This window comes from Microvirga medicaginis (genome assembly GCF_052658925.1).
In genome coordinates this window covers 108,369-165,225 of the sequence record NZ_JBQWEL010000011.1, presented here as the reverse complement: position 1 = coordinate 165,225, position 56,857 = coordinate 108,369, and the positions used below count along the sequence as shown (strand labels likewise).

The 56,857-nt window shown below is 61.1% G+C and carries 51 protein-coding genes and 1 tRNA gene (2 of these 52 only partly in view); 20 read left to right on the top strand and 32 right to left on the bottom strand.

The features are described from left to right. From ACUXUR_RS15685 to ACUXUR_RS15675, 3 genes are all read left to right on the top strand, one after another. Positions 1 to 748 carry the 3' portion of a transporter substrate-binding domain-containing protein gene (locus tag ACUXUR_RS15685; RefSeq protein WP_445503297.1) on the top strand. The gene continues 44 nt to the left of window position 1, outside the view, so 748 of the gene's 792 nt are visible here — the last part of the coding sequence; the start codon falls outside the window, past its left edge; the stop codon is at positions 746 to 748. A gap of 67 nt (positions 749 to 815) precedes the next feature. Continuing rightward, complete coding sequence (gene rpiB / locus ACUXUR_RS15680) at positions 816 to 1,262, top strand: ribose 5-phosphate isomerase B (protein ID WP_445503273.1); 447 nt, start codon at positions 816 to 818, stop codon at positions 1,260 to 1,262. Positions 1,263 to 1,292: 30 nt separating this feature from the next. Continuing rightward, positions 1,293 to 2,204 carry a ribokinase gene (locus ACUXUR_RS15675; RefSeq protein WP_445503272.1) on the top strand — a complete coding sequence of 304 codons (912 nt, stop codon included), beginning with the start codon at positions 1,293 to 1,295 and terminating at the stop codon, positions 2,202 to 2,204. A gap of 1,618 nt (positions 2,205 to 3,822) precedes the next feature. Here ACUXUR_RS15675 and ACUXUR_RS15670 read toward each other — a convergent pair. The 3 genes from ACUXUR_RS15670 to ACUXUR_RS15660 all read right to left on the bottom strand — a co-directional run bounded on the left by ACUXUR_RS15670 (position 3,823) and on the right by ACUXUR_RS15660 (position 7,948). Beyond that, positions 3,823 to 5,610, bottom strand: coding sequence for a thiamine pyrophosphate-requiring protein (locus tag ACUXUR_RS15670; RefSeq protein ID WP_445503296.1), 1,788 nt, complete (start codon positions 5,608 to 5,610; stop codon positions 3,823 to 3,825). 439 nt (positions 5,611 to 6,049) lie between these two features. Beyond that, positions 6,050 to 6,775: a DUF2270 domain-containing protein gene (locus ACUXUR_RS15665; protein ID WP_445503271.1), complete on the bottom strand. Its 726-nt coding sequence runs from the start codon at positions 6,773 to 6,775 to the stop codon at positions 6,050 to 6,052. Positions 6,776 to 6,934: 159 nt separating this feature from the next. Next, entirely contained in the window at positions 6,935 to 7,948 is a 1,014-nt protein-coding gene (locus ACUXUR_RS15660; protein WP_445503270.1) for an ABC transporter substrate-binding protein, read from the bottom strand. A 331-nt stretch (positions 7,949 to 8,279) separates the two neighbouring features. Here ACUXUR_RS15660 and ACUXUR_RS15655 point away from each other — a divergent pair, with 331 nt between their 5' ends. From ACUXUR_RS15655 to ACUXUR_RS15645, 3 genes are read left to right on the top strand one after another with little or no spacing between them, the layout of a single operon-like run. Continuing rightward, positions 8,280 to 9,083 carry an HpcH/HpaI aldolase family protein gene (locus tag ACUXUR_RS15655; protein WP_445503269.1) on the top strand — a complete coding sequence of 268 codons (804 nt, stop codon included), beginning with the start codon at positions 8,280 to 8,282 and terminating at the stop codon, positions 9,081 to 9,083. Continuing rightward, complete coding sequence (locus tag ACUXUR_RS15650; RefSeq protein WP_445503268.1) at positions 9,080 to 9,997, top strand: amidohydrolase family protein; 918 nt, start codon at positions 9,080 to 9,082, stop codon at positions 9,995 to 9,997. Before ACUXUR_RS15655 ends, ACUXUR_RS15650 begins: the two co-directional genes overlap by 4 nt. 41 nt (positions 9,998 to 10,038) lie before the next feature. Next, positions 10,039 to 11,151, top strand: coding sequence for an Ldh family oxidoreductase (locus ACUXUR_RS15645; RefSeq protein WP_445503267.1), 1,113 nt, complete (start codon positions 10,039 to 10,041; stop codon positions 11,149 to 11,151). A gap of 70 nt (positions 11,152 to 11,221) precedes the next feature. Here ACUXUR_RS15645 and ACUXUR_RS15640 read toward each other — a convergent pair whose 3' ends face one another. The 8 genes from ACUXUR_RS15640 to ACUXUR_RS15605 all read right to left on the bottom strand — a co-directional run bounded on the left by ACUXUR_RS15640 (position 11,222) and on the right by ACUXUR_RS15605 (position 19,861). Then, on the bottom strand, positions 11,222 to 12,469 hold the full coding sequence (locus ACUXUR_RS15640) for a CaiB/BaiF CoA transferase family protein (RefSeq protein ID WP_445503266.1): 1,248 nt from the start codon (positions 12,467 to 12,469) through the stop codon (positions 11,222 to 11,224). Next, positions 12,469 to 13,635, bottom strand: coding sequence for an acyl-CoA dehydrogenase family protein (locus ACUXUR_RS15635; RefSeq protein ID WP_445503265.1), 1,167 nt, complete (start codon positions 13,633 to 13,635; stop codon positions 12,469 to 12,471). Before ACUXUR_RS15635 ends, ACUXUR_RS15640 begins: the two co-directional genes overlap by 1 nt. Before the next feature lie 29 nt (positions 13,636 to 13,664). After that, positions 13,665 to 14,447, bottom strand: a complete 783-nt coding sequence (locus ACUXUR_RS15630) for an SDR family NAD(P)-dependent oxidoreductase (protein WP_445503264.1) — start codon at positions 14,445 to 14,447, stop codon at positions 13,665 to 13,667. Positions 14,448 to 14,453: 6 nt separating this feature from the next. Further along, a complete protein-coding gene (locus ACUXUR_RS15625) occupies positions 14,454 to 16,064 on the bottom strand; it encodes a thiamine pyrophosphate-binding protein (RefSeq protein WP_445503263.1) in 1,611 nt (536 codons plus the stop codon). Positions 16,065 to 16,147: 83 nt separating this feature from the next. Beyond that, on the bottom strand, positions 16,148 to 17,587 hold the full coding sequence (locus tag ACUXUR_RS15620; RefSeq protein WP_445503262.1) for an aldehyde dehydrogenase: 1,440 nt from the start codon (positions 17,585 to 17,587) through the stop codon (positions 16,148 to 16,150). A 46-nt stretch (positions 17,588 to 17,633) separates the two neighbouring features. Beyond that, positions 17,634 to 18,620 carry a 2-hydroxyacid dehydrogenase gene (locus ACUXUR_RS15615; RefSeq protein WP_445503261.1) on the bottom strand — a complete coding sequence of 329 codons (987 nt, stop codon included), beginning with the start codon at positions 18,618 to 18,620 and terminating at the stop codon, positions 17,634 to 17,636. A gap of 117 nt (positions 18,621 to 18,737) precedes the next feature. Then, on the bottom strand, positions 18,738 to 19,268 hold the full coding sequence (locus tag ACUXUR_RS15610; protein WP_445503260.1) for a chromate transporter: 531 nt from the start codon (positions 19,266 to 19,268) through the stop codon (positions 18,738 to 18,740). Continuing rightward, the gene (locus ACUXUR_RS15605; protein ID WP_445503259.1) at positions 19,265 to 19,861 is read right to left on the bottom strand and encodes a chromate transporter; all 597 of its coding nucleotides are present in this window, start codon (positions 19,859 to 19,861) and stop codon (positions 19,265 to 19,267) included. Before ACUXUR_RS15605 ends, ACUXUR_RS15610 begins: the two co-directional genes overlap by 4 nt. A 209-nt stretch (positions 19,862 to 20,070) precedes the next feature. Here ACUXUR_RS15605 and ACUXUR_RS15600 point away from each other — a divergent pair, with 209 nt between their 5' ends. From ACUXUR_RS15600 to ACUXUR_RS15585, 4 genes are all read left to right on the top strand, one after another. Continuing rightward, complete coding sequence (locus tag ACUXUR_RS15600) at positions 20,071 to 20,964, top strand: LysR family transcriptional regulator (RefSeq protein ID WP_445503258.1); 894 nt, start codon at positions 20,071 to 20,073, stop codon at positions 20,962 to 20,964. A gap of 200 nt (positions 20,965 to 21,164) precedes the next feature. Continuing rightward, positions 21,165 to 22,121 (top strand): Bug family tripartite tricarboxylate transporter substrate binding protein, encoded by a 957-nt coding sequence (locus ACUXUR_RS15595; RefSeq protein ID WP_445503257.1) that lies wholly within the window; start codon positions 21,165 to 21,167, stop codon positions 22,119 to 22,121. 121 nt (positions 22,122 to 22,242) lie between these two features. Next, the gene (locus tag ACUXUR_RS15590; protein ID WP_445503256.1) at positions 22,243 to 22,704 is read left to right on the top strand and encodes a tripartite tricarboxylate transporter TctB family protein; all 462 of its coding nucleotides are present in this window, start codon (positions 22,243 to 22,245) and stop codon (positions 22,702 to 22,704) included. Between the two features lie 10 nt (positions 22,705 to 22,714). Next, positions 22,715 to 24,217 (top strand): tripartite tricarboxylate transporter permease, encoded by a 1,503-nt coding sequence (locus tag ACUXUR_RS15585; RefSeq protein WP_445503255.1) that lies wholly within the window; start codon positions 22,715 to 22,717, stop codon positions 24,215 to 24,217. Positions 24,218 to 24,290: 73 nt separating this feature from the next. Here ACUXUR_RS15585 and ACUXUR_RS15580 read toward each other — a convergent pair whose 3' ends face one another. From ACUXUR_RS15580 to ACUXUR_RS15565, 4 genes are all read right to left on the bottom strand, one after another. Beyond that, entirely contained in the window at positions 24,291 to 24,503 is a 213-nt protein-coding gene (locus ACUXUR_RS15580; RefSeq protein ID WP_445503254.1) for a hypothetical protein, read from the bottom strand. A 235-nt stretch (positions 24,504 to 24,738) separates the two neighbouring features. Continuing rightward, positions 24,739 to 26,736, bottom strand: coding sequence for a glycosyltransferase family 2 protein (locus ACUXUR_RS15575; protein WP_445503253.1), 1,998 nt, complete (start codon positions 26,734 to 26,736; stop codon positions 24,739 to 24,741). Continuing rightward, positions 26,718 to 27,947 carry an HlyD family secretion protein gene (locus tag ACUXUR_RS15570; protein ID WP_445503252.1) on the bottom strand — a complete coding sequence of 410 codons (1,230 nt, stop codon included), beginning with the start codon at positions 27,945 to 27,947 and terminating at the stop codon, positions 26,718 to 26,720. Before ACUXUR_RS15570 ends, ACUXUR_RS15575 begins: the two co-directional genes overlap by 19 nt. Before the next feature lie 678 nt (positions 27,948 to 28,625). Next, the gene (locus ACUXUR_RS15565; protein WP_445503251.1) at positions 28,626 to 29,288 is read right to left on the bottom strand and encodes a LuxR C-terminal-related transcriptional regulator; all 663 of its coding nucleotides are present in this window, start codon (positions 29,286 to 29,288) and stop codon (positions 28,626 to 28,628) included. Positions 29,289 to 29,444: 156 nt separating this feature from the next. Between ACUXUR_RS15565 and ACUXUR_RS15560 the strand changes: the two genes are divergently transcribed. Further along, complete coding sequence (locus ACUXUR_RS15560; protein WP_445503250.1) at positions 29,445 to 29,738, top strand: DUF6894 family protein; 294 nt, start codon at positions 29,445 to 29,447, stop codon at positions 29,736 to 29,738. A 6-nt stretch (positions 29,739 to 29,744) separates the two neighbouring features. On the opposite strand, the gene ACUXUR_RS15555 is transcribed toward ACUXUR_RS15560, so the two are convergent. Continuing rightward, positions 29,745 to 32,384 carry a bifunctional diguanylate cyclase/phosphodiesterase gene (locus tag ACUXUR_RS15555; protein ID WP_445503249.1) on the bottom strand — a complete coding sequence of 880 codons (2,640 nt, stop codon included), beginning with the start codon at positions 32,382 to 32,384 and terminating at the stop codon, positions 29,745 to 29,747. 431 nt (positions 32,385 to 32,815) lie between these two features. On the opposite strand from ACUXUR_RS15555, the gene ACUXUR_RS15550 reads away from it, so the two are divergent. Then, positions 32,816 to 33,049, top strand: coding sequence for a hypothetical protein (locus ACUXUR_RS15550; protein WP_445503248.1), 234 nt, complete (start codon positions 32,816 to 32,818; stop codon positions 33,047 to 33,049). Between the two features lie 144 nt (positions 33,050 to 33,193). After that, the gene (locus ACUXUR_RS15545) at positions 33,194 to 33,796 is read left to right on the top strand and encodes a PAS domain-containing protein (RefSeq protein ID WP_445503247.1); all 603 of its coding nucleotides are present in this window, start codon (positions 33,194 to 33,196) and stop codon (positions 33,794 to 33,796) included. Between the two features lie 164 nt (positions 33,797 to 33,960). On the opposite strand, the gene ACUXUR_RS15540 is transcribed toward ACUXUR_RS15545, so the two are convergent. The 7 genes from ACUXUR_RS15540 to ACUXUR_RS15510 all read right to left on the bottom strand — a co-directional run bounded on the left by ACUXUR_RS15540 (position 33,961) and on the right by ACUXUR_RS15510 (position 41,558). Further along, on the bottom strand, positions 33,961 to 34,857 hold the full coding sequence (locus tag ACUXUR_RS15540) for a DMT family transporter (protein ID WP_445503246.1): 897 nt from the start codon (positions 34,855 to 34,857) through the stop codon (positions 33,961 to 33,963). A 238-nt stretch (positions 34,858 to 35,095) separates the two neighbouring features. Continuing rightward, complete coding sequence (locus ACUXUR_RS15535; protein ID WP_445503245.1) at positions 35,096 to 35,728, bottom strand: Crp/Fnr family transcriptional regulator; 633 nt, start codon at positions 35,726 to 35,728, stop codon at positions 35,096 to 35,098. Between the two features lie 312 nt (positions 35,729 to 36,040). Continuing rightward, positions 36,041 to 36,430 carry a c-type cytochrome gene (locus ACUXUR_RS15530; protein WP_445503244.1) on the bottom strand — a complete coding sequence of 130 codons (390 nt, stop codon included), beginning with the start codon at positions 36,428 to 36,430 and terminating at the stop codon, positions 36,041 to 36,043. Next, positions 36,427 to 37,401: a Vgb family protein gene (locus ACUXUR_RS15525; RefSeq protein ID WP_445503243.1), complete on the bottom strand. Its 975-nt coding sequence runs from the start codon at positions 37,399 to 37,401 to the stop codon at positions 36,427 to 36,429. Before ACUXUR_RS15525 ends, ACUXUR_RS15530 begins: the two co-directional genes overlap by 4 nt. 278 nt (positions 37,402 to 37,679) lie before the next feature. Continuing rightward, positions 37,680 to 37,910: a hypothetical protein gene (locus tag ACUXUR_RS15520; protein WP_445503242.1), complete on the bottom strand. Its 231-nt coding sequence runs from the start codon at positions 37,908 to 37,910 to the stop codon at positions 37,680 to 37,682. A 488-nt stretch (positions 37,911 to 38,398) separates the two neighbouring features. Next, positions 38,399 to 40,372 (bottom strand): PAS domain S-box protein, encoded by a 1,974-nt coding sequence (locus ACUXUR_RS15515; protein ID WP_445503241.1) that lies wholly within the window; start codon positions 40,370 to 40,372, stop codon positions 38,399 to 38,401. A 763-nt stretch (positions 40,373 to 41,135) separates the two neighbouring features. Continuing rightward, positions 41,136 to 41,558 (bottom strand): hypothetical protein, encoded by a 423-nt coding sequence (locus ACUXUR_RS15510; RefSeq protein WP_445503240.1) that lies wholly within the window; start codon positions 41,556 to 41,558, stop codon positions 41,136 to 41,138. 136 nt (positions 41,559 to 41,694) lie between these two features. Between ACUXUR_RS15510 and ACUXUR_RS15505 the strand changes: the two genes are divergently transcribed. After that, positions 41,695 to 41,913 carry a hypothetical protein gene (locus ACUXUR_RS15505; RefSeq protein ID WP_445503239.1) on the top strand — a complete coding sequence of 73 codons (219 nt, stop codon included), beginning with the start codon at positions 41,695 to 41,697 and terminating at the stop codon, positions 41,911 to 41,913. 552 nt (positions 41,914 to 42,465) lie between these two features. On the opposite strand, the gene ACUXUR_RS15500 is transcribed toward ACUXUR_RS15505, so the two are convergent. After that, positions 42,466 to 43,014, bottom strand: a complete 549-nt coding sequence (locus ACUXUR_RS15500) for a hypothetical protein (protein ID WP_445503238.1) — start codon at positions 43,012 to 43,014, stop codon at positions 42,466 to 42,468. Then, a complete protein-coding gene (locus ACUXUR_RS15495; protein WP_445503237.1) occupies positions 43,001 to 43,693 on the bottom strand; it encodes a ceramidase domain-containing protein in 693 nt (230 codons plus the stop codon). Before ACUXUR_RS15495 ends, ACUXUR_RS15500 begins: the two co-directional genes overlap by 14 nt. Before the next feature lie 206 nt (positions 43,694 to 43,899). Between ACUXUR_RS15495 and xth the strand changes: the two genes are divergently transcribed. Then, a complete protein-coding gene (gene xth / locus ACUXUR_RS15490; protein WP_445503236.1) occupies positions 43,900 to 44,685 on the top strand; it encodes an exodeoxyribonuclease III in 786 nt (261 codons plus the stop codon). Positions 44,686 to 44,691: 6 nt separating this feature from the next. Here xth and ACUXUR_RS15485 read toward each other — a convergent pair whose 3' ends face one another. The 5 genes from ACUXUR_RS15485 to lipB all read right to left on the bottom strand — a co-directional run bounded on the left by ACUXUR_RS15485 (position 44,692) and on the right by lipB (position 49,729). Next, positions 44,692 to 45,519, bottom strand: coding sequence for a tetratricopeptide repeat protein (locus tag ACUXUR_RS15485; protein ID WP_445503295.1), 828 nt, complete (start codon positions 45,517 to 45,519; stop codon positions 44,692 to 44,694). Between the two features lie 449 nt (positions 45,520 to 45,968). Beyond that, on the bottom strand, positions 45,969 to 46,787 hold the full coding sequence (locus ACUXUR_RS15480; protein WP_445503235.1) for a protein-L-isoaspartate O-methyltransferase family protein: 819 nt from the start codon (positions 46,785 to 46,787) through the stop codon (positions 45,969 to 45,971). A 68-nt stretch (positions 46,788 to 46,855) separates the two neighbouring features. Then, entirely contained in the window at positions 46,856 to 48,463 is a 1,608-nt protein-coding gene (locus ACUXUR_RS15475; RefSeq protein ID WP_445503234.1) for a carboxyl transferase domain-containing protein, read from the bottom strand. 114 nt (positions 48,464 to 48,577) lie between these two features. Then, on the bottom strand, positions 48,578 to 48,904 hold the full coding sequence (locus ACUXUR_RS15470) for a hypothetical protein (RefSeq protein WP_445503233.1): 327 nt from the start codon (positions 48,902 to 48,904) through the stop codon (positions 48,578 to 48,580). A 96-nt stretch (positions 48,905 to 49,000) separates the two neighbouring features. After that, the gene (gene lipB, locus ACUXUR_RS15465) at positions 49,001 to 49,729 is read right to left on the bottom strand and encodes a lipoyl(octanoyl) transferase LipB (RefSeq protein WP_445503294.1); all 729 of its coding nucleotides are present in this window, start codon (positions 49,727 to 49,729) and stop codon (positions 49,001 to 49,003) included. Between the two features lie 230 nt (positions 49,730 to 49,959). Here lipB and ACUXUR_RS15460 point away from each other — a divergent pair. The 4 genes from ACUXUR_RS15460 (at position 49,960) to ACUXUR_RS15445 (ending at position 54,051) form a co-directional block, all read left to right on the top strand. Next, positions 49,960 to 50,044 (top strand) — tRNA-Leu (locus ACUXUR_RS15460). A 224-nt stretch (positions 50,045 to 50,268) separates the two neighbouring features. Then, positions 50,269 to 51,693 carry a magnesium transporter gene (gene mgtE, locus ACUXUR_RS15455; RefSeq protein ID WP_445503232.1) on the top strand — a complete coding sequence of 475 codons (1,425 nt, stop codon included), beginning with the start codon at positions 50,269 to 50,271 and terminating at the stop codon, positions 51,691 to 51,693. A gap of 93 nt (positions 51,694 to 51,786) precedes the next feature. Beyond that, positions 51,787 to 52,689 carry a glycoside hydrolase family 25 protein gene (locus ACUXUR_RS15450; protein WP_445503231.1) on the top strand — a complete coding sequence of 301 codons (903 nt, stop codon included), beginning with the start codon at positions 51,787 to 51,789 and terminating at the stop codon, positions 52,687 to 52,689. Between the two features lie 189 nt (positions 52,690 to 52,878). Then, positions 52,879 to 54,051, top strand: a complete 1,173-nt coding sequence (locus ACUXUR_RS15445) for an isovaleryl-CoA dehydrogenase (protein ID WP_445503230.1) — start codon at positions 52,879 to 52,881, stop codon at positions 54,049 to 54,051. Here ACUXUR_RS15445 and ACUXUR_RS15440 read toward each other — a convergent pair. Next, on the bottom strand, positions 54,048 to 55,604 hold the full coding sequence (locus tag ACUXUR_RS15440; protein WP_445503229.1) for a hypothetical protein: 1,557 nt from the start codon (positions 55,602 to 55,604) through the stop codon (positions 54,048 to 54,050). The two genes, ACUXUR_RS15445 and ACUXUR_RS15440, sit on opposite strands and share 4 nt — an antisense overlap. Positions 55,605 to 55,777: 173 nt before the next feature. Further along, on the bottom strand, positions 55,778 to 56,356 hold the full coding sequence (locus ACUXUR_RS15435; protein WP_445503228.1) for a hypothetical protein: 579 nt from the start codon (positions 56,354 to 56,356) through the stop codon (positions 55,778 to 55,780). Between the two features lie 138 nt (positions 56,357 to 56,494). Here ACUXUR_RS15435 and ACUXUR_RS15430 point away from each other — a divergent pair, with 138 nt between their 5' ends. Continuing rightward, positions 56,495 to 56,857, top strand: the 5' portion of a protein-coding gene (locus tag ACUXUR_RS15430) for a ribonuclease activity regulator RraA (RefSeq protein WP_445503227.1). Its footprint extends 339 nt past the window's final position; only the first 363 of its 702 coding nucleotides appear in the window; it begins with the start codon at positions 56,495 to 56,497; the stop codon falls past the right edge of the window.

The following is a 56,857-nucleotide window of genomic DNA, read 5'->3' as shown; positions in this document are numbered from 1 at the left end:
GGTAGCACTCGGCACCACCGCAGCCCATGCAGACCTCCTCGACGACATTATGAAGGCGAAGAAGATCCGCATTGCGACCGACATGGCGATTCCGCCGTCCGGCATGATGGACGCAAACCTCAAGCCGACGGGATCGGACGTGGAGACCGCTCAGCTTCTCGCGAAAGACCTGGGTCTCGAGCTCGAATTCGTGCAGACTACGGGCGCGACCCGCATTCCCAATATTCAGACCAACAAGGCCGACATCATCGTTTCGACTCTCTCGGTTACCCCAGAGCGCGCCAAGGTGATCGACTTCACCAAGGCCTATGCAGCCCTGCAGTCCGTCGTCGGATGCCTGAAGACCGTGGAGGCGAAGAGCTGGGAAGACCTGAAGGGCAAGACAATTGCCGTTTCCCGGGGCACGACGCAGGATACCGAGTTGTCGAACATGAAGGATCGGAATCTCACTCTCGCCCGCTTTGATGACGATGCCACGATGGTGACGGCTGCGGTGTCCGGCCAAGCGGATTGCGTTGCAACGTCGGCGACGATCGTGAATCAGATCGGGGTGAAGAATCCCGCCCGTCCATTCGAGCCGAAGGTTCTCATTCGCGCCTTCGATCTTGCCATCGGCGTGCGCAAGGGTGAGCCGCGCCTGGTCGAGAAGCTCAATGAATGGATTTCGATCAACTTGAAGAACGGCAAGCTGAACGAGATCTACAAAAAGTTCCATGGCAGCGAGCTCCCTCAGGAAATGCGGAGCTGAGCCTGAAAGAATTCGAGTGGTGCTCCCGGCACCACTCGATCTGCAATCACGAAAGAAAGGTTTTTCAATGCGCGTCGTAATCGGATCGGATCACGCCGGATGGCCCCTCAAGAATGCGGTGGTCGAGCACGTACGCTCACTCGGACATGAGGTCGTCGACGTAGGGTCCTTCGATGACAAACCTGTCGATTTTCCGGACATCGCCCGCGCACTGACCCAGAAAGTCAAGTCCGGAGAGGCCGAGCGCGGCATCATGGTCTGCGGCACGGGTGTCGGCGCGTCGATCGCTGCCAACAAGGTCAAGGGCATTCGTGCTGCCGTCTGCCATGATATCCACTCAGCGCATCAGTCGGTCGAGCATGACGACGTGAACGTGATGTGCATCGGCGCCAAGATCGTCGGTTCCTGGCTCGCCCAGGATCTTGTTTCGTCCTACCTGTCGGCGGAATTCTCCACCGATGAGGACTGCCGCCGTCGCGTGGAAAAACTCCACGCAATGGATGCCAAAGGTTGAAGCCGACCTAGAAAAGGGAGCGCGCGTGACATGATCCTCGTTTTTGGTTCGATCAACATTGATCTTGTCGCTCGCGTGGCCTCAATCCCGCGCCCAGGCGAAACTGTCCTGTCGCCGGGCTATGAGACCTTGTTTGGTGGAAAGGGCGCGAACCAGGCGATCGCTGCCGCGCGAGCATCTTTGCCGCATCGGGTGGCGATCGCAGCCTGCGTCGGCGACGACGCCTTCGGCCGATCTGCGCGCGACAACCTCATTCGCAATGGTGTCGTGGCGGATCTCGTTGCCAACAGCGCTGAACCGACCGGTTGCGCCTTCATCACCGTCGATGAGCGCGGCGAGAATGCGATTACCGTTGCTAGCGGGGCGAATGCCACGTTGACGGAAGCGCCGATCCGCAATTACGAGGTGGACGCCTCCACGGTGGCTGTCTTCCAAATGGAAGTTCCCTTCCCTGCATCCCTCAATTTCGCCCGGCATGTGCGGGCGGCGGGCGGGCGCGTCATCTGGAACTTCGCACCGGCTCCCCCGACATTTCCTGCCGGAGATCTCTCAGATCTCATCAACGAAACCGACATTTTCGTCGTCAATGAGCACGAGGCCATTGCGGCGGCTGCGCTTCTCGGCTGCGAGACCGACGATTTTGAAGCTGCAGGAGCCTATCTATCGAAAAGCGGCTGCATTTGTGTCGTCACGGCAGGCGCGCGCGGGGCCTTTGCATTTCGCCCCGATGGGTACAGCGAGACTGTCGAGGCGAAGCCGATACAGCCAGTCGACACGACTGGAGCCGGCGACACCTTCGTTGGCATCCTGGCCAGCGGGCTCGATGAGGCTCTGCCATTGACGACAGCTCTCCAACGAGCCTGCCACGGGGCATCGCTGGCTTGCCTTGCCCATGGCGCTCAGGCCGGCATGCCGACACGCGAACAACTCGGAATCGCCTGAGCCGACCGGGCGGGACGGCTCAGCTCAAAGTGGTTTCACGCGCGGTACGCCCTGACTTCCGCTCGATCCGAGCTACCCCTCCTGCCATGTGGAGGGGCTTCGCAATGATCCGACCTCCGTCCTGATGCTTTACCGGCGCCTGATCGAGCAACAGGACGGGTGCTGCTGTCGACCAGCCTGGACCGAGGCGGGGAAATGATTGGAGCGCAGTCAACCTGAGGCCCGACGAGGGACTCATCACTTTATTCTTCATGCAGGATCCTCGATTGGGAAATCTGACTTTGCGCGCCTGGGGATCCACTTCGCCGGACAATGCTCTAGCCTGGAAGCAGGGTGCGATGGCGGGAACTCGATACCGTGCTGGGGATTGCCCCTCCAGGAGAGCCAGCGCATCGTGCGGACCCGAAGGGCCGCGTCAGAGAAAAGTGGAATCCACTTTTGGGTCCGATGCTTTAGTGGAGTGCCATTCGTATGCCAATTCCTCTGCCGAACCAGCCCTATCCGGAGCCGACGCCAGCCGACCCCAATCCCGCTCCCGTCAGCCCACCCACGCCGCCTGAGACCCCGCAGCCCGAGCCCGTCGGAGTGCCACCGACGACACCTGGAGATCTTCCACCTCCCGGAGAGCCCGTTGGCGTGCCTCCGACCAATCCCCCGGAGATCCCGATCGCGCCGACAACTCCACAACCCACTGCGTGATCTGACCCACGGGAGAGGCGAACCGGATCTACTTCCCCGAAAAATGCTCTATCGCCGCTCGCCATGTGCGCGGGACCACCAATAACCATAGGCGCTAAGGTGGATCGGCCCAGAGGCATCCCGCATGGTCCGATCATCCTTATTCCAGAAAAGTGGCCGCAACATCCGAGCCGCGCATTCCCGCTCGGGCAGACGCCGATTGTTCGGCGCGGTGCTTTTCGCGCCAAGCGCCATGCGAGCATCACGGCACCGGCGACGTAGCCGAAGGCAACCGCCGCGAGGATGCCACGCGCCGCCGTGCTGGGGACCGAAAACACATGCTGGCGTGGGCGCGAGCCGAAGCGCCCACGGCCGATCAGAGCGACCCGCCAGCCGTCTCGCTTGAATGCGATGGCCACCGCGCGACTGACTCCCGCAGATGCTCCGGTGACCACGACGACCGGGTTGTTCCAGCTGGACCTGTGCCCTGTAGCAGGTGCCGATGGATCGATCCGTTGCCTGTCGCGAACCTCTTCGAACACCCGCCCCTTTGTTTCGTGAGGATGCCTCCCTGGTTAAAGAGGCGATCGTTCGGCAGGTTCCGTCGATACGCATCCGCCTCAAGGAATTAAAGAGTGCCTAACAGAACCTGCTGCCTTTCCGCCTTGTAGGGAGGGGCACGGATGGAGTGGTTCGGCTGGGTGAGACATTGAACTGCTTCACTCCGTCATCACCGGCCTTGTGCCGGTGACCCCGACAACGTGAAGCGCCGAGCCTTTCATCATCGGGCTGACCGGGACAAGCCCGGCCAGCCGTTGTTCTGCTGTGCGGCTCAGATCACGCACAGCGCTTCGGCTTTGCGATCCCTACCGTCGATCCCTCCTCCACAGGGGGAAGCACACTCCTCGCTGTTTTGTTAGGCACACTAAGTCTCGCCCCTTCACTCCTTCGGCGGCAGGATCGATCCGACGAGGCTGCGCGCCGTATCGACGATCATACTTCCGCTTTCAGGGTCACCTTTGGCGAGCGCTCCCATGAAGTGGCGAGCCTGCTTCAAGGTGATATGAGGCGGCAGCGGCGGCACGTTCGGATCCGTCACCATGTCGAGCACGAACGGCCTGTCGGCCGCAAGAGCCGTCTCCCACGCAGCGCCAACCTGCTCGGGATCTTCGACCCTGATCCCACCGAGCCCGATCGATCGCGCGAATTCAGCATATGGCACGTCAGGAAGCGCCTGCGACGCCTCCCATTTCGGATCGCCGGTCTGGACGCGCTCTTCCCATGTCACATAGGCGAGGTCGCGATTGTTCAGCACCATGACAACGAGCCGAGGATCGATCCACCGCTCCCAATATTTCGAAATCGTGATGAGTTCCGTCAAACCGTTCATCTGCATTGCGCCGTCGCCCGCAAGGGCAATCACCGGACGATCAGGATGAGTGAACTTCGCCGCGATGGCATAGGGCACGGCGCATCCCATCGTCGCGAGGGTTCCCGAGACCGAACCCATCATCCCGCGTCGGAAATGGAGATTGCGCGCATACCAGACCGTTGTGGTGCCGCTGTCCGCCGTCACGATGCAGCCGTCCGGCAGGCGTTGCGAAAGTTCCAATGCGACCCGCTGCGGATTGATTGGTTCCGCGGGAGCCATAGCCATTCCGCGGATCTCTTCCTGCGAAGCCGAGACACTGGCTTCGATCATCTCCCGCCAGGATCGATCCTGCTTTTCGTCGAGCAGCGGCAGGAGCGCAGCCATTGTTGCAGCGGTGTCCCCCAGAAGGTTGACCTCCATCGGGTACCGCAACCCCAGCATGCCTGCATCCCTGTCGATCTGGACCCCTCGGGCCTTCCCTTCCTTCGGCAGGAACTCCACGTAAGGAAAGCTCGATCCCACCATGAGGAGAGTGTCGCAATCCTGCATGAGATCCCAGCTGGCCTTCGTTCCCAGAAGACCGATCGATCCCGTGCAGAAGGGAAGATCATCCGGCACGGCAGCCTTGCCGAGAAGCGCCTTGGCAACCCCTGCCCCAAGCCGCTCCGCAACGGCCACGACTTCGTCGGTCGCCCCGAGAGCGCCCGCTCCGACTAGAATGGCGACCCGTTCGCCTGCATTGAGCACCTCCGCGGCCCGGGCCAGGGCCGCCGCATCGGGGATGACGGGGGACAGTTCGACGCCGATGCCTGAATGGGTCATGCCGTGCTCGTGCGCAGGCTGCTCCATGGAAACCAGCTGAAGATCATTGGGAAGGATGACGCAGGTGACCCGACGCTCGCTCTTTGCAATGCGATAGGCACGGTCGATCAGATGCCGCACCTGGGCGGGGGTCGAAGCCGTCTCCACATAGGCGCCAGCGACATCCTTGAAGAGGGATTGGAGATCGAGATCCTGCTGGTAGTGAGACCCGATCGCCGATCTCGCCTGCTGACCCACAAGGGCCAGCACCGGCTGATGGTCCAGCTTGGCGTCATAGAGACCGTTCAGAAGGTGAATCGCCCCTGGGCCCGAGGTTCCGATGCAGATGCCGACTTCGCCCGTGAACTTGGCGTGGGCGCAAGCCATGAGGCCCGCCATCTCCTCGTGCCGGGCCTGAACGAAGTCGATCGCACCGTCCAGCCTCGCAAGGGCACTGATCAGGCCGCCGATCCCGTCTCCCGGGTAGCCATAGACCCGGCGCACACCCCATGCCTGCAGGCGCTGCCAAATGAAATCCGCGACGGCCTCTGCCATCATCCCCTCCCATCCGGTTCGAACCGTCAACATTTACCGGTCGGGAAGAGTTGCCTGTCGCGGTCTCAGAGCCACCACCTCACCAAAAAGCCCAGGCTCCGGGGCGAACGGGCGGGATGCCTTCGCATCTCCTGCCGCGCCAGCTACGGGCCTGGGCTGATCGGGGTCCAGACGGGCGCCTGCATCGTCAGGCAAGCGCAGGAAAAGACCGGGCCGGAGTCCATCCGTCCTGGCACGGTTTCATCGAGACAGGCGGTGACGCCCGCCGCTCTCGAAGTCCACAACAATGTCCGCTGGGTCAGCCTGATATGGGGATTGAAAGGCAATCTGCAAGAGCGAGCACGCGCTTAATTGCAGGCAGGATCATAGCCCAATCCGACGCCGTCGGATCGGGCCGAATGGCGCGGTGGCAGCGACATGGAGGCTCTTGATGGCCGCTTCAGACATGCACATTGCCGAAGGCAAGCTCGCCCTCTCCCTTGGGTTGGCGCAGCGAGGCATAGAGGACCCAGCCATAAAAGATGGCAATGATCGCAATCACCACCCAGCCTGGCACCGGCCCGACGGCTGCATTTCGCACCCATTCCCCGACGGATGTGACGAGGTGAGCCTCCGCCGCGCTCTCCTGCATTCGAATGAAAGTGGTCTTCACCAGCCAAGCCAGCAGCAGAATCAGGAACATCCAGCAATAGTTGCGGCGCAGACGCCGTGAGATCGCTTGGCCCAGACCGATCAGGAAAAGGGGCTTTCTGAGGTCAGCGCCCAGCTTGTGAATCCAGTCGTCCGTTGTCCCCTCCTCGGGCGAAAAGATCTGGGCGAAGTAGTTTCGCTCGATCCGGCGCACGCGATTGCGATAGACATCGAAGAAGCGGTAACGCCGCGCTTCGATCACCAACAGCAGCAGAACCAGGACCATAGCAAACAGCAGGACACCATGGTGCGCGGTCGGCGTTGAAAGCGAGAGCGACAGCATGGCAGCCACCACCGTGATGGCCCAATTGGTTGTGCGGTCAATTCGGTCCCGCCAGCCCGCCATTCGGGCAATCTCCGCGCGATGGTAATGCGCCATGACGGTGATGAACTCGGTCGAGGTGCTCGGAAAAACAGGCGGCGTGATGGTCGGCATCGAAGCCGAACTGGCACGTTGATCGTTTGTTGACAGCATGGCGTCTCTCCCATGCCCTAGACCGCGTGCAGGCGGCACAAGCCATTGGGGGACCGCCCTGCTCACGAACGCCCAAGGCGAAGGCATTATAGCACTTGCTCGGGATTCTTAACGCACTCTGCTCGCCCATGATGGAAGCTGTGCGGTTTTCTGCCTGCCCTAGGTTCCCGCCAGCTCATGGGCGTTGGGCATGAACAGGTCCTTCCAGGACGACGGCGTCTTCTTGACCGTCCCGACGGAGCGCATGAAATCGACGAATTTCATGCAGTTCTGCGGCACCGTCGTCCAGACGTTGTCCTTGTCGGCGATCATCCTGACGATCTCGTCCTTCGTCGCGCGCTTCTCCCCTGTCGTCTTGATGTAAAGCTCCGCGGCTGCGTCATGGTTTGCGTTGATGAAGGCGTCTGCCTCCGTGAAGGCCGCGTACACGGCGGCTGTGATCTTGGGATTGGCCTCGCAGAACTTTTTCGATGTCAGCACGACGCCGTTCGTCGTCGCTCCGCCCAGCGTGTCGTAGGAACTGAGCACTTTGTGGATTCCCGGAGTGTCGAGCTCATAATAGTAGAAGGGCGCTGCCGCATAATGGCTGGTGATCTCGCTTCCTTTCGACATGACAGCCGTTGCGGCATCCGGATGCGAACGGGTGATCGTCAGCGGATCGAGCTTAGCGTATTGGTCCTGGCCCCATTCCTTCGTGGCTGCCATCTGCAGGCACACGGCCTGCGCCGAGACCTTGACGCTCGGGACGGCGATCTTGTCCTTGGACGTGAAATCCCTGATCGATTTCACGGCAGGGTTGTTCGTGACCAGAATGTAAGGCATCGACTGCGCTGCGCACAGGGCCCGGACCTCGTGGGCGGTGCCGACGGTCTTGTCCCATAGCGTGGCCAAGCCCGGGACACCGGTGACGCCGAATTGCATCTGACCGCTGATGAGCGCATCGATCAGCGATGAGGTCCCACCCAGGATCCGATAATCGACATCGATGCTGGCGAGGCCCGCTTTCGCAGCGTTCTTCTCGACGAGTTTCATGCTGTCCATCACCATCAACGGCAGATACGGCAGCCCGTGTTGCATGACGATGGTAATCTTCGATACTTCCTGAGCGAGGGAGGCTTTGGAGAGCGCCGGAAGGGTCAGGGCTCCAAGGATCAACTCACGACGGCGTATCATCTCTCTCCCTCTTGTCTTTCCCTTGACGGATCTCTGCAGTGACCTTCGCTGCGAATGCACACCCCGGCGCGCGGCTGTTTTCGCCTTGATCAGCCGGGAAGTTTTCTCCCGGCCTCCATCACAGTCCAATAAGAAATTTAGTGGCGAACATAATTTCCTGTGATGCGGGAAATGGGGCGAAGGCGGTGCTGCTTTCAGATTAGACAACGTGAAACCGGCAGCGCAACCCACATAACATCCGTTTATAGTCTCACCCGAGGATATGATTGGACCCGTTTTGGGCCAGCGGTTCACTTCTTGCGATGATGAAACCTGCCTCGGGGAGAGTGGCATGTCGGCAGATCTCGCAAACATCCTACGCAACAATGTCAGGAGCAAACTGGCCCGGGGCGAGGTGGTCTCGTCGATGACGGCGCGTCTCGTGCGCGGCGTTGAGATCGTCCGCATCGCGAAGACCGCAGGCTTCGACTCGATCTATGTCGATCTCGAACATTCGAGCTTCAGCTTCGACACCACCGGCCAGATCTGCATGATGGCTCTCGAGGCTGGGATCGCTCCCTTCGTCCGGGTTCCCACCAACAGGCCGGAATACATTGCCCGCGCCCTGGACGGCGGCGCAATGGGCGTGATCGCGCCGGACGTCACGACCGCCGAGGAGGCCCGCGCCATCGTCAATGCCGCAAAGTTTCCGCCTCTGGGACAGCGCGGCGTTTCGGGAGGGCTGCCGCATCTCCAATTTCGCACCTTCCCGGCGGCCCAGGCCTTCACGGCCATGAACGAGGCCACCATGGTCATCGTGCAGTTCGAATCCGCGGAGGCGGTGCGGAATGCGGAGGAGATCATGGCGGTCGAGGGCGTGGATCTCGCTCTGATCGGCACCAACGACCTGATGGCCGATATGGATGTGGCCGGCCAGTTCGATCATCCGAAGGTGCGCGAGGCCTACGAGCGGACCATCGCCGCCTGCCTCAAGCACGGCAAGCATGCGGGTGTCGGCGGTCTCTCCTCGCGTCAGGATCTGGTCGCTGATTTCGTGCGGATGGGAGCCAGGTATGTCTCGACGGGCACGGATCTGGCTTTCCTGCTCGGCGCGGCGACGCAGCGCGCACGCCAGGTCGCGGAACTCCAGCCGTGAACGGATCGATCGCCGCAACCGGCTCCGTGCTCGGAGTCGAGCATACCCGGCCCGATTTCGATGTTCCGGCAGGCGCCTGCGACTGCCATGTCCACGTCTTCGGCCCCTACGACCGTTTCCCGCTGGCCCCTGACCGGCACTACACGCCAGGTCCCGCCCTTCTTGCGGACCTCCACGCCCACCAACAGATGTTGGGGCTGGATCGCGTCGTGATCGTGCAGCCAAGCACCTATTCGACAGACAATTCCTGCATGCTCGATGCTCTGCATCATCTGGGTGACAGGGCCCGAGGTGTCGCAGTGGTCGAAGTAGAGGCTTCAGAGAAAACACTGCGCGACCTGCACGAGGCTGGCATCCGCGGTCTTCGGGTCAACCTGGAGACAGCGGGCGTTGCGGACCCTCTTGTGGCCCGCAGGCATCTCGAAAAGACCGCTGCGCAGGCGGCCCCTTTCGACTGGCATGTCCAGGTCTATGTCGACCTCGGCGTCATCGCTGCCTTGCACGACGTCATCCGTGATCTTCCCGTGCCGGTCGTCTTCGATCACTTCGCACGGGCAAATGCCGCGAAGGGGCCGAACCAGCCGAATTTCGCGGCCCTGCTGTCCCTGATGGACTCAGGGAAAGCCTATGTGAAACTCTCGGCACCGCGCCGCATCTCCGATCTGCCGGATCACGCGGATGCAGGCGAGATCGCGAAGGCCCTGGCACGCGCCAATCCCGAACGCCTCCTGTGGGGAAGCGACTGGCCCCATCCTGGCGCGAGGCCGGGCATCGCACGGGATTCGAAACGCATCGAGCCGTTCCATCCCGACGATGATGGACTGGCCCTGAACAGGCTCAATTCCTGGATGGGCAGTGCCGATCTGACGAGACGTGTTCTCGTCGAGAATCCTGCCCGCCTTTACGGGTTCTAGACCCGTCCTCCGCATCGATGTCGACGAGAGAGAAACGTGCCATGACAGCCGCAGCATCTGCACAATCCCATCCGCAACCCAGCCGGCTCTACGCGAAGGCCGATGATGCGAGAGCGTTCGCTACGCGCATTCTGGTCGCCAATGGCATGCCTGAGGAGGATGCACGAACGGTCGCAGACTGCCTCGTCAGGGCCGATCTGCGCGGCGTCGACACACACGGTCTTCAATATCTTCCCCATTACCTCAAGCGCGTGCGCAGCGGGCTGATCAATGCAAAGCCCTCGCTTTCCCTGCAGAAGGTGACGCCCGTTGCGGGCCTTCTCGACGGCCAGAATGCCTTCGGCTTCGTGGTCGCCTCGCGCGCCATGGCGGAAGCGATCGACATGGCGCGGGAGTTCGGCATCGGCCTCGTCTCCGCCCGGCGCAGCACTCATTTCGGAATGGCAGCATGTTACGTGCTCCAAGCGGTCGAGGCCGGCTTCATTTCGCTCGTCTTCACCAACGCCTCGCCGGCAATGCCGCCCTGGGGCGGCCGCCAGGCCCTGCTCGGCACAAGCCCTCTTGCCGCCGGCGTCCCGAGCGGGTCCGAGGTTCCGTATGTTCTCGACATGTCGCCAGCCGTGGCAGCTCGCGGCAAGATCCGGCGCGCAGCGAAACTCGGTCAGGAGATTCCCCTCGGCTACGCCCTCGATGCCGATGGCCGCGCGACGACCGATCCCAACGCGGCCCTCAATGGCGGTGTCGTGCTGCCGATCGGCGGCCCGAAGGGCTCGGCCCTGTCCATGCTGATGGATATTCTCGGCGGCGTCCTGTCAGGAGCCGCCTATGCAGGAGACGTCGCCAATCAGTTCGAGGTGTTCGACCGCCCTCAGGATGTCGGTCACTTCTTCCTCGCGATCAAGCCGGACCTGTTCGTCACGCGCGACGAGTTCGTCCAGCGGATGGATACGCTTGTGCAGCGCGTGCACGATTGCCCCAAGGCTGAAGGTTTCGAGGAAATCCTGATGCCCGGCGAAATGGAGTCGCGGCTCGAGGCCACGCGCAAGCGCACCGGCATTCCCTACAATGCCATCGATATCGCAGCGCTCCAGAAGGAAGCCGCCGAGGCCGGGCAGCCTCCCCTCGTGATCGCAGACGCTCCTCTGGAGTCATAGGCAAAACGACGAAGGGGCAGTGACCGCCGTCACTGCCCCTTGTATTGAAGTCATTATTCAGGCTTCGGGATCAGACCACGCCCTCACGGCGAAGGTCTTCGAATTCCTGTTCCGACAGGCCCAGCCTCTCGCAGAAAACCTCCCTGTTCTGGGCACCGAGCGGACTGCTCGGCTCCAGAGGCATGGGTGGCAAACCCTCGTAACGGATCGGGCTGTTCTGCACGACGATGCGGCCATATTGCGGATGATCAATCCGTTGCAGGCTGCGGCGAGCATGCATGTGCGGGTCATTGACGACCTCGCCCAGGTCTCGCACCGGCGCGTGAGGAACCCGATGAGCGAGGAGCCGCTCGACAAGTTCGGCTTTTGTGTATTGCCGTGTCCACTCGCCGACGAGTGCATCGATCTCGTCGATATGCGCCACCCGCGTCTTGAGATCCCGGAAACGGGAATCGTCTTTCAGATCCTCACGACCCATCGCATTCAGCAGCGCATGAAAGTGACGATTGTTGTTGCAGATGATGGCGACGTGTCCGTCACTGGCCGGATAGACATTGTAAGGGGCCTCCGCCAGCCCTCCGTGCCGGTTGCCGGTACGCACCGGCACCTTGCCGCCGCTGCCGTGGTAGAGCGCAAGATTGGAGCTCAGCGACGCATAGACGGCTTCCTGCATGGAAACCTCGACGAGGCGTCCCTTCCCCGTCCTCTCCCGCTCGTAGAGCGCCGTGGCGATGCCCGCATAGAGATGGATGCCGGCGAAGAAGTCGCAGAGCGCAGGACCGGATTTCACCGGAGGACTGTCTGGGAAGCCGGTGATGCTCATGATGCCGGACATCGCCTGCACGGTAATGTCCATGGCCGGATAATCACGATAAGGTCCCGAGCGCCCGTAACCAGTGCTCGAAGCATAGACCAAGCGCGGATTCTCGGCCTGCAGCACCTCGGGCCCGATGCCGAGCCGCTCCGTCACTCCGGGTGCGAAATTCTCCACGAGCACATCCGCCGAGCGGACCATCTGAAGGAAAAGCTCGCGTCCGCGCTCCGACTTCAGATTGAGCGTCACCGACTTCTTGTTGCCGTTCAGCATGGCAAACGGCAAGGCGGCGCCACCAATGCCGGCACGCACCCGAAGATGCTCGCCGCCATGCGGCTCGATCTTGATGACCTCGGCTCCGGCCATCGCCATGAGGAAGGTGGCGTAGGGGCCGTTGTAAATGTGGGACAGGTCGAGAACCACCAGACCGGAGAAGGGATAACCCTGATGGGGTGCTGCCGATGCCTGAGTCCCGACATCAGTGTTGCTCTGTCCGATGCCCATCAGAACATCCCCATTCCAAGGAAGCCGTCTGTCTCGTCAAAATCAGCCATAATCTTCTTGCCGACGAGATCCTTCAGCGTTTCCGTCGTGCCGCCGCCGAGAGTGCCGTAGCGAGCGCCGCGATAGAGTCTCGACACTGCGTATTCATCCGTGAAGCCGTATCCGCCATGGACCTGGATCGCCTCGCTGGTCACGCGAATGGACATCTCGTTGCAGTACATCTTGGCAAGCGCGGCCTGGTGCGGATCCGGGAACGGGTTCGCGCTGGCGCAGGCCCGGTAGAGGATGCTGCGTCCGACCTCGATGTCCCGGTACATCTCCGCGAGCTTCCAGCGCATTCCCTGGAAGTCGCCGATCCGCCAGCCGAAGGCCGTGCGTTCCCGGACATAGCGCACCGATTCCTCGAACGCGCCCTCGGCTAATCCGAGCGAAATGCTGGGATTGAGGCAGCGCTGCGTGTTGAAGGCGGAGAGAAGTTTGCGGAAGCCATCTTCCCGGATCACCACGTTTTCGAGAGGGATCTCGCAATCGTTGAACTGCACTTCCGCCAGATTCTCGCCGCCCATCGTGTGATAGCGGGCCGTGATCTCGAGGCCCGGCGTGCCCTTCTCCACGAGAACGCAGCCGATGCCCTCACGCCCCGGCTGATTGTCGATGCGGCTGAAGATCACGAAGGCAGCCGCCTCATCCACACGGCTGATGAGCGTCTTCACGCCTTTCACGATGGCCTTGTCGCCCTTGATGGTGGTGTTGGTGCGATAGTTGGCGACATCCGTGCCAGCGTGCGGCTCGGTCATGCAGATCGCCAGGATCGCCTCGCCGCTGCACACGGCTGGCAGGATGCGTCGCTTGAAGGATTCGGGCGCATAGGTCGCGATGATGCGGGTCTGGGATCCGACCTCGCCCAGAACCGCCATGGCGGTGACGTAGCATCCCTTGGCGATCTCCTCGAGCACCAGCGCGGTGTCGAACACGTTCATGCCTGAGCCGCCGTATTCCTCGGGCACCGCCATGCCGAGGACTCCGAGTTCCGCGAGCCGGCGAATGTTCTCCCACGGGAAGCTGCCGTCCATGTAACGCTGGGCTCGCCCCTTGAACTCGCCCTGCGTGACCTCACGAATGGTGCCGACGATGCTGCGCTGCTCGCTGGTGAGCTCGAATTTCATGACGATAGGGTCCCCTTTTTGTTGAATGTTCAGGTGACCGGACACAGGCCGCCATCGACATTGATGGCCGTTCCGGTCACGTATGATGCGGCATCCGATGCGAGGAAGCAGGCCACATTGGCGAATTCCTCGGGCTCCCCGAACCGTCCGAGCGGCACCGGGCGCGCATGCGGCTCAAGGTACTTTTCGAAAGGGATGTCGGGTGCATCGCGCCTGTGCCGACGCTCCCATTGGCCGCTCTTGATGACGCCGACGCAGAGCGCGTTGACGAGGATGTTCCAGGGCGCGAGCTCCTGGGACATGACCTTCGTAAGGGTGATCCCGGCAGCGCGGCTCAGGGTGGTGGGAGCGCTCGCTGCCTTCGGAGCTTTCCCGTTGGCGCTGACCACGTTGATGATTCGTCCCCAGCGCCGCTCCTTCATGCCCGGCACGACCTTCTGAGCGAGATTGACGGCGGCGAAGAGCTTCAGGTCCATGTCCGCAATCATGCCGTCGCGGGTGAGTTCCTCGAAAGGAGAGCGGTTCGAGCTGCCGGCGTTGTTGACGAGGATGTCAACCGCGCCGAACTCGGCGAGAACTGCGGCGACAACCTCGTCCACACGGTCTTTGTCGGTCACGTCGCAGGCATGCCCCACGACGCGGCCTGCGGCATCCCGGCGAATGTCCCGCACAGTCTCAGCCAGCACCGCCTCGCGCCGGGCCAGAACAGCCACATTCGCGCCGGACCTTGCGAAGCGGGCCGCAATCGCCTTGCCGAGCCCCTCGCTGCCCCCGGTGACGATTGCGGTTCTGCCGGTCAGATTGATCAGCATCGCCGATCAGAGCTCACGCAGGGCGTTGAACTGGTCGACATAGCCGGAGCCGTCGATCCTGACGCCGATCACCGTCGTCCGGCCGGATTTCAGGGCGGCGCCGAGTGCGTCCTGTAAACCGTTCTCCGTATCGACCGTGACGCCGTCAGCTCCGAAGCCCTGGGCGAGCTTCTCCCAATCGCAGCCGCCGAGCCCGACGCCGTGCAGCGGAAGTCCCTTGATTTCCTGCTTCACGCGGATCAACCCGATCTGCCGGTCGTCGAGCACGACGATGATGATGGGCAGGTTTTCGCGCACCGCCGTCTGGAGCTCGGCGACCGCCATCAGGAAACCGCCGTCACCGGTAAAGGCGACGACCGGACGGTTGGGATGAGCAAGGCGCGCGGCCAAAGCGCCGGGAACCGCATATCCCATCGAGCCGAGGCCGTTGGAAGTCAGGAACTCGCGCGGTCCGTAGGACTGCCACTTCTGCACGACAAGGAGACGGCTTGCACCGGCATCGCAGGTCGCGATGGTCTCTCGCGGCAGGATGGCGCGCGCAACCTCCATCGCCCTCTGCGGTGAGAGGCCCTTGCTCGGAGTGTTGAGAGCATCGGTGACGTCCTGACGGAAGACCGATGCAGCCCTTTCGCCCCAGCTGCTCCCGCCAGCGCACAGGTCGGTGATCTTGCGCAGAAGAACCTTCAGATCACCGATCGCCTCGATCTCGGCCGGCACAAGCGCGTCAAGGGACGGGGTGCTGGAAAGGGCCACGAGAGGCGTCGTGTAGGGCCATGCCTTCGGCTGCAATTCGACGCCGTCGAGACCAACGGTGATGATCAGGTCTGCTTCGCTCACGAGCTTGCGCTCGATCAGCCCGCCGATGATGCAGCCGGCGCGCAGAGGATGGTCCTCCGGAATGGCGCCTTTGCACTTGGAGGTGACGAGAACCGGGGCACCGAGCTGCTCGGCGAGGGCGACGAGTTCGCCGGACGCTCTGTCCCACAGCACACCGAGGCCTGCGAGGAGGATCGGCTTGCGGGCGGCCCGCACCCGATCGATGACCGGCTTCAAGGCAGCCGCGTCCGGCTCCGGATACAGAAGGTTCGGCATCAGCGGCGGCTCAGCCAAGAGCGGCGCGGCCTCCTTGGTCGTCTCGCTTTGAGGAATGTCGAACTGAACCGGCCCTGGCGCGGGCGCCGTCGCCGTCCGCATCGCGCGGCGGAGCTGCTGGCGGATGGTCCGCGCATCGACCGTCGTGCCCCATTTGACGAGGGGCGCGTAGACGGCAAGCTGATCGATGCGCTGGCGCAGGCCGACCTCGTGGGCCGGCTGCGAATAGCGGTCGGTGAGGAGGATGAGCGGAGCACGGTCGAGAAAGGCGTGCGCCGCACCGTTCACCATGTTCGCAGCACCGGGGCCGCGCGTCGAGAGGCAGACCCCGGGAGAGCCCGTGATCTCGCCCCAGGTCGCGGCGAGCATCGCGCCGGCCGTTTCCTGCTTCATCAGGATGAAGCGCATGTCGCGCTGGCGCGCGGCCTCCATCAGCTCGACGGACTCGCCGCCCGGATGACCCACGAGAAACGGCGTACCGGCTTCCTTGAAAGCATCGGCCATCACTTCAACGGTCGTCGACATTTAAAATCCTCCAGAAATTGTGCGCCCCGCTTCCTCAAGCGGACGGATGTGTAAGGCTTGTTGTGATCAGCATCCCGGCTGCATCAGCCCACGTGCCAATAGAGACCCTTCGGCTCCATGTAGGTTCGCATCCCATTGAGCCCCTTCTCGCGACCGAGACCGCTCTGCTTGAAGCCGCCGAAGGGCGTCGAAATCGATGTTTCCTTGTAGGTGTTGATCCAGACCGTTCCGGCCTGGATCGCCCGCGCCACGCGCCAGGCTTTCGCAAAATCGCTCGTCCAGAGGCCGGCTGCGAGACCGAATTCCGTGTCGTTGGCCTGCTCGATCAGATCGCTCTCGTTCTCGAACGGCAGGACGACGGCGACGGGACCGAAGATTTCCTGCTGGCAGACACGCGACTGGTTCGTGACGCCGCTGATGACGGTCGCCGGATAATAGGCACCGTTCTTGAATGCCTCCGCGGTCGGCAGATCACCGCCGACGAGGATTTGGCCGCCCTCCTCGCGGGCCAGTTCAACGGCTCGCGCGACGTGATCACGATGGTTGAAGCTCACCATCGGACCCATCCGCGTCCCAGGCGCATCGGGTGCCCCCAGCGTGTAGTCTCGCGCCGCGGCCTGGAAAGCTTCCATGAAGGATTCGAAGATCGAAGCTTCGACGAAAACACGTGACCCGGCGATGCAGGACTGGCCTCCCCCTGAGAAGATCCCATCGGCCACGCTCTTCGGAGCCTTCTTGAGGTCCGCATCCGCAAAGACGATGTGAGGCGACTTGCCGCCTAGCTCGAGCACGACCGGCTTGAGGCGCTGCCCAGCCACTGCCGCGATGGCGCGCCCGGCCGCCGTTCCTCCGGTGAAACTCACCATGTCCACACCCGCGTGCTCGACCAGAGCGCGCCCGACATCGGCTGCACCGGTCACGACGTTCACGACACCCGCCGGGAATCCCGCTTCGATGGCGAGCCGCGCATATTCGAGAGCGACGCGCGGCGTCACCTCCGACGGCTTGAGCACGACGGTGTTTCCGGCAGCAAGGATCGGTGCCAGCTTCTGCGCCTCGAGTGTCAGCGGCGAGTTCCAGGGCGTGATCGCAGCGATAACCCCGACCGGCTCGTACACGGTCATCGTGACACTCGGGCCGCGCTGGGTCGTGAGCTCGCTCTCGAAGGTCTCACAAGCGGCGCCGTAGTAACGGAACGTGGCGGCGGCGCTCTTCGCCTGAGACAGGCATTCCGCGAAAGTCTTGCCGTTGTCCTCCATCTGCACGCGCGCAAGATGCTCGGCACTCGCAGCAACCAGATCCGCAATCCGGTAAAGAAGGCCTGCGCGCTCATGGTGCTTCAACCTGGCCCAGGCCGGGTCTCTCAACGCCGCGCGCGCCGCCTTCACGGCATCATCGACATCCGCGGGTCCCGCACCGGCGATCCGGGCGATTTCGGTTCCGTTGCTGGGGTTCACTGAAACGAACGGCGTCCCCTGCCCTTCCCGCCACTGGTTGCCGATCATGAAAGGATGCAGATCCATACCGTTTCTCCTCTTCAGCAACGTGGAGCTTTCTATCGTCATGACGTCAGGCTGCCGACCGGCGTGGCGCCAGCACCAGGTCCTGTGCGGGAATCTCCTCTCCCGAGAGGAAGAGCTGGGTGTTGCGCACCGCGCGCTCCACGACGGGCTTGAAATTGTCGATCGTGCCGCCGGCTGTGTGAGGAGTGACGACGGTCTGATCCAGAAGGAGCAAGGGACTGCCGACCGGCGGCTCCTGCTCGAACGCATCAATGCCGGCCGAGAAGATGTGCCCGCTGACGAGTGCATCGTGCAGGGCGGCCTCGTCGACGAGGCCGCCACGGGCGCAGTTGATCAGGATCGAGCCGGGTCTCATTCTGGCGATGCGCGCCGCGTCAAAGATCTTGGCCGTCTCCTTCATGAGCGGGAGATGGAGGGACACGATGTCCGACTGCGCGGTCAGCTCATCGAGAGATGCATAAGTCACACGCAGTTCGCGCTCGAGTTCGGGGGCAGCCCGTCTCGGATCGAAGTAGAGAATGTTCGCACCGAAGCCCGTGAGCAGCTTAGCGACGGCCTGGCCGATCGCGCCGAAGCCGACGATGCCGACAGTTTTGCCGTTGATCTGCCGGCTCACGCCGCGCGCCGCCTCCTTGTCCCAGCCGCCGGCGCGGGTCTGCCGGTCAAGAAACGGCAGACGCCGGCAAGCTGCGAGCATCAGGAGAAGCGTATGCTCTGCGACGGGGATTGAGTTCCCAGCCTGGAGGCGCGCCAAGCCAATTCCGCGTGAAGCGCAGCGATCGAGATCGATCCGGTCGATGCCGGCGCCGAGCTTCTGAATGAACCGCAGGCGCAGCGCCGCATCAATGAGCGAGGCGGGCATCGCCGCCGCCATCACGAAGGCGATATCCGCATCGCGAAGGGCTTGCGTCTTCTCGTCGATGCTCTGTCCTTTGGCGATGCTGAGCCGCCATTCCGACGGAATGGCGGCCGCGATCGTGTCGATGCTTTTTGGATGGAACGGATCGATGATGCCGATTGTCAGCGCCGCCATGGTCAGGCCCTTGCATCAGGTTGATGATTGGCCTGGAGCATTCAATCGATGGGGATCAACGTCCAATCATTAAGTCGCAGCTGCTTATTAATTCGATTTATGACGAACGAGAGCCGCTCAGATGATCCCTGCGGCGCCTGCTCCTCCTGCGAGGGCAAGAAGCCACAGAGGATTGATCCGTGTCGTCAGCATGACGAGAGCTGTCGCAGCCGTAATGACATAGCTGAGAACGTTCTGAGCGGAAGCAGCTGTGAGAAGCCATGCGCTGGCGATCATCAGGCCCGTCGTCAGGGGGATGAGCCCGCTCCGCAGCAATCTGAACCATTTCAGATGCTGCCACTGCGTCGACAGGCGCGTGGCCACGTAGGCGATGACAGTCGCCGGGCCGCAGATCGCGAGCGTCGCGACAAGGGCGCCGACGAGGCCGGCAACCTGCCAGCCGATCAACGTGACGAAGATCACGTTCGGGCCCGGAGCCGCTTGCGCGAGCGCGTAAAGAGCCGTGAACTGCTCGTCCGTCATCCACGGATGGTCAAGGACGACAAAGCGATGAAGCTCAGGAAGGACGGTATTCACCCCGCCTATCGCTAAAAGAGAGAGGAGCGAGAGATGGAGGACGAAGCTCCAGAGGCTGTCATTGTCGCTCATGGAGTCTTCCACCAGATCCAAACGAGACTGACAGGCGCCATGGCGGCGAGTGTCCAGACGAGCGGCACCTTGAGGATCACGATCGCGACGAAGACAAGGGCGGCGATGGTGATGGTGCGCCCCGAGCGGAGCACCGGCCAGGCAATCTTGATCGCCATCGCCACCACGAGCCCGGCACCGGCAGAAGCAATCCCCCGGAAAGTGCTCGCAACGGCCGGAAGGTCGCCGTAGCGCGTATAGGCCGCGCCGAGGCAGAGGACGATCGCGATCGGGATCACCATCAGCCCCAGGAGCGCAGCCGCAGCGCCGGCAGCACCCGCGAAGCGCGCCCCGACATAGATGCTGATGTTCACGACGTTCGGGCCTGGAAGCAACTGGGATAGTCCCAGCACCTCCGTGAATTCGGCAGGAGTGAGCCAGCGGCGCTTGTCGACGAGCATGCGGCGAACAAAGGGGAGCACGCCACCGAATCCCGAGAGTCCGACCAGCAGAAAAGCCCAGAACAGCTCGCGCACGCTGACCCTCGGTTCTGGCGGGCCGCCCTGCCCCATCACCTGGTCATCCGGCCTCAGCTTACCGCTCTTGGTATCCATTCTGTACGGCTTCCTCCTTCCGCACCCGCTACCTGCAGCGCTGGCGAAAGACAATGCATCCGACATGGACGCGCCGCATCCGTGCCGGAGTGCCGGACAGTTGATCATTCGCACGATCCATATCAATGTCTAATCACTTATCCGAGCATGTTCATAAATCCTATTAATATACCTGCTCAGGCTGAATGGGACGGGAGGAAGCGCCGAGAATGATGAACCTTCGACAGATGGAGGTCTTCTACGCCATCATGGTGACCGGCTCGGTCACGGGAGCAGCGCAACTGCTCAACGTGACGCAGCCAGCCATCAGCACCGTGCTCAAGCACTGTGAAAGCCGCCTGAAGATGAAGCTTTTCCACAGGGTCGGCGGTCGTCTGCAGCCGACCAGCGAGGCCCAGGCCATCTTTCCGGATGTCGCCGAGATCTTCGGTCGAATCGAAGCCGTGGGGCGGCTCACGCAGGATCTGGTGGGCGGACGGCTCGGCACTCTTCCTCTCGCGGCAGCTTTCCCAATTGCCAATGGTTATCTGGCAAAGGCTGTCGCCACCTTCGTGGCGAAGAGGCCGCAGGTGCGATGCACCCTCCAGTCGCTCACGTCTCCACAGGTGCTCGACAGGGTGATCAACCGCGAGGTCGAGCTCGGAATCGCGCACGAACCGATCATCAGCTCGGCGGTGGACACAGAGGTGCTCATGAGCTGGAGCATCGCCTGCGTCATGCCGGACGATCATCCTTTGGCCGAACGCGACGAGATCGATATCAAGGACCTCGCCCTCTATCCTATCATCACATACCTGCCCCAGATCGTCTTTCGCCCCTATGTCGACCGTGCGCTCAGCGAGGCCGGGATTGCGCCCAACATCGTTGTCCAAGTGAGCGTCTCCCTGACGGGCATCATGCTCGCGCGCTTCGGCGCCGGCATCGCTCTCGTCGATCCCCTTCTGGTGGGCACGATGGGCATTCCCGGGCTCGTCGTCCGGAACCTGAACCCCCGCATCGAAGCCAAAACCCTGCTCATCCGGCCGAAGGCCGCTCCTCAATCCGTGGTCGTGAATGACTTCATCGACCATCTCAAACAGACGATCCGCGAGGAGCATCTGTAGAAGCCGGCTTTATGGCTGACGTTGGATTTTTTATTCGACAGGCTGTCTCCGTCAGCTTCTCATACCGCCACTGGCATGCCGGGGCGGTAAACCTCCGTCCCACAAAGCCTCATCATTGATGCGAAGACATCGGCGAGCCCTGCAGAAGGCGAGAGCAGCGCTCGCAATAAAATATCGCACGATCATCACGGAGGAAGCTTATGAAGTTCGTCAGATACGCTCTTACAGCGGCCGCAATGGCATTCGCGACCACAGCTGTTGCGCAGCAATTCCCGACGAAGCCTGTTACCCTGGTCGTCCCCTTCGCTGCGGGCGGATCGAATGACATCCTGGCGCGGCACCTCGGCGACAATCTCAGCAAGATGTGGGGACAACCGGTCATCGTCTCGAATATGCCCGGCGCAGGGGCTGCGATCGGCTCCGCCCATGTCTCCAAAGCGCCTCCGGACGGGTACACGCTCCTGATCGCATCCGTCACCTTCACGATGAATCCGGCAGTGCAGAAAAATCTGCCGTTCGATCCTGTCAAAGGCTTCAAGCCGGTCGCCATGATCGGCAAGGTTCCGCTGGTTCTGGTGGTTGGAAAATCCGTACCGGCCAAGAACATTCAGGAGTTCCTGCAGACGGCGAAGAGCAAGGAACTGGCCTATGCCACATCTGGGGTCGGCACCGTCAATCAGTTCGGCGCCGAACTCTTCGCGCAGAGTGCCGGGATCAAGATGATCCCCGTTCACTACAAGGGGGGCTCCGAAGCCATGACCGATGTCATCGGCGGGCATGCGGACCTTTTCATGAGCAGCATGACGCAAGCCCTGCCGCTCATCCGTGGTGGTCAGCTGCGGGGACTGGTTGTCACCAGCGACCAGCGTGCCAGCGTGGCACCTGAGATTCCAACGGCCGATGAAGCCGGCGTCAAGGGCGTCGATGTCGAGCAATGGTGGGGAATTCTTGCGCCTGCCGGCACCCCGGATCAGATCGTCAACAAGATCAACGGCGACATCAACAAGGTTCTGGAAACTGAGGCGACCAAGGAATTCCTCGCTCGCGATGCTGCTCGGCCAACGCCGATGTCCGCGCAAGCCTTCGGCAAGCTCATCCAGGACGAACTCCAGAAGTGGCGCACGATCGCCGAGAAGGCTGACATCCAGGCTCAATGACGAGCAGTACAAGTCCAGCCGACAGAACAGCTTTGTGCAGCACGCCTTGGACTGTGCTGCACACAGCTCTCACCTGCTTTTCAAGAGCTGAGAGGACGAATGTACGTCTTCGGGTAGTGCAATGAAAATCGTGCGTCAGAAAGACTTCGCCTCGGGCCTCCTGTACATCATTCTCGGGATCGCCTTCGCCGTCGCCTCGTATGGATATCGGATGGGCACAGCGTCCCGAATGGGACCCGGCTATTTTCCGTTCTGGCTCGGCATCCTCATGGCTGCGATCGGAGTCATAGTGGTTCTCAGCGCTGTTCGCGCCCACGCCGAACCTCAGAGAATGGAGCGCTGGGCGCTCAGGCCGTTGTTCATCATCCTTGCTTCGGTCGTCGTCTTCAGTCTGCTGCTTGATACTTTCGGTCTCGTTCTGTCGCTGATCGCCCTCGTCATCGGGTCGAGCCTCGCAAGCCATGAATTCACGTGGCGAGCGACCCTCATCAACACGGTCGTCCTCATCGCTTTCGCTCTGGTCGTTTTCGTCTACGCGCTGAACCTCCAGTTCCCAGTTTGGCCAACATTCATCGCGGGCTGAGGAGGTTACGGTGGAATTATTCGACAACCTGATGCTCGGTTTTGCGAGCGCCCTGACCATTCAGAACCTGCTTTATGCCTTCGGTGGCTGCGTTCTGGGAACTCTTATTGGGGTCCTGCCCGGACTGGGCCCGCTGGCCACGATCTCGATGCTTTTGCCTTTCACCTTCGGATTGGAACCCCTGTCCGCCCTGATCATGCTCTCCGGCATCTACTACGGAGCGGCATACGGCGGGTCGACGACGGCGATCCTCGTCAATCTGCCGGGTGAAACCTCTTCAGTGGTCACGGTGCTCGATGGTTACCAGATGGCGCGGCAGGGGCGCGCGGGTGTTGCGCTATCGACAGCCGCCCTTGGTTCATTCTTCGCTGGCTGCGTCGGAACGCTGATCCTGGCGGCCTTTGCCAAGCCTCTGACGGAGTTTGCGTTCGAATTCGGCCCGGCAGAGTATTTTTCGCTCATGACCATGGGCCTCGTCGGTGCGGTCTCCCTCGCATCCGGACCACTCCTCAAGGCAATCGGGATGATCGTGCTTGGGCTGCTGCTCGGCCTCGTGGGAACGGATGTTGCCTCGGGCGTCATGCGCTTCACCTTCGGATTGCCGCAGCTTTGGGAGGGGATCGACTTCATTGTGATCGCGGTCGGAATCTTCGCCTTCGGCGAGATCATCGCAAGCATGGAACACAAGGAGGTCCGAGAGGCTTACACGGGCAAGATCACCAATCTCTGGCCGACTCTGGACGACTTCAAGCGCATGATGCCGGCCGTGCTGCGCGGCAGCGCCATTGGTTCGGCCGTTGGCATACTTCCTGGAGCCGGCCTTTCGCTTGCCTCCTTCTTTGCCTACAGCCTGGAGAAAAGAGTCTCCAAGACACCCGAGAAGTTCGGAAGAGGCGCCATCGAGGGCGTCGCCGGTCCCGAGGCTGCCAACAATGCTGCGGCGCAGACGGCTTTCGTTCCAACGCTCACTTTAGGCATACCCGGCAGCGCGACGATGGCCTTGATGCTGGGAGCGATGATCGTCCACAACATCCAGCCTGGCCCGCAGGTGATGACCAGCAACCCCTCCCTGTTCTGGGGTCTGATTGCCTCCATGTGGATCGGAAACCTGATGCTGGTCATTCTGAACCTGCCGCTTGTCGGCATTTGGGTGAAGTTGCTCACGGTCCCCTTCAAGGTTCTTTATCCGGCAATTCTGCTGTTCTGCTGCGTTGGTGTCTACTCGGTGCAGAACTCGGTCTTCGATCTGTTCCTTGCGGTTGGGTTCGGCTTTTTCGGCTATGCTCTCAGAAAGCTTGAATGCGAACCGGCCCCTCTGATGCTCGGCTTCGTGCTTGGCCCGATGATCGAGGAGAATTTCCGTCGGGCGATGGTGATCTCCAAGGGCGATTTCTCGATCTTCATCCATCGTCCCATTTCGGCGGTTCTCCTGGCAGTCACCGCTGTCCTCATCATCGCAGTGGCCCTGCCGGCCATCCGAAACAGGCGCGAGGAAGCATTCCAGGAAGATTGAGAAGCATCAGCTGACCGGTTGTTGCCGCTGGCGCCGGTCAGCTGGGACCAAGCGTCTGAGACAGTTCGCTCCTTCAGCGATCAGTCTTGCTGCCTCGCTCCTTCTTGATTCTCTCGGCCATGCCTGGAGACATCGGGCCAAGTCCTTCGGGATCGCGATTTTCCCTCGCGACCTCGTGCATCGTGTTCACGAGCGGCTCGAACGAAGGTTCGAGCGTCGGGTCATCCGCAGCTTGGCGAGCCTCCTTGGCCGCGATATTTGCCTTTTTGGCTTCGTCCCGGGACATGTCATCTCTCCTCTTTGGCCGACCAACGCCGCCTCTGACCTATCGTTCCGATAACATCGGATCATGGAACATGGCCAAGCTGGCCTGGCACGGGTTTGGGACCAGCCCCGTTGAGAGCCCACTGCATGATTGCGGGCAGGTGCATGAGCCTCCATGGCTGCCGCTCGACTGCGACTGTTCCCGAACTGGCTCCGTTGCAGGAGTTTGGAAGGGAACGTCACTTTTGGCGCTGGTTCTAATATCGAGCTGGCCCGAACGCAGTCCTCATCAACTCGAGCGTAATGGCAGGACTGTCAATCTCCTCGACGTCCTGTGCATACGAACCCGTATAGAGCTTGCGGATGAGCTGATCCCGCGTTTTCCCACGGACATCATAATGAATATGCAAGTAGTGAAAGCGCTGGTCCCCGGGTCGTCCCAGCTTCCTCCCCCTCTGCGTGATCTGCCTGATCTCGGCATGGAACGGGTCAGCCTTATCAAGAGCAAGTGTGACCAGCTTCGAAGAAAATCGCGTCCCGACAGGTACTGCAATCACGGCCTTATCGAGGGACAAGCTGACGGCCCGCCCCACAACATCATCGAGGGATACCGGTTCATCCGCCAGAAACGCACCGGAGATCCGCCTCGGCTTTTCAAAGCAGATCAAAGCAGCAATCATGAGGACCACAATGTTAATGCCCACCCAGCACCCGGCAAACACGGAGAACCGGCTGCCATGGATGTGGGACCACTCAGGCACGACGTTCACGACGAGCCCCGTGGCACTCAATCCGACAAGGGTGGCGATCCAAGCAAAGGTGTAGCCGTCAAACCGGCTGTCCTCGTTGCCGCTGCCCTTCGGCGTGACCTTGAAAGGCTTGCCGAACGGGCGCACCACACTGGAGAGAACGGTCGGCAGCATTCGGAAAGTTGTGAAAGCTCCGACGGCGCTCGAGATGATGGGCAGGTACCGTGTCGGGGTGATCCAGGCCATCAGGAGAAAGTATGCCGTGAGAACGGGTAACTGATGGGAGATGAGATCACTCACCTCGGTAAAGTACAGAGGTTCCACGCCAGTCCAGAGGTAGACGACTGGGACAATCAGGATGGCGAAGCGAACGACATATTGTGCAAGCCAGGACAGGGGCAGGAACATGATGCGCTGGAACGGCGACAATCCAGGACCGCGTAATGGACCCTGGCCAAGATAAAGGGTCTGGATCCCTCCTTGGCACCACCGCTCACGCTGGATGAAGTACCCCTTCAGGTTCTCGGCTGCGAGACCCATGGAGAGGCGCTCGTTCAGGTAACGCGTCTTGTAGCCCTTGTTGAGCATTGCAAGGGTCGTGAGCAGGTCCTCCGTAATCGAGGTGGTTGGGAAGCCGCCGATCGCCTCCAGCGCTTTGCGGCGTATGACGGAACAGGAGCCGCAGCAGAAGCTCACATCCCAAGCATCCCGGCAGGTTGCCATTTCATCGAAGAACAGACGCTGCTCGTCGGGCCAGATCCGCGCCAGCCCCAGGTTGGACTGAACAGGATCGGCATTAAAGAAATGCTGCGGCGTTTGAACGATGCCCAGGCTCTCGTCCATGAAGAGCGGCAGCGTGCGACGCAGGAAGGTCCGGTACGCAACGAAATCCGCATCAAAGATAACAACGAACTCACCCGTGCTGACGGTAAGGCCGTTGTTCATATTGCCGGCTTTGGCGTGCGCGTTATCTGGGCGTGTCACGTGGATCGCTCCCTTCTCCTCGCAGAAGTCACGCAGCCACTCACGCCGGCTGTCATCGAGAACGTAGACCTTCAGCTTATCCCGCGGATAATCCAGCGCGAGCGCCCCTATAATCGTCCGCTCGAGAACATCGAGTGGCTCGTTGTAAGTGGGAATGAAGACATCGACGGTGGGCAGATCCCGCGCATGACGGGCGAAGAAGATGTGCTCAAGCCGGTCGGCCTCAGCGCTGCGATCTACGAAACGGCTCATGATCACAAGGAACAGCCCGACATCCGCGAAGGCGAGGAGTTCGACAGCGAACAAAAGCCAAACCCAATAAAAGCCGAAGCTCCCATCGCTTGGATATGGGAGCACCGTATCAGTGAAGCGCCATATCAGGTATCGGGCTGCGATCGCAAACACGAACGCACAAGTAATTGCCCGGCTTGGCGTACGCCGCCGCGACTGCCCGAATGTGAAGATCAGAAAGAAAGACAGAACCAGAAAGGTCGGCGCGATCGCTACGAGATGCTGAACCATATGCTGCTCACCCACTGACGCCACGGAATGCTGCGCGTCTCGAAGCGCACCTGAACAGAGCGGCCGACGTGGCAGAAGTTCTGAAAATCGGTGTTGAGATCCGTCGGCTCGAGCGCGACCCGGATTCGGGCATTACGACCCTCCGCCTTGGGTTGAGCGGCGGCGAGGGTAGTTTCTTCGACAACGGCAGCGTTCCCGCGGACGGACAAGACCTTGCCGGGAATACTATCGCCTCGCCCCAGGAGGCGAACCTCTGCGTCTCGTCCGGGATAGATCTCGTCGTAGTTCACCTCCGGGACCAAAATGTCCACGAAGAGATCGCTGCAGTCGAGGAGCCGTGTGAGTTCGTTGCCGACGACGACGTTGGACCCACTCACGACATTGTTGCGCCATACGACTCCCGCAAACGGCGAGGAGAGCGTAGCGGATTCCAGGCTGCGGACGCGTTGCTCCTCCTCGGCCAACTGTTTCCAGCTCTGTGCGACACGCCTTTCATTCTCGGCAATTCGGGTGTCGAGATCCCCGATACGCACGATGACTTCATCTTGGCGCTGGCGCGAATAAGGCACGTCATTCTGCCCGTCACCGATAAAGATGCCGCTCTGGACGGCCTCGATCTTCTTCTCCAACTGCTCGGCGCTTAATGCCTCAATTTCGATTTGCCTGAGCGATACGATATCAGCCGCATGCGCCTGCTCAACCGCACTCGCAGCAACAATGCCGGTCTTTCCAAGGGTCTGACGGCGGATTAGCTCAGTTTGTGCTGCCGCCTTCTGGGCTTCCGCGACTTCGATTCGCTTGCGCAGAACCGCAAGTTCACGTTCCAGCTTGCTAAGCGTTGCAGCTCGGTAAGCATCCAAGCGCCTGGCCAACTCGTCACGAAGCTGGATGAGTTCCTCGCGCTCCCGCCTCAGAGCATTAACCCGGTCACGCGCGGTGGAAAGCTCCGATTCAAGCGATGCCAGTATTGCTCGATTGACGCGCTCATTGCGGATGGAGACTAGGGCCTGCTTGTCACTTAAGGGAGTGCCGACCTTTGGTGGAGCGCTCCAGACCATGCCATCAATGGGCGCCGCGATCACCGTGAGACGCGCGTTTACGGTCCCATCGAGACTGGTGTAGCCCGTCAGGCTCGGCATCAGGGCTACACCGGCAGCGCCGAGGAGGAGAAGCCCGACACTGACTCGGGTAGCGCGTTTATTCCAGAACATATAAGTGATTGTGATTGTTTACAGGAGTGAACGACTCAACCTCCTCCATGGATGACGGCCACCGGCGTGTGATCGAAACTTGACCGGCCGCGGCTGACCAACTTCGACCCATCAAGAGACTCACTCTTGGCTATGTCCGCCGCAAGCGGAGGTTATCGGCCGGCCTAACACCCACAACTCATCGTTAAGTTCGGCTTTCCTGAACTCGTAACAGCAAGGCAGAGGGCCAGCAATTAGGGTGAATGGACTAGGCCACCGCCGTCTCAGCGAACTCGGAAAGACGGTTCGCTCCGGTGGCAGGTCGAGGAAAGGTTACAGAGAAGCGGCAGGCGCAGGTTGAGGCGCTGATATCCGGTTTTGACAAAATCACCTTGGAAGAGAGATCACAGCCAGACCTCGAAATGGCTCTCACGATAATCGCCAGCTTCGTAAGGGGCACCTTCAGCCAATAGAACGGCTATGGGATACTGCGCGCTTTAGGCACTCATCCCAATCAGATGTGGTCGACAAAACCAAAGGTCAGTTCTGGGTCAGACCAGGCAATATCCTGCCCTATAAAAACCTCTGCATTAATCCTACGAGCGGACCAAAACACTGCTTCCGCTTAGTGCCATGAAGAGATGCTCGAACAGGCCGAAAGCGGATATCGGCCTGCAGCGCAGACGGATGCTGGGACCATCAGTCGGACAGCAATTGTGAACCCGCTGCAGCTACCGCCGCTCGCGACCGCGCCCCGAACACCCTGAACAGCGCAGCCATATGCACTTTGACTGTCCCTTCCCCAAGACTCAGGGTCCGTGCGATCTCCTTGTTCGATTTGCCTTGCATCAGAAGTTCGAGAACCTCCCTCTGACGTGGGGTCAGGGTTTCGATCGGGGGCCTCTTCGCAGGCACGGCTTTCAGCACCTGCACCCCATCTGAGGCAGGCGTGATAGCGGAAACCGACGGCGGAACATAGATCAGTCCGTCCATGATCAGCCGAAGGGCCTCTATGAGCTGAGTCGGGCTGATCGTCTTCGGCACATAGCCGTGAACACCCGCGTCCAAGGCGGCAAGGATATCCTGCTTTCGGTGCGACGTTGATACGACCGCCAGCCGAAGATTGGGGAAGCAGTCACGCACGGCTGTCAGACAGGCCGCGCTCTTGATGCCGGGAATCCTATGATCAAATATCGCGAGTGATTTACTCGGCTTTTGCGAGAGGTGCTCTACGGCCTCATCAAGAGAAGCGGCCTGGACAACGCTGGAGAACCCAAGCCGGTTTATCAAAATTGTCTGAAGCGCCAAGCGAAAGTACTCGTCATCGTCAGCAATCAGGGCGACCTGACCAGCCTTGTCCATAATGTTCTCCTTGGGAGTACCCATGAAGCCTTATTTAGGAATGCATGCGGAAGCGCATGGGTTCCTTAGGACAAATAACCGGGGGAGGGACCGGATTAGACCGTTTAGCCGGATAGGCAGCGAATCTGTATCGGCCTACCAAGGGCAGGTGTAGCAATGGAACATCAGACGGCAGGAACCCAGATGGGGATCTACTATTTCCATATCCGGGACGAGTTTGGCCTGATTGAGGATCAGGACGGGATTGAACTTCCCGATCGCGTCGCATTGCTGATGGAGGTCATTCAGAGCGCAGACGAATTCGCAAGGGAGGCGGCCGTTCGGCCGGGAATGCGCTTCGAGGTGACTGATGCTGCCGGCCGAACCGTTCTCATGACCCCTGTGCAGCAAAGTTCGGAGACGTGGGAGCTGTTGGCGAGTCTGTCGGTTGCTGCAGGGAGCATCCACTGATTTAGGCTACACCTGTGTCCGCGCTGGAATGAAATGTGGCACATCATTTGCCGGCATCGGGCGGCCCATGTGATATCCTTGAACGAGGTTGCAGCCCAGTTCCCGGAGAAGTGTCATCTGAGCGGCTGTCTCCACGCCTTCCGCAACCACCTTGATGCCAAGGCTTTGCCCTAGGCCTAGAACAGCCCGGACAATCGCCGCATCTCCCGCATCCGTTTCCATTTTGCTCACGAACGAGCGGTCGATCTTGATGACATCCACCGGGAACCGCTTCAGGTGCGCCAGCGATGCATACCCGGTCCCGAAGTCATCGAGTGCAATCGTCACGCCGGCGGCGCTCAAGGTGCGAAGTGCCCGCTCAACTGTGTCAGCACTGGAATCCAGGAAGACACTTTCGGTCACCTCAACCTCAAGGCAACTCGTTGGCACGCCGGCCCAGCTGAGTTCCTCCAGCACGCGCTCGGCATAGTCACCGCGACGGAACTCGACAGCCGCAGCATTGATGGCGATCCGGCCGAGATCGAGCCCGGCATCATTCCAACCGCGCATATCCTGAAAAACCTGAAAGCGCATGCGCTCGCCGATCGCGACCCCAAGATCCGGATCATCAAGAGCGGGAGCAAGTGCTGCCGGAGATTGAACTCCCCGGCTGGGGTGGCGCCAGCGTAAGAGTGCCTCGAAGCCACCCAACGTGCCTGAGGCCGGCGCCACCTTGGGCTGGTAGAAGGGCTCGATCCAGCCGAACGTCACTGCCTTGCCGGCGATTTCCAGGGCCGAGGCAGTCCTTTGCGCCTCCTCACGCATGGCAGGATTAAACATCGTGAATGTGCCACGCCCGTTGCCCTTACAATGGTAGAGGGCAAGGTCCGCCTGCTTCAAAAGTTGCTCTGTCGTCATGCCGGATCCGGCCGCAACGGTGCCTCCGATGCTGATGCGGAACTCAAGCGTGTTTCCATTGCGCCGAAGAGGCTCCTGCATCTGAGTCAGAATGGCCATGGCCATTGCAGCAATTTGGCCCTCGTCCGTAACATCAGGAAGGATGATCGCGAACTCATCACCACTGAGGCGGGCGACCATATCGGTGATACCAACCGCGCTGCGCAGCCGAGCACCGAGCGCCCGCAAGAGGGCATCCCCGGCGTCATGGCCGAATCTGTCGTTGATCTGCTTGAGATGATCAACGTCGAGAAGCAGAAGCCCGACAATCCTCCGCGAATTGACAGCCTTGGCGACAGTCTGCTGGAGACGTTCGCGAAAGAACCTGCGGTTAGGCAAGCCCGTCAAATCATCATGATAGGCAGCATAGCGAAGGTGCTCCTTGGCGAGTTTCCTGTCGTGGATGTCCTCCAGCGTGCCATACCAGCGAATGATGAGACCATCTGCATCTCGTCGGGGTGCCGCCCGGGCACGGCACCAGCGATAGCTCCCATCGGTCAGGCGCACGCGATATTCTGTATCAAACGCTTCGCCGCTCACTATGGAGTGCTGCCATCGCTGCTGTGTCTGCGCCAAGTCATCAGGGTGCAATGCCTTCGTCCACCCGGAGCCCAGCGCCTCTTCAACGAGTACGCCTGTGTGCTCGTGCCACCGAGGGGAAGCATCGAGGATGTTGCCCTGCGGATCAGCCGTCCAGGGAATTTGCGGATTCAGTTCGACCGAGGAGCGATAATGCTCTTCGCTCTCGCGCAGCGCTGCCTCGCTCTGCTGCCGCTCGATGGCCAGAGCCGCCAAGTGCAGCACGGCATCAATATCAGCCATCTCCCCCCCGCTCGGGGCGCGCGGCTGATCGTGATAAAAGGCGAAGGTGCCTAGCGCCTCGCCGGAGCGCGTCAGAATCGGCTTGGACCAGCAGGCCCGTAAGCCATAGGACAGCGCGACATCGCGCCAGTCTGCCCAGAGCGGGTCAGAGGCAATATCGGTGACGATCACATCTCGGCACTCGGCGGCAGCGGTCCCGCATGAGCCTACGTTAGGTCCGATCGTCAATCCATCAATAAGGGCGCTGTAGGCGGCGGGAAGACTAGGCGCAGCACCATGCCGGAGTACCTGACGCTTCCTGTCCAACAGCAGAATAGCGCAGCGAGCACCAGGGATCTGCTCCTCTGCCAAACGGCAGAGCGCCTTCAAAACCTCGTGAAGGGGGCGACCGGCGGCAATCATCTCTAGGACACGGGCATGCCCTCGATGAATCAACTCCACCCGTTTCCGGTCTTGGATATCCTCGATCGTGCCATACCACCGCACAATAGCGCCGGTCTGATCCCGTTGGGCTCCTGCGCGGGCACGGAACCAGCGATAGCTGCCGTCGGCCACTCTGATCCGATATTCGCACTCATAAGGCTCCCCTGTGGACAGAGTCGCGCGTCTCGTCTCTACAACCCGCGCCGCGTCATCCGGATGAACAAGCCTCATCCATCCGTTCCCGAGCAATTCCTCAAAGGAAATGTCCAGCACGTCGGCCCAACCCGCGCCGACATGGATGATCCTACCCTCCCGATCCGAGATCCAAGGGATCTGCTGACTTAATTCAACAGCATGGCGATACACCGTTTCATCTTCTGGCAATTCCGGATTGAGCGCGTTCACCCGCTTGTCGCGAGAGGCGTCACCTGTCTGTCCAGGAACTCCGGTATCACTCAATTCCATGATGTCTTCGTAGATCTAAGGCTCGCGGCAGGTGGGACTCTTTTTCTGAACCACGGATTCCGGACTGTCGACTAGGCCGTTTGGTCTATTCTTACCTCTTCAATAGAACCGCATGTTTCGGCACCAAACCCCTGCCGCGCCAATGCCGGAAAATACCAGGATCTGCGTCCTACTCCGACAGTCTCTCCACTGCCGCTGACGCGGCGATGTGGGAGCAGCCTGACAATCCTGCGTCTGCCGAAAGGCTCTAACCGACTCGCATTGATCAGGATCAATCCGGAGCCCTCCAGGCAGTGCTAGAGGAACATTATAAGCGTATGCGAAGGCGAAGTTCCTGCACTGCAGTAAACCTTGCCGTCAGCTTCGGGACCCTGCTTCAGGCGATTGATCCGAGCTGTTGCCGCTGCAGCGATAGTTTTGGGGGATCTGCGGTGATTGATGACGAAGTAGAGGCCGTTGCCAGAGCCATTGCCCGGGCGCGACGCTTCACCTCTCCAGGAAACCCGGACCATGATCTCGGGTCGGTATCAGAACAGCATCGGGAGCTAGCCCGGCTGGCTATTGCAACACTCGAGCTTCATCGCGCCTCAAAGGGCAAGGGCGCGAACAAGCTGGGCTTGGAGGACCTGGAACAAACCTCCGCAGATTACCCCGGCACAGATTGACCAGGAGACTTCCGGGATTTTGCACCGCACCAGGCAGATTTTCATTCAAGGAACCCATTCACAATCCCAAAGAGGTACCTATTTTCGATTAAAACCTGCTCTCTGGATAAACTTGAATGCAGTTTATGTATCTTGAGGTTGGATATGGCCGAGGATGAGATCGAGGCTGTAGCCAGGGCCTTCTACTATGTCCTCGAAGGTGCGCGGGACTGGGAGCGTGAGCCTGAGGTGCTCAAGAGACGATTTCGGCACGAGGCTCAGGCCGCGATCGGAGCGCTCGACGAGCGCAGGAACATCGCCGCTTCTCCTGAAATTCCCCCTCTCGTCGTAGCGCGAGGACTTGGCAATTCACGCGAGTTTCTCATGCACTCACAGGAGGCCAGTGTTCTAGCTGTCCCAGGCATCAGGGCTTTCCGGACTGTTCTGCGAGGCCCCGAACATACTTTTGATGTCGCCAATGACCCTTACTTCGGACTTGTCGGCCGCCGAGAGCTTGTCGGTCTCCCTATTCGTGAGGCGCTCCCGGAGCTGCGGGGACAAGGCTATTACGAACTGCTGGACCATGTGTATCAAACTAAGGAGCCATTCGTTGGCCGCATGATGCGTGTCATGCTTCAGCCCAGGCCGGGCGCTTCGCTTGAAGAGCACATTATCGACTTTGTTTACCGACCGATCGAGGATGAAGCGGGACAGATCAAGGGCCTCTTCGTGGAAGGCTATGATCGAACCGAATGGGCGCGGGCCTAGTGCAAGACCGCCGGGCAGCCAAGCATCTCCCAATTTGGCGGAACGCATCACGCTCAAGGCACAGCACAGTCTCAATGTGGGCCACATGGGTGCGGCGACAGGCAGCAGCGGAGCCAAAGCCGGCGTCCCTAAGCAGGTGATGACGAGCCGGGAACCGTGATTGCCTAACGCAGGCGGTCCCAGACGAGTGCTGCAAGAGGCATGACCTGGTTACGCCTCAGAGTGATGATCAGAACGCCGCAGAGCGCGATCCCGGTGCCGAGAGCCATTCGGGCGTCGAAACGATCACCAGTCACCAAGATCCCCATCGCTACGGTCATCAACGGATTCATAATCGTTAGAGGCGCGATCAGGTTGGCCGGATACTTTCCAATCAGGCCATAATAGACGGTGTGAGCCAGCAGGGACACGATGAGGGCGGAAAACAGCAAGGCCGACAGGAAGGCCCAGCCAGCCTCCAAGGCCCGCGGGATCTGGTCGGTCTCAAAGCTTGCTGTCAGGAGAGCCAGCGGCACCACGGATGCGAGCCCGATCCAGGCCTGGAACCGCAACGGCTGGACGCCGTCTATCTGCTTCATCATCACAGCTGCCAGGGAACCAGCGGCAGCAGACCCCAGGATCAGAACGAGCCCACTGGAGATTGGAAGCCCGCTGTCGGGGTTCCACATCACGAGCACGCCTCCCACGAAGGTCAGCCCGATCCCGAGCCCCCTCCTCCAGTAGATTCTCTCTCCGAGCATGACGACAGACAGGAGCGTCGTGATCGGGAGTCCGAGCTGGGTCACGACGGCGGCGCTTGAGGGGCTTGCGCTCTTGATACCGAGAAAGAAGAGCGCGAAGCCGCCACCGCCCATGAGGAATCCAACCAGAAGAATGCGCCAGGTCGGCCGTGGAATGGGCAGGAGCCACGGCATGGCCAGCAGCGCGACGATTCCATATCGGGTCGCCGCGTAGAACAAGGGCGGGATCTCCATGCCGGTCACGACGAGCTTGCTCACCACTGTGTGCATCGCCCACAGGAGGCACACCATGAGCATCAGGGAAAAATCACGGAGATTCATGAGCTTTGATAAACCGGTCCTGGAGAGCACCACAATTGCCAAGAGCGTTGAGCTGGCATGCTAAAACGCAGGAGCCTGGAGCACCGGGCCCAATAATAGATCGTGGCCCCATTGATGATTTCGCCAAGCTGAGCACTGACACGCTCGCTGAAGACACAGAGGATTCATCGGTAACTAAGCCTTGATGCACTCTTTCCATACCATTGCGGCCGGCTCGGCTCCCGGAGACTGGCGCGGATCACCCTCGCGTGTAGGTATGAGGCAACAGGCGCTCGAACTTGCGGCGCACGATAGCGTAGCATTCGCAGGTCGCGGCTTCGAGACCAGCCCGATCTGTCACGGTGATAAGTCCTCTGCCCTGTTTGATCAGTCCCGCATTCTGAAGTGCTCGCGTCACGGTGCTGATGGTCGAGCGCTGAACTCCCAGCATGTCGGCCAGGAACTCATGGGTGAGCGGCAGGGTATCCCGGTCGAGCCGATCATGGACACTGAGAATCCAGCGGCTGCAGCGGGCCTCGACGCTGTGAACGGCGTTGCAAGCCACGTTCTGGAGGACCCGTGTCATCATCGCTTCGCCAAAGCGCAGGACCAGTTGAAGAACGTTCTGGCGGCTGCTGATCACTTCGCGCATGCGCTCCATGTCAATTCGGGATGCCGTTCCGGGAGCCTGCACGATATAGCGTCCGAACGATTGACGAGCGACCATCGAACCGATGAGGCCGATCGCACCCTCATGGCCGTAGACCGCCATCTCCGCAGAGCGACCGTCTTTCAGCACGGCCACAAGCGCCACCACCGTGTCATGGGGAAAATAGACATAGCGAAAGATATCGCCCGCCTCGTGCAGGACCTCGTCCTGCTCCAAATTCATGATCTGAAGATGCGGCTCCAGACAGGCAAAATCATCGGGTTCCAGCGCAGCCAGGAGCCGATTGGCCCGATGGTTGGGCCTTGTGTCTGGTACTGAGGCAGGATTCGGCATTCGCATGCGATAAGCTAAACCAATCACAGTTCGGATTAAAAGGCAGAAGACGGTTGAGCGACAGCAGTTCACCCCTGCGTCTCGTTCATGATGCTTCACACTAAGATGAAGAGGGCGCGTGCCGCTCACTGGGGGAAATTTGCGCCGCCACCCCTGCTGATCCGAGATACCGGCACCGGAGGAGTTAGCTGATTAGACACACTACGGACGAGGAATGGACCGCAGATAAGCGATCAGATCCGCGCGTTCGGCCGGATCGTCGATCCCGTGGAACTGCATGCTGGTCTTCGGCACGACAGCTTCAGGTTCTGCGGTGAACCTATCGAGCAGCGCTTCCGACCAGACCCTTTCACGGGCAGCAAGATCTCGCATTGCCGGCGAGTAGCCGAAACCGTTCTGCGCGGCGATGGGCTGGCCGATGATGCCCGCGAGATTGGGACCTTGCAGATTCGTCTCGCCCCGCACGACCGAATGGCACGAGTAGCAGTACTGGAAAACCCGCTCGCCCCGTGCCGGATCGCCCGCGTGGGAAGGCGATCCTGCGCCCGGAAGAGTCGCACACGCAACGAGGATCGCGATCCGTGGCCTCACTGCGTCGTTCCGGTGCGGATCACGACAAGTCTGTCTGCGCCCGACTCGGGCAGCCAGACCTCCCCCGGCCGACCGAGGATCTGGCGGACATCCGCCCCCTCGTCCGACTTCGGGATGGTCGCGAAAGTCTCCGTCTTCGGATCGAGGGCATGAATGGCGTTGCCGCCGAAATCCGATACCCACACGATGTTGCGCTCGTCGACATAGACTGCATAGGCCCGCGGCCGCTCGCCCGGCAGCTTCCAAGCCCTCCAGTCCCCGCTCTTGGGATCATGCATGGAAAGCTGGCCCGAATTCCACTCGGAGATCCACAGACGTCCCTGGCTGTCCGACCAGACCCGCCGCGCGCCCTGGTTCGGCGTCGGCGGCTCGATCACCTTCGCCTCTCCTGTCTCTAGATCGATCTTCGCCAAGTGACTGCCTGCCAAGGAGACATAGTAGATCTCCCCGTCAGGGGTCGAGGCAATGCCATAAGGTCCCCGCCCTTTAGGATCCTTGAACACCTTCATGTCACCCGTCTTGGGATCGAGGCGGCCATAGATGCCGTTCTGGCCCGTGAACCAATGCACACCGTTCCGGTCGAAGGCGCCGGTGTTCAGATTGGAGTAGCCGGCATCCTCCGGCAGCCGCCAGACCTTCACCTCCTCGGTTTTCGGATCGAAGCGCACGATGGCGTTCTGCCCGCCATCGGTGATCCAGGCAGCCCCGTCCGGCCCCTGGATCACGCCGTGCGGCGCCGATCTCGGACCGAGCGGCACCTCACGGACATCCCCCGTTTTAGGATCGAGAATGCCAAGGGTGCCCTTACGCTGGGCGGTGTACCAGACCCTGCCGTCCGGAGCCGGTGCGACATCGTGCGGATGGGTACCTTGCGGAAGATCATAGACCTGTCGGTCGAGAGCGGATGCAGATGACGCGACAATGGACGCGGCGGTCGCCGCGAGGGCGAGGCGACGGAAAAGCGCGAGCATAGGGCTCTCCTGCTGTCAGTGCAGAGCATGGAGCCAGATTGTGTCGATCCTCCAAGGCGGCAAGACGGGAGACGTTCACACTGCCGCGAGACCCCTAAGGGCCCGTGCGCCCGTCAGTGCCTTGCGATGGCGTCCGGCAAACATCCGCGACAGAGACAATGAATAAAAATGGAGAAGCCCAGTGGTAGAATGGAGCGCTCAGCCGGGCTGACCCGGCTTTTCTCGCTTAGCATGACCTGATGTGCGGAAAACCGAGTCCACCTTTTTCGCACGATGCACTAGCGCGCATCGGCTCTGGTCCGGAGTTCGGCAATCTGGCGGACATATGGTTCCCGGCGCTCGACGTGGCGCTGTCGTACCGTGTCCAGGATCACGGCCCTGAGGTCAGGTTTGGCCGTTGCTCGGATCCGGGCCAGTTCGAACTCGTATTCGACGTCGATATTGGCAAGTGTCGTGGACAGGATCGAAATGAGCTCAGCGACCTGATTATCGTTTGCAGCCATGTTCATTGGCCTGTGTCCCTTCCCTGGCACGCCCCTTTGAGGTTTGCCTGACGACTCGATTGTGGCTGCGGCCCGGTCCTGACGGGATCCCGCCGGACCGGGCCATTGCGAAAAGAGCCGGCTTTCGGAGATGGCAGTGCATCCGTGCCGTCCCCATGGGCCGTTCCTCAATCGGTGTGGCGTCTCCCTGCCTCTTTGGGCAGTTCACTCCCTAAACTGCAGGCACCGAGTGCAGCCTGCCTTTAACCCGAGTTAACCTCTGGCCGTGACGGACAACAGTCGGGACTTCCCTACGGACTGTTCCGCAAGGGCCCGTAGACCAGACGATCCATGGCCCAAGAGCGCCTGATGTCGGACGTGTGCTTCTTCCAAGCAGGGGATAAAGCGAAGATGTCCTGGACTGAATTCCTTACCCGGAGCGGGGACCAGCTTGAGGCAGATCCGGACGGCATGGAGCTACTCTATGAACGCAGGACATGCCATATCTCACCCTATCATGCGCGATCGCGCTGCCTGTCCTGCAATTTAGGTTGTAAGCCGGCCGCAACTGCGATCTGCACCAGTTCGGGCAGGCTCTGAGCGCCGAGCCGTTCCATGATGCGGGCCCGATGTGCCTCCACCGTGCGCGGGCTAAGCCCCAGCTCTCGCGCGATCGTCTTGTTGGTGCCCCCGGACAGCAGTCCATCCAGCACCTCCCGCTCGCGTGGCGGCAGCGCCGCAATGAGCGCCTTCACGCGTTCAATGGCTTGATCCCGCTCGGTGCTTTCCTGAATTGTCGCCTGAGCAGAGGCGAGCGCATCCAAAAGCTGTTCGGGGCGATACGGCACGTCGAGAAAATCCACTGCCCCCGCCTTCATTGCCCGAACTCCGACTGCTACGTTCCCCCGGGCCTCACCGATCACAATCACCGGCAGTCCCGCACGGCGGGCTTTCAGCTCTCGGGGGATCGTCAACCCGTCTGCCTCGGGAGTGCGGATGTTGAGCACGACACAGCCGGGCACCAGCACCGGCGCCATCTCCAGGAAGGATTGCTCCGAGGCAAACACCTTCACTTCATAGCCGGCCCCCTGGAGCAGCAGGCACAGATCGCGGCGGGAGGTTTCATTGCTATCCACCACGTAGACCGTGGAGCCATTGTGCTGCGTGATGTCCTTGACGATGCCGGCGATCCGCCGAATCTTCCCGTGCTCGTCAAGGATCGGGAATACGGTGGAGTGAATATGGCGCATGCTCCCGTCCGGCCGGACGATGCGGTACTCCTGAACGATAGTCTCACCCCGCAGGACCCGATCGTTGGCCTGGGATGCACGCTCCCGATCCTCCGGATGAATGGTTTCAACCCATTGCCCACGGTGTTGGAAAGCATCGGGAGACCAGCCCCAGACGCGCTCGAAGGCGGGGTTGACGTATTCCGTCTGCAGCGTTTCAGCGTTCATGATCCAGAGCACATCGGTCGAGTGCTCGGCGAACTGCCGAAAACGCTCCTCGCTCTCCCGCAGGGCGGTTTCTGCCCGCGCCCGCAGAACCGATGTCCACGTGCGTTCGGCGACCTCCTGCACCAGCTTCACTTCATCTTCGCGCCAATAACGAGGCTCGGTGTGGTGGACATAGAGCGACGCGGCAAGGCGACCGTCTCGGATGAGTGGTGCGATGATGATGGCGCGCTGATGGGTGCGGAGAAACTCGGCGGCGATATGCTCCTCCGCGGTACGAGGATCTGACAGAGCATTCTCGACGCACACCGTCTGCCCGGCTTCAAGCTCGCCGAGGATCGCCGGACCAAACTCGTCGACGCTGTATTGACCGGCGAAGGTCGGAACCGTGCCCTCGGTCCAGTCGCGCTCGACCCTAAAGGACTTGCCGCCTTCGCTGAGCTCCGCATAGCCGACGCGACTTGCCTTCAGGTGCTTAACGAGCATCTCTGCGGCCGTGGCCATGACTTCGCGCGACTCGGCTATGCCGCGCAGGCGCGTACTCAGATCGACCAGGAAACGAAGCCGCTGCTCGCCGAGTACCCGCTCGGTGGTCTCATGGATGACGATGAGAACGCCACCCACGTTACCATGCTCGTCCATGACGGGACTGAACGAACCATTCCACCACGTCGTTTCAAAATAACCTTTGCGCTGAATGATATCGACGGGCACATCCTCAACGTAAACCGCTTCTCCTCGACGCGACTGCTCAACGAGCGGAGAAACGACATGCCATATCTCCGCCCAAGCCTGCGGCAGAGACTGCCCGAGCGCCTCTGGTCTTATTCCGCGCAATGGCAGACAGGCATCATTGTAGAAGGTGATCAGTTCTGGCCCCCACAGCATGTAGGTGGGAAGCTTGGATCGGAGCATATTGCTGAGCGTGACGCAGAGTGAGGGTGGCCAGGTCTCGACGGGACCGAGTGGTGAGGCGGACCAGTCATGGGCCTGAATGCGGGCCCCCATGATGCCGCCTCCGGTCAGAAACTGCATGGTACTCAACCGCCCGATCCTCCTGCGGTTCAAGTTGATCATGCCAGCCCGTTATTGGCTACATTGCGCCGCTTCATATGCTCCTAGAGTATAGGTATCCAATAGTTGACGGGCGAGATGCAGATCGTTGCATGGCGGGAAAGATCCCGATCCTCGGCGTGTTCCGTATAGCTACGTGGTAATCTACCGACATGACGTAAAGGATGCGCCTGAATATTATAATTCCCTACCGGTATCGTGAATTTTTGCCCCTACGGTCCGGACCTTGAAGCGCCCCTTTGAGACGACGGGCGCTTTCTTTTTGCAACAGCAGGCCGTACCGGAGATCCGGGTCAGACTGGGTCGATCACCGAAGACCTGATGATGCCCTGTTAAAGCCGGGAGTTTGTGCGTGGGCTCCCCAGAGGCCAATCTGCACCGAGAGCGCCTTCTGGAATCAGACCAGGAAGTTCTCCCGTCCCAGAATATCTGCTTAGGCGAGGTTAGCTGGCCTCGCGTTTCCTTCCGAAGCATTGCCCGTCAACCGATATGACGATTGTCCGGCCAAGCTGGTGCCATCTCGCGCGCCTACCCTGCCGGCTAGCGCATCGAATCGATTCCGAGAGTGCAAGTCCACTTTTGGGTCCGATGTTCCCTGCTCTAGAGAGCGCATCGTTTTGAGCGGAAAACCGGGTCCACCTTTCGCTGACGCGGCCCTTCGGTTCCGCACGATGCGCTAGCCTCATCATAGACCGAGAGGGCTCGTTCGGTTGCAGGATTTGTCTCATGCGGCAGAGCGGGCTTCAGCCTCTTCATCGGCATCTGCTTCTTCGGTGCGTTCCAGCTGAACGGCGTAGGCTGCCTCAAGACCGCGGAAGCGGCGGGTATCGTCAGGCTCTGGCAAGCCGGCAACCATCGGCACACGCTCAGAGAAGCGTGTCAGCGCCGTGCGCAGGCAACGAACATTCCTGGGAACGGGGTGTACGCCGATTGCGGCATCCCTCACGATGGCCTTAGCAGCCGCATAGAGATCGTCGACCGCGGCTTCCACACCGGGATCACGCATCAGGAGGCTCATGATGTTGATGAGCAGGACGCGCAGGTCATGCAAATCGGTGTCCCGGCCCTGCCCTGCGATCAATTCCGCCACCAGATCGACTGCCGCTATCCTCTCGCGGATCGTCTCTTCGAAGCTCTTATCCGTCATGAGCGCTCCCCCGTGAGTTCGCCGGGAATCTTTCCATCGGCCTGCGGGAGAAGAATGCGTGCGCATAGTTAACGAATGCTTACAGCGCACTTGAAAACCTTTGTTTTTCTGGCTTTCCGAGCCACCGGATCTGTGCATGGCGGCTGCTCCGTTGCGGGAATCGGAGAAGCTCACATCTGGCGACGGCCCGAGCTTCACGGAATTCCACCGGGTCGACCGAGGTTTAGGTCAGCATCGATCCGAACGGACTGTTTTCAACACTACTAGCTCTCGCTCAGCCAGCCTGAACCGCGCCTTCTATGGCGGCGACACCAAGGGTTACACGGACCATCTGATCCTGAGTGAGGCTGCCTGAACCTCAACACCCCTGACAAATGCCGCGCTTGGCCCTCTGCTCCAGTTCTTTCCCCTCCTCGAGCAGCTCTTCCTCTCTCGCGGAAGGGCCGACGGCAGAAGGCTGGCCCGGCTGGCGATTGATGCCACCGGTTGTGGCGGGAGCCGCACGCCTGCCTGCAGTTCCGCCCGTGCTGCCTTCGGTGCCGGGAGGAGGCGTCGGGCCCCCGGTCGCACCGGTTCGAGCATCATTCGTTTGGTCTTGCGCCGCATCCTGGTTCGTGTTCGAGCTCGGCGTCTGGGCATCCTGCCGTGGAAGCGGAAGAGTCGGCGAATTGGGGACAGTTGTAGGACCGGTTGAGCCGGTTACCCCCATCGATGATGCGGCACCTCCGGAAGAGCCTCCGGTCCCCCCACCACCCGAGCTGGCTCCACTGGAAGATGAGCCCTGGGCCCAGGCGGCACCTGCCATGAGACAGCTGATGATCAGAACGGCTGATAGCTTCTGGCGCATGTGCACCTCCCGCCAAAGGGGTATCGCACGTCAACTCGGCGCCAGCTTGCAGGTTTCCGCTCAGCGGCGCCAAACCATGAGACTGACCGGCCCAGCCGGATCAAGGACCCGCTTGGCGCCAGGCTCGAGGCCTGCCTCGGCAAGGATTGCCTCTGCGCTCTTGCCGGCATCGCATTCGGAGAACACGGGCACTCCATCGGGCACGATCACGCCCTCTGCCCGGGTGAGATGAAAGGCGTCATAGCCGATGGCGAGGAAAAGATCGAAGACCTGCCGCCCACCAGGCACCGCGACCCGGCCACCGTGGGGCAGAACGCTGCGGATGGCTTCTTTCCATGAGAGCTTTTGGGGGTTCCACCACCAGCCATCCGCCCGCCGTTCGATCCCCCGCGATGAGGAGGACAGGATCACGCGCACGCGGCCTCTCGGATTGGGATTGGCCTCATGGCCTAGGCGCCCCAGCACCGTCGCGTCGGACCGGTTCAGTTCGGCCTGAAAGTAGGCCCAATCCGCATCGTTGCGCAGCACATCCGGCGTGCGTCCCGTCGCATCGGCAATGCGGTCATTGTCTGAGACGATGGCATAGCCATGGATTTCAACACGGGACATGAAGCGGCCTTTCATCGGGGGCATGCGCGAGAGCCGTGATCATGAGGATCCACAGAACGAGCGCATTCAGCATATGCCAGAGCGCATGCGTACCGAGTGGTAGCGCAGAGCAGACCGCATCGTCGATGGAGCGGAACGTCAGCGACAGCGCGAAGGCCGACCCGGCCCACAGAAGCGCCCTGCCCGCCTGCCCGGCCTTCGCTCGATGACACGCAATGCCGACTGCGACCATTGCCATCAGAGCGGGCAGATAGCTCACAGAACCATTGAGAGTGACGCCCGGGAAAAGCCCCAGCCACAAACGCCCGAAGCTGATGTTGAAGGCCGCGAAGACGAGAGTGATCGCGATCGCCACTCCGGCCCCGAGGCGCAGATAACGACGCATGGCGAGCAGGAAATAGCTGTAGATGAACACCGCGATCGGCAACACATCTGCGAGCAACGACCAGCGGTTGGCGAAGGTGTGGAACAGGAAGCTCCCGATTCCGACGATGGCCGTAACGGTGATGAGCCAAAGAGAAGGCCAGTCCCGCAGCTGCCGTCCCCGCCAGACCCAAAGCGCGTGTGCTGCGGCAAGCAGGAAGAATCCGTTCGTGACCGCATTGACCGGCTCCGCCCAGAAGCTGGCGTCGATCCGCTCGCAATAGCTGTCGATGGGCTGAAACCAGGATAGGTTCATGGGCTGCAACCGTGGGGATGGTGATGGGTTCCAGCTTGCAAGCTTTCGACGAACATCCGATGAAAGCTAGAGCAACGGACGGGAAAAGTGGACTTGCACTTTTAGGTTCATCCGATGCTCTCTTCCTTGATGAGCGCATCCTTCGAGGCGGAAAAACGGGTCAACTTTTCCGCACGATGCGCTAACAGGCCAACGAGACCGACACCATGCGCATTGCCACCTGGAACGTGAACTCGATCAAGCAGCGATTGGATCACCTCGCCACTTTCGTGAAAAGTGCGGACCCCGACGTGCTTTGCCTGCAGGAGCTGAAATGCATGGACGAGGCGTTTCCGAGGGCCGAGGTCGAAGGGCTGGGCTACAACGTCGCCACCCATGGCCAGAAGGCCTATAACGGCGTTGCCATCCTTTCCAAGACGCCATTGGAGGATATCCGGCGCGGGCTGCCGGGCGACGATGGCGACGAGCAGGCGCGTTATCTTGAAGGCGTCATATCGACGTCGGCAGGCGTCGTGCGGGTCGCCTCCATCTACCTGCCCAACGGCAATCCGATCCACACCCCTAAATTCGACTACAAGCTCGCCTGGATGGATCGGCTCATCGCGCATGCGCGTCGTTTGCAGGGGCTAGAAGAGCCGATGGTGCTCTGCGGCGACTACAACGTCATTCCTGAGCCCAAGGATGCAGCCAATCCCGAGGCTTGGGCCAACGATGCGCTTTTCCAGCCGGAAAGCCGCGCAAAATTCCGGGAACTCGAGAATCTCGGCTTCAGCGATGCCGTGCGTGCCTGCAGCGACCAGCCCGGGCTCTATTCGTTCTGGGATTATCAGGCAGGAGCTTTCCAGCGGAACAACGGCATCCGCATCGACCACCTGCTGCTGTCGTCCCAGGCGCAAGACAAGCTGAAAACCGCGTCGATCCGCAAAGAAGTGCGCGGATGGGACAAGCCCTCCGATCACGTGCCGGTCATGGTGGATCTTGATATCGACTAAACGGGGTCAGCGACGGGACTGGATGTATTGCTCGAGCAGGGCAAGCGCCAGCTTGCGGTCGCTCTCGTCCGCGGCTGCGAAGGCTTCCGCATAGAGGCTCTCGATCCACTGATCCTTGCCGTTCTCGGCCGCAGCCTCGCGCGCCAGCGTCAGCCACATGAGGCCCTTGGCACGCTGGCGCGGCACGCCCTGCCCATTGATCAGCATGTGGCCGAGGAGCGCCTGTGAGGGGTGATGCCCCTTCTCGGCAGCCAGGTTGAACCAGCGCGCGGCCTGACGCGCATCCCGCGCGACACCCGTTCCCTCCATGTAGAGGCGAGCCAGATTGTACTGCGCATTGGAATCGCTGAAATAGGACGCCGCGTAGCTGAACATCTCCACGGCACGGACCGGATTGGCGTTCACGTAGCTGCCCTTGATGCCGTCCAGGAAATAAGTGCCGAGCGCCACGAAAGCGCTGGAGACGACCATCGCATTGGGAGAATCCGGGCTCTCGTCCGCATGCTGGTCCGCAAGCCTTGAGAAATACTCGAATGCTTTCAGATCATCGTGCTCGACGCCATCGCCGTCGGCATACATGCGCCCAAGCTTCCAGAGCGCCAGCGTATGCCCCTGCCCCGCCGCGTACTCGAGTGCAGCAGCGGCTCCGAGTTTGTCGCCGGCATTGTAGTCCCGCATGCCGGTGCGCAAAGCTTCGCGAACCGAGCCGTACTTGGCAGCAGGTGCAAGGACGGGGGACAACGCCGGCGTCAAAGGCTGGGGACGCGGCGCCGCATCGAGAGCAAAGGCGGAGGAAGAGCCGAGCAGAACGAGCGCGCAGGAAGCCGCCGTCATCAGACGGTTCGTCAACTTCAGCTTGTTGATCAGGCGCGCGTGCATGGACTTTGACTCTTTTCCATCCGGATCTCACGAGAGGCCCCACCGGAATGGAACTTTCGTGATCTGCCATGTGCTGCGCCACCTATGCAATGATCCTCGCGACAGGAAGTCCGATAGTGTTAATCGGCTGCACCCCTGAAGCGCTTCTTCATAAAGCGTTGGTTTAGAAGCACTTTAGCTGGCTTTTACAGGTGCTCGCGCTTTATGGCGGGATCGCGGCGGCGCTTGGGCCAAGAGCGGCAGGATGAGGAAGGTTTCTGGGTGTTGCTGGCAAGCAACAACTTTGAACCTCATTTTGCCACTTTGTAACAGTCCCTCTGGTCCTCTTCTCTTTTTCGCTTGGGAAACCACACTAGACCAAAATTCCACACCGGTACGTGTGGGAACGCACAGAGCCCGCACTCTTAACCTTCGATCGCCTGCGACGAGAACCAGACCTGTTCGTAGACAGCCACCGCATTCGCGTCAGGAGAGCGGTCGCTCGTGAGCCAGAGCGACCGCACGGAGGAGAGATCGGTTTCGATGAGTCGCTGCTTTGGGGCAGCCTTCTCCTTGGTGCCACTGCAGGAGATGAACCCGACAGTCATGAGCGGCGCAGCGCTGAAGCCGTGTGGCAGGCGCTTCACCAAAACGGTCGGCCCCCAGCCTTTTTCCGGCTGCCATGGAAAGATCAGACGTCCGCCGTCTTTGAGCGCCTTCAACCACTCGACGTCAGGGGCAACCACGCCTGCATTCACGTAGATCACGTCAGCCGGCGGAAGCGATTGACCGAAGGCGGAGCCCGCATGTACCGTCAGGTTGGAATAGCCGCTCAGGTTCTGCTCGGCCTTTGCGGCGAGATCCGCTTCGTATTCATAGGCCTCCACCCGACCACCCGGCTCCACGAGATGCGCGAGAATCGCCGTGTAGTAACCGGTGCCTGCGCCGACATGGATGACGGTTTCACCCGGCTGCGGGCTCACCGCATCGAGCCAGTCCGCATGGAGCGCAGGCTCGCCATTGTTGATGCCGCGCTTCCGATCGATGGCGATCAGGACATTGTCATAGATATCGGCGAGACTGCTCGTCTGTGTCGCAATGCCCGAACTGATCGTGGTCCAGGGTGGCGCGGGGAGAAAGTTCTCGCGGGGGACTGCGGCAAAGGCCAGTTCGATACGCCTGTCACGAAGATCGGTCAGGCGCGCGATCTGCTCGGCATAGTCGGAGCGATATGTCTCAAGCAAGCTCTTGGACATAACTTGAAAGTAGCACTGGCGCCGCCCGGTTCCAGGCTTCCTCCGAATCCGCCCGCTTACATCCTGAACACGCCGAACTTCGTTTCAGGAATCGGCGCGTTCAGCGCAGCGGAGAAGGCCAGCGCCAGGACCCGGCGGGTTTCGGAAGGCAGGATGATGCCATCGTCCCACAGGCGCGCGGTCGCATGATACGGAGAGCCCTCCTCCTCGTACTTGCTGCGGATGGGGGCCTTGAAGGTCTCCTCCTCTTCCGCGCTCCAGGATTTGCCCTCGGCCTCGATATTGTCGCGCCGCACGGTAGCGAGAACGCTTGCCGCCTGCTCGCCGCCCATCACCGAGATGCGGGAGTTCGGCCAAGTGAACAGGAAGCGTGGAGAATAGGCGCGACCGCACATGCCGTAATTGCCCGCACCGAACGAGCCGCCGACGAGCAGCGTGATCTTCGGCACCTGAGCGCAGGCCACGGCTGTGACGAGCTTCGCGCCATCCTTGGCGATACCGCCCGCTTCGTACTGGCGGCCGACCATGAAGCCGGAGATGTTCTGCAGGAAGAGCAGCGGAATGCGGCGCTGGCAGCACAGTTCGATGAAATGCGCGCCCTTGAGCGCACTCTCGGAGAACAGGATGCCGTTGTTCGCGATGATGCCGACCGGCATGCCCCAGATCCGGGCGAAGCCCGTCACAAGCGTGGTGCCGTAAAGCCGCTTGAACTCGTCGAACTCGGAGCCGTCGACCAGACGCGCGATGACTTCCCGGATGTCGTACTGCTTCTTGAGATCCGTCGGCACGATCGCGTCGAGATCCTGAATCGCGTATTTCGGTTCCACCGGCTCGGCAAGGTCGATGTCGATCATCTTACGCGTGTTGAGCGTGCCGACGATGCGGCGCACGATGGCAAGCGCATGCACATCGTCAGTCGCGTAGTGGTCCGCCACGCCCGAGAGGCGCGCATGCACATCCGCGCCGCCGAGATCTTCCGCCGACACCACCTCGCCGGTCGCCGCTTTCACCAGGGGCGGCCCGCCGAGGAAGATGGTGCCCTGGCGGCGCACGATGATGGTCTCGTCCGACATGGCAGGCACATAGGCGCCACCCGCCGTGCACGAGCCCATGACGCAGGCGATCTGCGGAATGCCCATCGAGGACAGGGTCGCCTGGTTGTAGAAGATGCGGCCGAAATGGTCGCGGTCCGGGAACACCTCCGTCTGGTGCGGCAGGTTCGCGCCGCCGGAATCGACCAGATAGATGCAGGGCAGACGGTTCTCGCGTGCGATCTCCTGCGCGCGCAGATGCTTCTTCACCGTCATCGGATAATAGGTGCCGCCTTTGATCGTCGAGTCGTTGCAGACGATCATGACCTCGCGGCCTTCGACCCGGCCGATGCCGGTGATAATTCCGGCGCCGTGGATCGCATCCCCGTACATGCCGTAGGCCGCAAGAGAACCGAGTTCCAGGAAAGGCGCGCCGGGATCGAGCAGCCGCATCACACGTTCGCGCGGCAGAAGCTTGCCGCGGGCGAGATGGCGCTCACGCGCCTTTGCGGGCCCGCCCTCGGCGGCTGCCTGCCGCTTGGCCTGAAGGTCGCGGGTGAGATCCGCCCAGGCGGCGCGGTTCGCCCGCGCGGTGTCCGACGAGAGATCGGCAGAGGTGGCGATGACGGGCACGGCGTTTGGCTCCCTGATTTTTCTTGACGCGCTCCTTCACGGCTGAACCGCGGGGCCCTCCGTCAGTAGCTGGGACCAGGGAGCCTACGCAACTCCGCGCGTGAGGCTAGCGTGTTAGCCTTTCGCCCGAATGACGGTTTCCCGCTGGACGACCCCGGGGCCGCAGCGATAGGCGATGCCGCGCACGAGCGACCAATCTTCGGAGTTCTTCTGGAGGTAAAGATGTGTCCCGCCCAAGGCGACCACTGCCTCCTTCATGCTGTCCGTTGCGGAGCCGAATCCCGGGGTGGTCGACACGACGGGGCTTACCTCTCCGAGCCGCTGGCAGACGCGTATGTCGGCAGGCGAATCGACGACATGGATCAGTTCCACCGGATCAGGACGATAGGCACAGGCCGAAACGCCTACGAGAAGAAGAGAGGCAAAGAGAATGCGCTGCATGAAAGATCCGCCAATGGTCAGCCGTTTACTCTAGCTTAGAGCACGAAGCGGCCTTGAGGAGAAGCCTGACCATAGCAGGTGTGAAAAACTGCCCTTTCAGTGGCCGGAGAGCAACGGCGCCTCCACCCTCTCGGTGAGGCCGAAGATATCCTCGAAAGCCTTCCGCATCGCCGCATCGACCTCGGGCATAGTCACGGGAATTCCTAAGTCCACCAAGCTGGTGACCCCGTGCTGTGTGACGCCGCAGGGGACGATGCCGGTAAAATGGGTAAGATCCGGCTCCACGTTCAGGCTGATTCCGTGATAGGTCGCCCAGCGCCGGACACGAATGCCGATGGCGGCGATCTTGTCCTCGGCGGTCTCGCCCTTGTCCGGCCGGCGCACCCACACGCCGACGCGATCCTCCCGCCGCTCGCCCCGGATGTTGAAGGCCGCAAGGGTCTGGATCAGCCACGATTCGAGGGCTGCCACATAACGGCGCAGGTCGGGCGTACGACGCTTCAGGTCGAGCATCACATAAGCCACCCGCTGGCCGGGACCGTGATAGGTATATTGTCCTCCACGCCCCGTCTGATGAACCGGGAAACGATCCGGGTCGACGAGATCGGAAGCCTGAGCCGAGGTGCCGGCGGTATAAAGCGGGGGATGCTCCACGAGCCAGACGAGCTCACGCGCTTGGTCCTCGGCGATCGCCTGGGCCCGTGCTTCCATGAAGGCGACCGCCTGCTCATAAGGCGTCAGCCCCTCGGCGATGGCCCATTCCACGAAATCGCCGCTCTCGCTCAAAAAAAGATCGGCCAAGCTGTCACGCAGGTTCGACACCATGTCACCTTCTGCTTGATGAAGGAGGATGTTCTGATCCTTAAAAACGGCGAGGGTCAACACTCGCTCCTTCGGACTTGGCCTTCATATAGGAACTGCTGGCCGCGTCATGCACGTCCTCCCCGTCGAAATGTCGAGTTTCGGGATAGAGTGCAAAGATGGGCTTGCGGCGCCCGGATCGATCTGTTAGAGCCACCACCACTTCGGGAGGAACACTCCTGAAAACGAGTTCCGCGGCCATGGCGGAATTGGTAGACGCGCTAGCTTGAGGTGCTAGTGGGGAGACCCGTGGAGGTTCGAGTCCTCTTGGCCGCACCAACTCATCACATGCCGCAGGCATGACAAAGAGGCCCCTTCCACGGGGCCTTTTTTGTTGCTCATATTGAGTAACGCTCCAGGTTCTTGAATCACTTTCTTGGGAACCTGAATCAATCCTGCAGAACCGGCGACTAGACGATTCCCTGAATGAGGCTTTTCAGGCGCATTGCACTGACTTGCGCACGCTCCTAAAAGGCCCCGACAACCTTCTTAAGGACAGGCTCATGATGGAAGTCGAAAACAACACGACGCTTCCACCGCCCGAAGGGCCGGTCCCTCAGCACCTGGCCTTCAGGGATGAGGAAGGTGAGCTCAATCCGGAATTCCTCGCCGCCGCTGCCGATGCCATCGAAGCATCGGATACCGACCGGCTGCGGGAGCTGGTGGAAGACTTCCATGAATCCGAGGTCGGCGACCTGCTCGAGGCGCTCGAGCCCGAGCACCGCCCTCGCCTCATCGAGCTCTTGGGATCGGCCTTCGACTTCACCGCGCTGACCGAGGTGGACGAGGCCGTCCGCGAGGAGATCCTCGAAGAACTCGAAACCGCGACCGTGGCCGAGGGCGTTCGCGACCTTGATTCCGACGACGCGGTCACAATTCTGGAAAGCCTTCCCGAGGAGGAGAAGGCCGAGGTTCTCGATCAGCTCCCAGCCATGGAGCGTGTCGCGCTCCAGCGCTCCCTCGAATACCCCGAGGACAGCGCCGGCCGGCGCATGCAGACCGAGTTCATCGCCGTACCGCCTTTCTGGACGGTGGGGCAGACCATCGACTTCATGCGTGAGACGCCGGATCTGCCGGAGACCTTCTACGAGATCTTCGTCATCGATCCGGCAGGCCACCTTCTGGGCGCCGTCGCCCTCGACAGGCTCCTGCGTTCGAAGCGTCCCATCACGATCCAGGAGATCATGGACGACGAGCCGGACCGGGTGGAGGCCACCGAGCCCCAGGAGGAGGTGGCGCGCCTTTTCGAGCGCTTCAATCTCGTCTCTGCTGCCGTCGTCGACGAGGCGAACCGCCTCGTGGGCGTGATCCTGGTCGACGACATCGTCGACGTTCTCGAAGAGGAAGCGGACGCCGACATCAAGCAGCTCGGCGGCGTGAAGCCGGATGAAGAACTCTCGGATACGGTCTTCTATATCCAGCGCAGCCGTTTCCCCTGGCTCTTCGCCAATATGTGCACCGCCTTCCTGGCGGCGGGCGTCATCCGCCTCTTCGAGAGCTCGCTCCAGCACATGGTGGCCCTGGCCATCCTCATGCCCATCGTCGCCTCCATGGGGGGCAATGCAGGCACGCAGACCATGACCGTGGCCGTGCGCGCGCTCGCCACCCGCGAGCTCGGCCGCTCGAATGCCTGGCGCATCATCGTCCGCGAGGCCGCTGTCGGCCTGCTCAACGGCATCGTCTTCGCGGTCATCATGGGGGGATTGGCGGCCCTCTGGTTCCAATCTCCCGAAATCGGGCTGGTGATCGGCCTTGCGCTCATCACCGTCCTGATCTTCGCAGCCCTTGGCGGCATCTTTGTGCCTCTCGGCCTGAACCGCCTCGGCGTGGATCCCGCCGTCTCCTCGGGCCCGTTCGTAACCACGATCACCGATATCGTGGGCTTCTTCTCCTTCTTGGGTATAGCCACGCTTTGGTTTAAACTGTAATGTGATTGCAAGATCAGGATCGTAAGGGGCTTGTTAACCCAGTTCGGGCATCCCTGATGCGATCAAGTTCTGCGTTCATTACAGTCAAGCCCGATGAAGACACGCCGCCGTTCCCCCAGCCGCTCCAAAAGCTCCGGCCTGACGACGTTCCTTCGGGTTGCCCGATTTGGCGCCCTGGCCGCCGTCGCCCTGACGCTCGCCTCCTGCGCCATAGCCCCGGGCTCATCGAGCCGCTACCCGATGAAGAGCGATGCCCGTCCGCACCAGGGCGTGGCCAAGGCTCATCGCCTGCCGATCCACGGCGTCGACATCTCCAAGTGGCAGGGCCAGGTGGACTGGGCCTCGCTGCGCAAGGCGGGTACGCAATTCGCCTTCATCAAGGCCACCGAAGGCGGCGACCACGTGGACAGCCGCTTCATGGAAAACTGGGTGGCCGCGAAGCGTGCCGGCGTTCCGCGTGGCGCCTACCATTTCGTGTTCTGGTGCCGCCCGGCCCATGAGCAGGCCGCCTGGTTCAAGAAGAACGTCCCCTATGATCCGGAGGCCCTCCCCCCGGTCCTCGACGTCGAATGGAACGGCCAGTCTGTGAACTGCCCGAAGAAGGTTCCGCGCGAGCAGGCGCTCGCCATGATCGACGTGATGCTGCGTGAGATGGAAGCTCACACCGGCAAGCGCCCGATCATCTACACCGACATCACCTTCCATAAGGAAATCCTGGAAGGCGAGTTCACCGATTATCCCTTCTGGATCCGCAGCACCGCGGCGGAGCCCCAGGAGCGCTACGCCGACCGCCGCTGGACCTTCTGGCAGTTCACTACGACCGGCCGCGTGCCGGGCATCGATGGGGATGTGGACCGCAACACCTTCTACGGCACCGAGAACCAGTGGCGCATGTTCGTCCAGAGCGCCTGTGACCCCCGCGATTACCGCCGGCTTGCCCCCGCTGGAAAGTGCCAGGGCCTGGACTCGATCCAGACCGCCAGCATCGACGAGTAAGGCGTAAGATCCCAGCACGTTGTCAGGCTCCTCTGCCGCGAGGCAGAGGAGCTTTTCATTTGGGCCTTTCATTCAACCAATTTTCCCCGCCTTCCTGCTTGAAAAGGTCAGCACTGCTGTCCAAGATGTCAGCGGAACGACAAGCGATCCACGGCACAGGTGATGCGTGGACAGGTGGAGGAAACAGGAATGCTGCCGAACGCCACGAAAGCCTTCAATTTCGACCTCGGCGAAACCGCCGATGCGATCCGCGAGACCGTGCGAGACTTTGCCCAGGAGAAGATCGCGCCGCGTGCCGAGGAGATCGACCGCACCAACCAGTTTCCGCGCGATCTCTGGCCTCAGATGGGCGAGCTCGGCTTGCACGGCATCACGGTGGAAGAGGAATATGGCGGTACGGGCCTCGGCTATCTCGAGCACGTGATCGCCATGGAGGAAATCTCCCGCGCCTCCGCTTCGGTCGGCCTGTCCTATGGCGCGCACTCGAATCTGTGCGTCAACCAGATCCGCCGCAACGGCAGTGAGGAGCAGAAGCGCCGCTACCTGCCCAAGCTGATTTCCGGCGAGCATGTGGGCGCGCTGGCGATGTCCGAGCCCGGGTCCGGCTCAGACGTGGTCTCCATGCGCACCCGCGCCGAAAAGCGCGGCGACCGCTATGTGCTCAACGGCAACAAGATGTGGATCACCAACGGTCCCATAGCCGAGACGCTCGTGGTCTACGCGAAGACCGATCCGGAAGCCGGTCCGCGCGGCATCACCGCCTTCCTTATCGAGAAAGGCTTCAAGGGCTTCTCCACGCACCAGAAGCTCGACAAACTCGGCATGCGCGGGTCCGACACCTGCGAGCTGGTGTTCGAGGATTGCGAAGTGCCGGAGGAGAACGTGCTGGGCCAGGTCGGCAAAGGCGTGAACGTGCTCATGTCCGGCCTCGACTACGAGCGCGCGGTGCTGGCAGCGGGCTCCACGGGCATCATGCAGGCCTGCATGGACGTAGTGTTGCCTTACATCCATGAGCGCAAGCAGTTCGGACAGCCGATCGGCGAGTTCCAGCTCGTGCAGGGCAAGATCGCCGACATGTATGTGACGATGAATGCTGCCAAGGCCTATGTCTATGCCGTGGCCAAGGCTTGCGACCGAGGCGAAACCACGCGCGAGGACGCGGCCGGCGCGATCCTCTATGCCGCTGAGAACGCCACCAAGATGGCGCTCGATGCCATTCAGCTTCTGGGCGGAAACGGCTACATCAACGATTACCCGACGGGCCGCCTGCTGCGTGACGCGAAGCTCTACGAGATTGGCGCCGGCACCAGCGAAATCCGCCGCATGCTGATCGGCCGCGAGCTGTTCACGAAGACAGCTTAAGAGGGCTTCTTGACCTTGTAGAGCTGAAACCCGCGCCCGTTGTGCATGATCTGCAGAAGATCGGGCGCGGGGTTGGCCGTCTCATCCGGATCGGTGCCGAGCACGATCAGGTAATCGTAGAAACGTGGCCACTTGTCCCAATAATGAGGGCCATCGGCCGAGGACCCTTCTTCATCCGCATCCACGATGATGCGACTGATGGTCGGTGTATCACCATCTTCCGTATCCACATGCCCGCCATAATCGGAACGGGCGTGCAGGATCTGCTTTCCGGGCACGACGAAGAGGCGCGAGACCAGAGCAGACCTCTCGATAACGGCAAGGTTGGGGGCATGAGCCAAGGCCGCATCGACAGGCCCGTCGGCAGGATCATCCGCTTGAGCGACCAGCAGCCGTGCTCCCGGCTGCATCATACGCAGCGAGGTTTTGAGCTCCAGCAAAGGCTGCGAGATGGCGACCCAATGCGCGGAGACATCAACAATGCGAAAGGCAATGGCGACAAGGCAAACCGCAAAGAAAGCGTTGTGGTTCTCGAGCTTCTTCAGGTCGACCGAAATAAAGCCCAGGGTCATGAAGAAGATACCGACGACAAGCCTTTGATCCGCCATCCAGGAGCCGAATGCCATGCGCGGCATCGCGAGAAAGGCTGTGGTCAACACGCCAGTCATGATCAGGCCTGCAGGATGGAAACGAACCAATCCACGCCGCACGGCAATGCCGATCGCCACTGCAATGAGCATGAGGAAGGGAATATCGGTGATATCCGAGTAGACGGATAGGAAAAGCGTGATCGCCTCGAGCTTGCCTTGGGTTTCCCAGACGATTTCGTGCGAGAGCCCCCATGTCGGGCTCTTCACGAGAAGATAGAGGAATGGCAGAAACGGGAGACCGAGCGCTAGCGCACTCTTCAGCAGCCGCACAGGACGCCAGGATTTCTGCATCCACAGGCGCCAGAACTCGAAGCTGGCGATGCCAAGGCCATAGAGCCCCAAGGCCGACAGATGGCAGGTATAGAGCACAGCGCAAAACGTCAGGCTGGATAACGCTCTGATGGCAATCGATTTTTCGCTGAGCCTCATCCATACGGCAAGGCCGAACACTGCGACGCCCACGCCGAACAGGTAGTTCATCAAGCCCGTGAAAAGAAAGCCGTTATAAACGAAGAGGCCACCGACGAGAGGCCAAGCGGACCAGCGTCCGATCAGCACGCGCTGAAGCAGCACCGGTCCCAAGAGCATCAAAAGAAGCGTCAGCCCCACAAAAACACGGCCCGCCGTGTAGACGCCGAGAAATGGTGTCAGAGGCGGGACGATCAGATCCATGATGAGGTTGGGGATCGGTGCCCAACTCACCTCATAGAACTGCGAGAGCGCCTCGTTGTGGGGAATGCTCGCGAGTGCATGCATCCGCGCCAGATGGTTCGGATAGTCCTCGAGCGGTGGAACGAGGGCATAGAACAGGGGTAGGAGGATCAGTGCTGCGACAAGCCCCGTTTGCTTGAGAACAATCCATGGACGCTCGGCTCTGGTGTCGACATAAGCGGAAACGGCCATTCCGGTATCCTGCAATTCGGACATATTCTGGCCCTCGCGAACCATTGTTCAAAAGCCGCACGAATCTCGCTCGTGCTGACGGGCATAGAACTCGCGTGCTGTTCCGGTCAACCTCATCGTATGAAGAGGCTCCATGAAAAATGTCAGGAATTTCCGGGGCTGCGACGTTTCGCTCAGACTGTCCAGACATCCCGCGTGACGGCGATCAGGGAAAGCCCCTGCCCGCTCTCACGGAAGATGAGGCGCAGGCTCTTCCACGTCATCGGGGCCTCTGTGCTTTCAGCATGGAGATGCAGTTCCACAACGATGCCATTGGGCGCGAACGCTTGGTTGTTGTTGATCTCGTTCCCGCGCTGGCGCGGCTCGTTGTAAAGCACTTCGTCCGCCTTGCGGTAATCCGCATTCCACACGAACTCGTCGAAATAGCGGCGGCAGGTCGTCTCGACAGGATCCCCGCTGCCGTCCTTGTAGCCCCACAGCCGTATCTGCCGATCAATCGCACAATGCTCGACGTCTGCACGTGACAGCCGCACATCCTTGTCGTCCAGGAACACATAAGGGCTCACTATCAGCCCCTCATTGCCGACGAAGAAAGCGAGCTTCTGGAAATCACGATTGGCCAGCGCCTCCAGCACCTCGGCAACCACAGCTTGGGCAGCCTGTCGAGCGGCTTCGGGATCGAATGGCTCTGCCGCTGCAGGTCGTGCAAAGGGCACGAGGCACAGAAACAAGAAGGCGAGGATGTGTCTCATCAGGTTTTCCAATGGCCGAATTTCCTGATATTACCATCAATCTGACGAAACATTGATGCAGGGGATTCAGCGGCGTTCCGGTGGCAATCCGCGCGCCAGGCCGGTATGAGTAGCTTCTCCCAACGTCAGGAAACTCTCATGACCCTCGACAAAGCCATCGCCGACGCCCTGCGCGCTGCCTCCACTGCCACGATTACCACCGTTCTGCTGAAAAAAGGCATTCGCCGCTGCTGGATGAAGGGGCCGATGCCGGCCTTCAACGCCACGGAAAAAATGGTCGGTCGCGCCTTCACGCTGCGCTTCGTGCCTGCCCGTGAAGACCTGGCGACCCCTGAGTCCTGGGCCTCCCCCATCTCCACCCGTGCGGCCATCGAGGCCATGCCCGAAGGCTGCATCGCGGTCGTCGATTCCATGGGCGTGACCGATGCCGGAATCTTCGGCGACATTCTCACCGCGCGCATGAAGAAGCGCGGCGTCGCGGCGCTCATTACGGATGGCGTG

Bases quoted from the DNA above. Each gene is read 5' to 3' on its own strand.
- mgtE (WP_445503232.1), top strand. From the start codon at position 50,269: ATGATGGAAGTCGAAAACAACACGACGCTTCCACCGCCCGAAGGGCCG.
- ACUXUR_RS15675 (WP_445503272.1), top strand. From the start codon at position 1,293: ATGATCCTCGTTTTTGGTTCGATCAACATTGATCTTGTCGCTCGCGTG.
- ACUXUR_RS15545 (WP_445503247.1), top strand. From the start codon at position 33,194: ATGGCCGAGGATGAGATCGAGGCTGTAGCCAGGGCCTTCTACTATGTC.
- ACUXUR_RS15610 (WP_445503260.1), bottom strand. From the start codon at position 19,268: ATGAGCGACAATGACAGCCTCTGGAGCTTCGTCCTCCATCTCTCGCTC.
- ACUXUR_RS15570 (WP_445503252.1), bottom strand. From the start codon at position 27,947: ATGTTCTGGAATAAACGCGCTACCCGAGTCAGTGTCGGGCTTCTCCTC.
- ACUXUR_RS15510 (WP_445503240.1), bottom strand. From the start codon at position 41,558: ATGACGGATAAGAGCTTCGAAGAGACGATCCGCGAGAGGATAGCGGCA.
- ACUXUR_RS15580 (WP_445503254.1), bottom strand. From the start codon at position 24,503: ATGTCCCGGGACGAAGCCAAAAAGGCAAATATCGCGGCCAAGGAGGCT.
- ACUXUR_RS15630 (WP_445503264.1), bottom strand. From the start codon at position 14,447: ATGCTGATCAATCTGACCGGCAGAACCGCAATCGTCACCGGGGGCAGC.
- ACUXUR_RS15655 (WP_445503269.1), top strand. From the start codon at position 8,280: ATGTCGGCAGATCTCGCAAACATCCTACGCAACAATGTCAGGAGCAAA.
- ACUXUR_RS15525 (WP_445503243.1), bottom strand. From the start codon at position 37,401: ATGCTCGCGCTTTTCCGTCGCCTCGCCCTCGCGGCGACCGCCGCGTCC.
- ACUXUR_RS15600 (WP_445503258.1), top strand. From the start codon at position 20,071: ATGATGAACCTTCGACAGATGGAGGTCTTCTACGCCATCATGGTGACC.
- ACUXUR_RS15555 (WP_445503249.1), bottom strand. From the start codon at position 32,384: ATGGAATTGAGTGATACCGGAGTTCCTGGACAGACAGGTGACGCCTCT.
- ACUXUR_RS15515 (WP_445503241.1), bottom strand. From the start codon at position 40,372: ATGCAGTTTCTGACCGGAGGCGGCATCATGGGGGCCCGCATTCAGGCC.
- ACUXUR_RS15535 (WP_445503245.1), bottom strand. From the start codon at position 35,728: ATGAATTTGGAGCAGGACGAGGTCCTGCACGAGGCGGGCGATATCTTT.
- lipB (WP_445503294.1), bottom strand. From the start codon at position 49,729: ATGGTGTCGAACCTGCGTGACAGCTTGGCCGATCTTTTTTTGAGCGAG.
- ACUXUR_RS15670 (WP_445503296.1), bottom strand. From the start codon at position 5,610: ATGGCAGAGGCCGTCGCGGATTTCATTTGGCAGCGCCTGCAGGCATGG.
- ACUXUR_RS15470 (WP_445503233.1), bottom strand. From the start codon at position 48,904: ATGCAGCGCATTCTCTTTGCCTCTCTTCTTCTCGTAGGCGTTTCGGCC.
- ACUXUR_RS15450 (WP_445503231.1), top strand. From the start codon at position 51,787: ATGAAGACACGCCGCCGTTCCCCCAGCCGCTCCAAAAGCTCCGGCCTG.
- ACUXUR_RS15440 (WP_445503229.1), bottom strand. From the start codon at position 55,604: ATGGCCGTTTCCGCTTATGTCGACACCAGAGCCGAGCGTCCATGGATT.
- ACUXUR_RS15485 (WP_445503295.1), bottom strand. From the start codon at position 45,519: ATGACGGCGGCTTCCTGCGCGCTCGTTCTGCTCGGCTCTTCCTCCGCC.
- ACUXUR_RS15620 (WP_445503262.1), bottom strand. From the start codon at position 17,587: ATGGATCTGCATCCTTTCATGATCGGCAACCAGTGGCGGGAAGGGCAG.
- rpiB (WP_445503273.1), top strand. From the start codon at position 816: ATGCGCGTCGTAATCGGATCGGATCACGCCGGATGGCCCCTCAAGAAT.
- ACUXUR_RS15445 (WP_445503230.1), top strand. From the start codon at position 52,879: ATGCTGCCGAACGCCACGAAAGCCTTCAATTTCGACCTCGGCGAAACC.
- ACUXUR_RS15595 (WP_445503257.1), top strand. From the start codon at position 21,165: ATGAAGTTCGTCAGATACGCTCTTACAGCGGCCGCAATGGCATTCGCG.
- ACUXUR_RS15625 (WP_445503263.1), bottom strand. From the start codon at position 16,064: ATGTCGACGACCGTTGAAGTGATGGCCGATGCTTTCAAGGAAGCCGGT.
- ACUXUR_RS15520 (WP_445503242.1), bottom strand. From the start codon at position 37,910: ATGAACATGGCTGCAAACGATAATCAGGTCGCTGAGCTCATTTCGATC.
- ACUXUR_RS15500 (WP_445503238.1), bottom strand. From the start codon at position 43,014: ATGTCCCGTGTTGAAATCCATGGCTATGCCATCGTCTCAGACAATGAC.
- ACUXUR_RS15560 (WP_445503250.1), top strand. From the start codon at position 29,445: ATGGAACATCAGACGGCAGGAACCCAGATGGGGATCTACTATTTCCAT.
- ACUXUR_RS15615 (WP_445503261.1), bottom strand. From the start codon at position 18,620: ATGGCGGCGCTGACAATCGGCATCATCGATCCGTTCCATCCAAAAAGC.
- ACUXUR_RS15540 (WP_445503246.1), bottom strand. From the start codon at position 34,857: ATGAATCTCCGTGATTTTTCCCTGATGCTCATGGTGTGCCTCCTGTGG.
- ACUXUR_RS15640 (WP_445503266.1), bottom strand. From the start codon at position 12,469: ATGGGCATCGGACAGAGCAACACTGATGTCGGGACTCAGGCATCGGCA.
- ACUXUR_RS15635 (WP_445503265.1), bottom strand. From the start codon at position 13,635: ATGAAATTCGAGCTCACCAGCGAGCAGCGCAGCATCGTCGGCACCATT.
- ACUXUR_RS15645 (WP_445503267.1), top strand. From the start codon at position 10,039: ATGACAGCCGCAGCATCTGCACAATCCCATCCGCAACCCAGCCGGCTC.
- xth (WP_445503236.1), top strand. From the start codon at position 43,900: ATGCGCATTGCCACCTGGAACGTGAACTCGATCAAGCAGCGATTGGAT.
- ACUXUR_RS15590 (WP_445503256.1), top strand. From the start codon at position 22,243: ATGAAAATCGTGCGTCAGAAAGACTTCGCCTCGGGCCTCCTGTACATC.
- ACUXUR_RS15435 (WP_445503228.1), bottom strand. From the start codon at position 56,356: ATGAGACACATCCTCGCCTTCTTGTTTCTGTGCCTCGTGCCCTTTGCA.
- ACUXUR_RS15565 (WP_445503251.1), bottom strand. From the start codon at position 29,288: ATGGACAAGGCTGGTCAGGTCGCCCTGATTGCTGACGATGACGAGTAC.
- ACUXUR_RS15605 (WP_445503259.1), bottom strand. From the start codon at position 19,861: ATGGATACCAAGAGCGGTAAGCTGAGGCCGGATGACCAGGTGATGGGG.
- ACUXUR_RS15495 (WP_445503237.1), bottom strand. From the start codon at position 43,693: ATGAACCTATCCTGGTTTCAGCCCATCGACAGCTATTGCGAGCGGATC.
- ACUXUR_RS15660 (WP_445503270.1), bottom strand. From the start codon at position 7,948: ATGATACGCCGTCGTGAGTTGATCCTTGGAGCCCTGACCCTTCCGGCG.
- ACUXUR_RS15575 (WP_445503253.1), bottom strand. From the start codon at position 26,736: ATGGTTCAGCATCTCGTAGCGATCGCGCCGACCTTTCTGGTTCTGTCT.
- ACUXUR_RS15505 (WP_445503239.1), top strand. From the start codon at position 41,695: ATGGCGGCTGCTCCGTTGCGGGAATCGGAGAAGCTCACATCTGGCGAC.
- ACUXUR_RS15665 (WP_445503271.1), bottom strand. From the start codon at position 6,775: ATGCTGTCAACAAACGATCAACGTGCCAGTTCGGCTTCGATGCCGACC.